This is a genomic window from Marinovum sp. J2-8 (genome assembly GCF_055808435.1).
In genome coordinates, this window is the sequence record NZ_JBVVRZ010000005.1 from 230,687 (window position 1) to 286,207 (window position 55,521).

55 protein-coding genes, 1 tRNA gene and 7 pseudogenes (2 of these 63 only partly in view) are annotated in these 55,521 nt (G+C 59.8%); 31 read left to right on the forward strand and 32 right to left on the reverse strand.

From position 1 onward, the window contains the following. The 9 genes and pseudogenes from AC0L4F_RS16330 to dusB form a co-directional block, all read right to left on the reverse strand. Window positions 1-669: the start of a TrkH family potassium uptake protein gene (locus AC0L4F_RS16330; protein WP_244690131.1), read on the reverse strand. It extends 846 nt beyond the left edge of the window; the window shows 669 of its 1,515 coding nt (coding positions 1-669); its start codon is at window positions 667-669; its stop codon lies beyond the left edge, outside the window. After that, window positions 670-2,046: a Trk system potassium transporter TrkA gene (gene trkA / locus AC0L4F_RS16335; protein WP_244690134.1), complete on the reverse strand. Its 1,377-nt coding sequence runs from the start codon at window positions 2,044-2,046 to the stop codon at window positions 670-672. It lies immediately after the preceding gene. A 145-nt stretch (window positions 2,047-2,191) separates the two neighbouring features. Continuing rightward, window positions 2,192-2,749 carry a hypothetical protein gene (locus AC0L4F_RS16340; protein ID WP_244690136.1) on the reverse strand — a complete coding sequence of 186 codons (558 nt, stop codon included), beginning with the start codon at window positions 2,747-2,749 and terminating at the stop codon, window positions 2,192-2,194. Between the two features lie 118 nt (window positions 2,750-2,867). Next, window positions 2,868-3,539, reverse strand: coding sequence for a hypothetical protein (locus AC0L4F_RS16345; RefSeq protein WP_244690138.1), 672 nt, complete (start codon window positions 3,537-3,539; stop codon window positions 2,868-2,870). A gap of 4 nt (window positions 3,540-3,543) precedes the next feature. Then, window positions 3,544-4,959, reverse strand: coding sequence for a nitrogen assimilation response regulator NtrX (gene ntrX, locus AC0L4F_RS16350; RefSeq protein ID WP_244690140.1), 1,416 nt, complete (start codon window positions 4,957-4,959; stop codon window positions 3,544-3,546). Window positions 4,960-4,980: 21 nt separating this feature from the next. After that, window positions 4,981-7,297 (reverse strand): annotated as a pseudogene (locus AC0L4F_RS16355) (sensor histidine kinase). Between the two features lie 94 nt (window positions 7,298-7,391). Beyond that, window positions 7,392-8,756, reverse strand: coding sequence for a response regulator (locus tag AC0L4F_RS16360; RefSeq protein WP_244690142.1), 1,365 nt, complete (start codon window positions 8,754-8,756; stop codon window positions 7,392-7,394). Continuing rightward, window positions 8,756-9,889 (reverse strand): two-component system sensor histidine kinase NtrB, encoded by a 1,134-nt coding sequence (locus AC0L4F_RS16365; RefSeq protein ID WP_244690144.1) that lies wholly within the window; start codon window positions 9,887-9,889, stop codon window positions 8,756-8,758. Before AC0L4F_RS16365 ends, AC0L4F_RS16360 begins: the two co-directional genes overlap by 1 nt. Next, a complete protein-coding gene (gene dusB, locus AC0L4F_RS16370; RefSeq protein ID WP_244690147.1) occupies window positions 9,873-10,880 on the reverse strand; it encodes a tRNA dihydrouridine synthase DusB in 1,008 nt (335 codons plus the stop codon). Before dusB ends, AC0L4F_RS16365 begins: the two co-directional genes overlap by 17 nt. Before the next feature lie 161 nt (window positions 10,881-11,041). On the opposite strand from dusB, the gene AC0L4F_RS16375 reads away from it, so the two are divergent. From AC0L4F_RS16375 to AC0L4F_RS16390, 4 genes and pseudogenes are all read left to right on the forward strand, one after another. After that, window positions 11,042-12,166, forward strand: a complete 1,125-nt coding sequence (locus tag AC0L4F_RS16375; RefSeq protein ID WP_244690149.1) for a bifunctional 2-C-methyl-D-erythritol 4-phosphate cytidylyltransferase/2-C-methyl-D-erythritol 2,4-cyclodiphosphate synthase — start codon at window positions 11,042-11,044, stop codon at window positions 12,164-12,166. Next, entirely contained in the window at window positions 12,163-12,651 is a 489-nt protein-coding gene (locus AC0L4F_RS16380; RefSeq protein WP_244690151.1) for a phosphatidylglycerophosphatase A family protein, read from the forward strand. Before AC0L4F_RS16375 ends, AC0L4F_RS16380 begins: the two co-directional genes overlap by 4 nt. Further along, window positions 12,651-13,123: pseudogene (locus AC0L4F_RS16385) on the forward strand (CinA family protein). The gene AC0L4F_RS16380 and the pseudogene AC0L4F_RS16385 overlap by 1 nt, the downstream one beginning before the upstream one ends. A gap of 144 nt (window positions 13,124-13,267) precedes the next feature. Then, window positions 13,268-14,449, forward strand: coding sequence for an ammonium transporter (locus AC0L4F_RS16390; RefSeq protein ID WP_244690154.1), 1,182 nt, complete (start codon window positions 13,268-13,270; stop codon window positions 14,447-14,449). A gap of 133 nt (window positions 14,450-14,582) precedes the next feature. Here the strand turns inward: AC0L4F_RS16390 and AC0L4F_RS16395 are convergent, their stop codons facing one another. Next, entirely contained in the window at window positions 14,583-15,047 is a 465-nt protein-coding gene (locus AC0L4F_RS16395) for a type II toxin-antitoxin system RatA family toxin (protein ID WP_244690156.1), read from the reverse strand. 73 nt (window positions 15,048-15,120) lie between these two features. Here AC0L4F_RS16395 and hpt point away from each other — a divergent pair, with 73 nt between their 5' ends. Further along, window positions 15,121-15,663, forward strand: coding sequence for a hypoxanthine phosphoribosyltransferase (gene hpt, locus AC0L4F_RS16400; protein ID WP_244690158.1), 543 nt, complete (start codon window positions 15,121-15,123; stop codon window positions 15,661-15,663). A 171-nt stretch (window positions 15,664-15,834) separates the two neighbouring features. Next, a complete protein-coding gene (locus tag AC0L4F_RS16405; protein ID WP_244690160.1) occupies window positions 15,835-16,014 on the forward strand; it encodes a hypothetical protein in 180 nt (59 codons plus the stop codon). A 50-nt stretch (window positions 16,015-16,064) separates the two neighbouring features. On the opposite strand, the gene AC0L4F_RS16410 is transcribed toward AC0L4F_RS16405, so the two are convergent. Beyond that, window positions 16,065-16,922, reverse strand: a complete 858-nt coding sequence (locus AC0L4F_RS16410) for a LysR family transcriptional regulator (protein ID WP_244690162.1) — start codon at window positions 16,920-16,922, stop codon at window positions 16,065-16,067. A 96-nt stretch (window positions 16,923-17,018) separates the two neighbouring features. Here AC0L4F_RS16410 and AC0L4F_RS16415 point away from each other — a divergent pair, with 96 nt between their 5' ends. The 4 genes and pseudogenes from AC0L4F_RS16415 (at window position 17,019) to AC0L4F_RS16430 (ending at window position 19,497) form a co-directional block, all read left to right on the forward strand. Beyond that, the gene (locus AC0L4F_RS16415) at window positions 17,019-17,474 is read left to right on the forward strand and encodes a c-type cytochrome (RefSeq protein WP_244690164.1); all 456 of its coding nucleotides are present in this window, start codon (window positions 17,019-17,021) and stop codon (window positions 17,472-17,474) included. Between the two features lie 9 nt (window positions 17,475-17,483). After that, window positions 17,484-18,392 carry a cytochrome c gene (locus AC0L4F_RS16420; RefSeq protein WP_244690166.1) on the forward strand — a complete coding sequence of 303 codons (909 nt, stop codon included), beginning with the start codon at window positions 17,484-17,486 and terminating at the stop codon, window positions 18,390-18,392. Between the two features lie 85 nt (window positions 18,393-18,477). Further along, window positions 18,478-18,993: pseudogene (locus AC0L4F_RS16425) on the forward strand (FAD-dependent oxidoreductase); the annotation flags it as partial. Window positions 18,994-19,122: 129 nt separating this feature from the next. Next, a complete protein-coding gene (locus AC0L4F_RS16430) occupies window positions 19,123-19,497 on the forward strand; it encodes an FAD-dependent oxidoreductase (RefSeq protein ID WP_348524118.1) in 375 nt (124 codons plus the stop codon). Between the two features lie 126 nt (window positions 19,498-19,623). Here AC0L4F_RS16430 and lipA read toward each other — a convergent pair whose 3' ends face one another. Continuing rightward, window positions 19,624-20,574, reverse strand: a complete 951-nt coding sequence (gene lipA / locus AC0L4F_RS16435; protein WP_244690170.1) for a lipoyl synthase — start codon at window positions 20,572-20,574, stop codon at window positions 19,624-19,626. A gap of 264 nt (window positions 20,575-20,838) precedes the next feature. On the opposite strand from lipA, the gene AC0L4F_RS16440 reads away from it, so the two are divergent. After that, window positions 20,839-21,390: a peroxiredoxin gene (locus AC0L4F_RS16440; protein WP_244690172.1), complete on the forward strand. Its 552-nt coding sequence runs from the start codon at window positions 20,839-20,841 to the stop codon at window positions 21,388-21,390. A gap of 97 nt (window positions 21,391-21,487) precedes the next feature. Here the strand turns inward: AC0L4F_RS16440 and AC0L4F_RS16445 are convergent, their stop codons facing one another. Further along, window positions 21,488-21,955 carry an Lrp/AsnC family transcriptional regulator gene (locus AC0L4F_RS16445; RefSeq protein WP_244690174.1) on the reverse strand — a complete coding sequence of 156 codons (468 nt, stop codon included), beginning with the start codon at window positions 21,953-21,955 and terminating at the stop codon, window positions 21,488-21,490. A 117-nt stretch (window positions 21,956-22,072) separates the two neighbouring features. On the opposite strand from AC0L4F_RS16445, the gene phhA reads away from it, so the two are divergent. Further along, on the forward strand, window positions 22,073-22,870 hold the full coding sequence (phhA, locus tag AC0L4F_RS16450; RefSeq protein ID WP_244690177.1) for a phenylalanine 4-monooxygenase: 798 nt from the start codon (window positions 22,073-22,075) through the stop codon (window positions 22,868-22,870). 9 nt (window positions 22,871-22,879) lie between these two features. Then, window positions 22,880-23,209, forward strand: coding sequence for a 4a-hydroxytetrahydrobiopterin dehydratase (locus AC0L4F_RS16455; protein WP_244690179.1), 330 nt, complete (start codon window positions 22,880-22,882; stop codon window positions 23,207-23,209). A gap of 44 nt (window positions 23,210-23,253) precedes the next feature. Here AC0L4F_RS16455 and AC0L4F_RS16460 read toward each other — a convergent pair whose 3' ends face one another. Then, on the reverse strand, window positions 23,254-24,165 hold the full coding sequence (locus AC0L4F_RS16460) for a DUF6456 domain-containing protein (protein ID WP_348524112.1): 912 nt from the start codon (window positions 24,163-24,165) through the stop codon (window positions 23,254-23,256). A gap of 17 nt (window positions 24,166-24,182) precedes the next feature. Further along, window positions 24,183-24,452 carry a helix-turn-helix domain-containing protein gene (locus AC0L4F_RS16465; RefSeq protein ID WP_348524113.1) on the reverse strand — a complete coding sequence of 90 codons (270 nt, stop codon included), beginning with the start codon at window positions 24,450-24,452 and terminating at the stop codon, window positions 24,183-24,185. Between the two features lie 206 nt (window positions 24,453-24,658). On the opposite strand from AC0L4F_RS16465, the gene AC0L4F_RS16470 reads away from it, so the two are divergent. Then, on the forward strand, window positions 24,659-24,943 hold the full coding sequence (locus tag AC0L4F_RS16470) for a DUF6477 family protein (RefSeq protein ID WP_244690181.1): 285 nt from the start codon (window positions 24,659-24,661) through the stop codon (window positions 24,941-24,943). An 86-nt stretch (window positions 24,944-25,029) separates the two neighbouring features. Here AC0L4F_RS16470 and AC0L4F_RS16475 read toward each other — a convergent pair. The 3 genes and pseudogenes from AC0L4F_RS16475 to AC0L4F_RS16485 form a co-directional block, all read right to left on the reverse strand. Next, window positions 25,030-26,573 (reverse strand): annotated as a pseudogene (locus AC0L4F_RS16475) (trimethylamine methyltransferase family protein). 122 nt (window positions 26,574-26,695) lie between these two features. Then, window positions 26,696-27,067 carry a Lin0512 family protein gene (locus tag AC0L4F_RS16480; protein WP_244690183.1) on the reverse strand — a complete coding sequence of 124 codons (372 nt, stop codon included), beginning with the start codon at window positions 27,065-27,067 and terminating at the stop codon, window positions 26,696-26,698. Then, window positions 27,064-27,411, reverse strand: a complete 348-nt coding sequence (locus AC0L4F_RS16485) for a Lin0512 family protein (protein WP_244690185.1) — start codon at window positions 27,409-27,411, stop codon at window positions 27,064-27,066. Before AC0L4F_RS16485 ends, AC0L4F_RS16480 begins: the two co-directional genes overlap by 4 nt. Window positions 27,412-27,603: 192 nt before the next feature. Between AC0L4F_RS16485 and AC0L4F_RS16490 the strand changes: the two genes are divergently transcribed. The 12 genes and pseudogenes from AC0L4F_RS16490 to AC0L4F_RS16545 all read left to right on the forward strand — a co-directional run bounded on the left by AC0L4F_RS16490 (window position 27,604) and on the right by AC0L4F_RS16545 (window position 40,253). Next, entirely contained in the window at window positions 27,604-28,314 is a 711-nt protein-coding gene (locus AC0L4F_RS16490) for a DUF2270 domain-containing protein (RefSeq protein ID WP_244690187.1), read from the forward strand. A 38-nt stretch (window positions 28,315-28,352) separates the two neighbouring features. Then, window positions 28,353-29,918 (forward strand): glutamine-hydrolyzing GMP synthase, encoded by a 1,566-nt coding sequence (gene guaA, locus AC0L4F_RS16495; RefSeq protein WP_244690190.1) that lies wholly within the window; start codon window positions 28,353-28,355, stop codon window positions 29,916-29,918. A gap of 87 nt (window positions 29,919-30,005) precedes the next feature. Next, window positions 30,006-30,443, forward strand: coding sequence for a tellurite resistance TerB family protein (locus tag AC0L4F_RS16500; RefSeq protein WP_244690192.1), 438 nt, complete (start codon window positions 30,006-30,008; stop codon window positions 30,441-30,443). Between the two features lie 178 nt (window positions 30,444-30,621). Beyond that, complete coding sequence (locus AC0L4F_RS16505) at window positions 30,622-31,398, forward strand: ABC transporter ATP-binding protein (protein WP_244690194.1); 777 nt, start codon at window positions 30,622-30,624, stop codon at window positions 31,396-31,398. 25 nt (window positions 31,399-31,423) lie between these two features. Beyond that, window positions 31,424-32,151, forward strand: a pseudogene (locus AC0L4F_RS16510) (transporter substrate-binding domain-containing protein). Window positions 32,152-32,247: 96 nt separating this feature from the next. Further along, window positions 32,248-33,132: an ABC transporter permease gene (locus tag AC0L4F_RS16515; protein ID WP_244690417.1), complete on the forward strand. Its 885-nt coding sequence runs from the start codon at window positions 32,248-32,250 to the stop codon at window positions 33,130-33,132. Window positions 33,133-33,226: 94 nt separating this feature from the next. Continuing rightward, window positions 33,227-34,033, forward strand: a complete 807-nt coding sequence (locus AC0L4F_RS16520; protein WP_244690196.1) for an ABC transporter permease — start codon at window positions 33,227-33,229, stop codon at window positions 34,031-34,033. A 98-nt stretch (window positions 34,034-34,131) separates the two neighbouring features. After that, on the forward strand, window positions 34,132-35,466 hold the full coding sequence (locus tag AC0L4F_RS16525) for a glutamine synthetase family protein (protein ID WP_244690419.1): 1,335 nt from the start codon (window positions 34,132-34,134) through the stop codon (window positions 35,464-35,466). A gap of 34 nt (window positions 35,467-35,500) precedes the next feature. After that, window positions 35,501-36,190, forward strand: coding sequence for a type 1 glutamine amidotransferase (locus AC0L4F_RS16530; RefSeq protein WP_244690199.1), 690 nt, complete (start codon window positions 35,501-35,503; stop codon window positions 36,188-36,190). Between the two features lies 1 nt (window position 36,191). After that, complete coding sequence (locus AC0L4F_RS16535; RefSeq protein WP_244690201.1) at window positions 36,192-37,550, forward strand: glutamine synthetase family protein; 1,359 nt, start codon at window positions 36,192-36,194, stop codon at window positions 37,548-37,550. A 102-nt stretch (window positions 37,551-37,652) separates the two neighbouring features. Continuing rightward, entirely contained in the window at window positions 37,653-38,948 is a 1,296-nt protein-coding gene (locus AC0L4F_RS16540; RefSeq protein WP_244690421.1) for an NAD(P)/FAD-dependent oxidoreductase, read from the forward strand. A gap of 102 nt (window positions 38,949-39,050) precedes the next feature. Next, window positions 39,051-40,253 carry a DegT/DnrJ/EryC1/StrS family aminotransferase gene (locus tag AC0L4F_RS16545; RefSeq protein WP_280520633.1) on the forward strand — a complete coding sequence of 401 codons (1,203 nt, stop codon included), beginning with the start codon at window positions 39,051-39,053 and terminating at the stop codon, window positions 40,251-40,253. Window positions 40,254-40,357: 104 nt separating this feature from the next. On the opposite strand, the gene phaR is transcribed toward AC0L4F_RS16545, so the two are convergent. The 3 genes from phaR to AC0L4F_RS16560 form a co-directional block, all read right to left on the reverse strand. Next, the gene (gene phaR / locus AC0L4F_RS16550) at window positions 40,358-40,912 is read right to left on the reverse strand and encodes a polyhydroxyalkanoate synthesis repressor PhaR (protein ID WP_244690203.1); all 555 of its coding nucleotides are present in this window, start codon (window positions 40,910-40,912) and stop codon (window positions 40,358-40,360) included. Window positions 40,913-41,184: 272 nt separating this feature from the next. After that, window positions 41,185-41,640 (reverse strand): phasin family protein, encoded by a 456-nt coding sequence (locus tag AC0L4F_RS16555; protein ID WP_244690205.1) that lies wholly within the window; start codon window positions 41,638-41,640, stop codon window positions 41,185-41,187. Between the two features lie 133 nt (window positions 41,641-41,773). Then, window positions 41,774-43,567 carry a PHA/PHB synthase family protein gene (locus AC0L4F_RS16560; protein ID WP_244690207.1) on the reverse strand — a complete coding sequence of 598 codons (1,794 nt, stop codon included), beginning with the start codon at window positions 43,565-43,567 and terminating at the stop codon, window positions 41,774-41,776. A gap of 111 nt (window positions 43,568-43,678) precedes the next feature. On the opposite strand from AC0L4F_RS16560, the gene phaZ reads away from it, so the two are divergent. After that, window positions 43,679-44,941 carry a polyhydroxyalkanoate depolymerase gene (phaZ, locus tag AC0L4F_RS16565; protein WP_244690209.1) on the forward strand — a complete coding sequence of 421 codons (1,263 nt, stop codon included), beginning with the start codon at window positions 43,679-43,681 and terminating at the stop codon, window positions 44,939-44,941. A gap of 93 nt (window positions 44,942-45,034) precedes the next feature. Here the strand turns inward: phaZ and AC0L4F_RS16570 are convergent, their stop codons facing one another. From AC0L4F_RS16570 to AC0L4F_RS16580, 3 genes and pseudogenes are all read right to left on the reverse strand, one after another. After that, window positions 45,035-46,015, reverse strand: coding sequence for a Gfo/Idh/MocA family protein (locus AC0L4F_RS16570; protein WP_244690425.1), 981 nt, complete (start codon window positions 46,013-46,015; stop codon window positions 45,035-45,037). A 114-nt stretch (window positions 46,016-46,129) separates the two neighbouring features. Then, window positions 46,130-47,025, reverse strand: a pseudogene (gene rpoH / locus AC0L4F_RS16575) (RNA polymerase sigma factor RpoH). 258 nt (window positions 47,026-47,283) lie between these two features. Next, window positions 47,284-48,306: an RluA family pseudouridine synthase gene (locus tag AC0L4F_RS16580; protein WP_244690211.1), complete on the reverse strand. Its 1,023-nt coding sequence runs from the start codon at window positions 48,304-48,306 to the stop codon at window positions 47,284-47,286. Between AC0L4F_RS16580 and AC0L4F_RS16585 the strand changes: the two genes are divergently transcribed. Further along, on the forward strand, window positions 48,305-48,625 hold the full coding sequence (locus AC0L4F_RS16585) for a DUF6476 family protein (RefSeq protein WP_244690213.1): 321 nt from the start codon (window positions 48,305-48,307) through the stop codon (window positions 48,623-48,625). The genes AC0L4F_RS16580 and AC0L4F_RS16585 overlap by 2 nt on opposite strands. Here AC0L4F_RS16585 and AC0L4F_RS16590 read toward each other — a convergent pair. The 5 genes from AC0L4F_RS16590 to AC0L4F_RS16610 form a co-directional block, all read right to left on the reverse strand. Continuing rightward, window positions 48,619-49,107 (reverse strand): hypothetical protein, encoded by a 489-nt coding sequence (locus AC0L4F_RS16590; RefSeq protein WP_244690216.1) that lies wholly within the window; start codon window positions 49,105-49,107, stop codon window positions 48,619-48,621. The two genes, AC0L4F_RS16585 and AC0L4F_RS16590, sit on opposite strands and share 7 nt — an antisense overlap. Next, window positions 49,104-49,934 (reverse strand): c-type heme family protein, encoded by an 831-nt coding sequence (locus tag AC0L4F_RS16595; protein WP_244690218.1) that lies wholly within the window; start codon window positions 49,932-49,934, stop codon window positions 49,104-49,106. Before AC0L4F_RS16595 ends, AC0L4F_RS16590 begins: the two co-directional genes overlap by 4 nt. Continuing rightward, window positions 49,931-50,587, reverse strand: a complete 657-nt coding sequence (locus AC0L4F_RS16600; RefSeq protein WP_244690220.1) for a cytochrome c3 family protein — start codon at window positions 50,585-50,587, stop codon at window positions 49,931-49,933. The genes AC0L4F_RS16595 and AC0L4F_RS16600 overlap by 4 nt, the downstream gene beginning before the upstream one ends. Before the next feature lie 193 nt (window positions 50,588-50,780). Beyond that, a tRNA-His gene (locus AC0L4F_RS16605) sits at window positions 50,781-50,857 on the reverse strand. A 71-nt stretch (window positions 50,858-50,928) separates the two neighbouring features. Further along, entirely contained in the window at window positions 50,929-51,411 is a 483-nt protein-coding gene (locus AC0L4F_RS16610; RefSeq protein WP_244690222.1) for a GNAT family N-acetyltransferase, read from the reverse strand. Between the two features lie 95 nt (window positions 51,412-51,506). Between AC0L4F_RS16610 and AC0L4F_RS16615 the strand changes: the two genes are divergently transcribed. After that, complete coding sequence (locus AC0L4F_RS16615; RefSeq protein ID WP_244690225.1) at window positions 51,507-51,695, forward strand: DUF6324 family protein; 189 nt, start codon at window positions 51,507-51,509, stop codon at window positions 51,693-51,695. Between the two features lie 39 nt (window positions 51,696-51,734). Here the strand turns inward: AC0L4F_RS16615 and AC0L4F_RS16620 are convergent, their stop codons facing one another. Further along, window positions 51,735-52,190 (reverse strand): MmcB family DNA repair protein, encoded by a 456-nt coding sequence (locus AC0L4F_RS16620; protein ID WP_244690227.1) that lies wholly within the window; start codon window positions 52,188-52,190, stop codon window positions 51,735-51,737. A 132-nt stretch (window positions 52,191-52,322) separates the two neighbouring features. Here AC0L4F_RS16620 and AC0L4F_RS16625 point away from each other — a divergent pair, with 132 nt between their 5' ends. Continuing rightward, entirely contained in the window at window positions 52,323-53,660 is a 1,338-nt protein-coding gene (locus AC0L4F_RS16625; protein WP_473446725.1) for a hypothetical protein, read from the forward strand. Then, on the forward strand, window positions 53,657-54,409 hold the full coding sequence (locus AC0L4F_RS16630; RefSeq protein ID WP_244690231.1) for a COG3904 family protein: 753 nt from the start codon (window positions 53,657-53,659) through the stop codon (window positions 54,407-54,409). The genes AC0L4F_RS16625 and AC0L4F_RS16630 overlap by 4 nt, the downstream gene beginning before the upstream one ends. Before the next feature lie 456 nt (window positions 54,410-54,865). On the opposite strand, the gene AC0L4F_RS16635 is transcribed toward AC0L4F_RS16630, so the two are convergent. Then, entirely contained in the window at window positions 54,866-55,183 is a 318-nt protein-coding gene (locus AC0L4F_RS16635; protein ID WP_244690427.1) for a hypothetical protein, read from the reverse strand. 176 nt (window positions 55,184-55,359) lie between these two features. Further along, window positions 55,360-55,521: pseudogene (gene nusB / locus AC0L4F_RS16640) on the reverse strand (transcription antitermination factor NusB); it runs 274 nt beyond the window's last position.

Here is a 55,521-nt window from a genome sequence, read left to right on the forward strand (position 1 = left end):
GGATGCCGCATGTGAAAACGCCACCAACGGCACTTCGCCCGCGATCAGCAAACAGACCCAAAGCGCCAGCGTCAGCCCACCATAAACCGGCATCAGCCGCCAGGACGTGCGCATCAAACGCGTCACCGAATCGGCGCTGGCCATCGAGGCCACCCGCGCCTCTCCGCCGCCGGGTTCGGCGCTTGCCGTCACTTCGAACCCACCCAGGTTCAGCGGCGCAAGGATCGCCGCCGCCGCAATCCACATCAGCAATCCGCCCATCCAACCGACAAGGGCCCGCCACAGATGCAGCGAGTCGCTCAACCGATCCGGCGGAAACAAAGAGGCCCCGGTGGTGGTGAAACTGGACACCATCTCCAGATAGGCGTTGAGAAAGGATGTGGTGCGCAGCGCTTCGTGGAATGGCACCGCCATGATCAACGGCAAAACCGTAAACGCCCCCAAAAGCCCCAGAAGCTGGTGCAATCCCGATGGGCGTTTGGCTTGATTGGCCAGCGCAATGCCGATCAGGCTGACGAATATCAACGTCAGCAACGCCGCATAGAAAAAGGTCCGCGCCTCGTGAAACCGTTCCACCGTCAGCGCCTGTGCGGCGGGTATCAACATGGCAAGCCCGACAAGGCCAACCAGCTGAAGGAAAAACGGCAGTTCTCTTAACGCCCGTCCCATCTAGAAAAAATCTATGGAAACCTGGAGCAGACGCTCCACTTCGGGCACATCCTTGGTCATGGCAAACAGCGCAATCACATTGCCCTCTTCGATGCGCAGCGCCCCTGTCGGGCGCTTGACCTTGCCATCCTGCAGGATCGCGCCAACCAAAACCCCTTCGGGGAAATCAATGTCGCGAATGCGCTGCCCGGCGATTGGCGAGGTCGACAGAACTTCGGCTTCGATCACCTCGGCCTCGGCATCGCCGACGGAATAAACCCCACGCACCCGGCCATGGCGAATGTGACGCAGGATCGAACTGACCGTTGTGGCGCGCGGGTTGATATAGGCATCAATCCCCAGCGGCCCCATCAGGGGCACCAGCGTCGGATCGTTGATCAGCGCAATCGCAAAGGGACAGCCCTCGGCCTTGGCCCGGACCGCCGCGAGCATGTTGACCTTGTCATCATCAGTCACGGTCAGCACCGCATCCGCGCGGTTGATATTGGCCTCATGCAGCAATTGCGCATCCAACCCGTCGCCGTTCAGCACAATGGTGCGTTCCAGAAGATCCGCCGCGCGTTCGGCACATTTGCGGTTCTTCTCGATCACCTTGGCGCGAATGCGTTCGGTGCGGGTTTCCAGCGCATGTGCGACCGCCAGCCCGACATTGCCGCCCCCGACCAGCACAACACGTTCCTGTTTGGTCTGGGTCTTGCCGAAAATCTCCATCGTGCGCGGCACGTCTTCGACATGGGCCATGATGTAACAATCATCCCCGGCAAACAGTTGGTCATCGGCGGTTGGCGCAAACAATGTGCCCTTGCGCCGGATGGCCACCACCACAGAGCGCAGGGTCGAAAACAGATCGGTCAGCTGACGCAAAGGCGTGTTCAGCACCGGGCATTCGGCATGCAGCCGCAGCCCCAGAAACTGTGCCTGACCGTCAAGAAAGCTTTCCGTGTCAAATGCCGCCGGGGCCGCCAGCCGTTGCAGCGCCGCATCGGCCACTTCTTTCTCGGGCGAGATCACGACGTCGATCGGCATGTGATCCCGCCGGTAGAGATCGGAATAAATCGCATCGAGGTAGCTTTGCGCCCGCAGGCGCGCCACCTTGCGCGGGATGGAAAACACCGAATGCGCCACCTGACAGGTGACCATATTCACCTCGTCCGAATGGGTGGCGGCGATGATCATATCGGCATCCCGCGCGCCCGCCCGATCCAGAACATCAGGATAGCTGGCGAACCCCGCCACCCCCTGCACGTCCAGTGTATCGGTGGCACGGCGCACCAGATCGGGGTTGCTGTCGACAACGGTCACATCGTTGCGTTCCCCGGAAAGATGGCGCGCAATTTGCCAGCCAACCTGGCCGGCACCGCAAATGATGACTTTCATGGCTCAGGCTCCCCTGCCCCAAACGCCCCGAACGGGTCTGCAAGGATCATCCTTGTCAGACCACGCCGGAAGGGTCAATGCAGCCACGCCGCCACAGATGGGTCAGGGCCTCACCCTTGGGCCTGTCGATGTCACTTTGGGCAGATCACGACCCGAAACCGGCCATCGCGCGGAAATCTATTTCACCAAGGGCCGCCAGCATGGTGTCGACGTCCGCCCCCGAAATCCGCACAAGGATGCGATTGGCGACCAAGCCCATGATTTCATTGTCCTGCACCGCAAATTTCTGTCGGTTCACCCGCTCCATCCGCAGCCCCATCACCCCGGCGTTGTTGATGATCCCGGCCAGGCTGGCTACCATGGCGTTATCCGCCATCATATTGATGGTATAGCGGGTTGTGCCGTCGGAATAGGTCGCCTCGGCCGCGACGCCGCCGCCCATCATCGCCATGCCGGCGGCGGCCTCTGGATTGTCTTCCCGGGTCCAGCCATCCGGCGCCGGCGGCAAATAGGCCCCCAGCGCATTGGTTTTCAGATCCAGAAGTTTCTGTTTGGCGATTTCCAGTTCATCCAGCGCATATTGCACATCGCCCTCTTCATAAGCGTCCATTGCGCTTTGCAGCACATCGGTAATGTCATCCGCCAAACTTGGCGTTGCGGCCAACAGGGTCAGGGCCGAAAGGGTCAAAAATGTTTTGCGCATGGGTCCAAATCTCATGTGATGAAGTCTGACCCGAACCTGCCAATCCGGGCTGCGCAAAACAAGCCCGCCACAGGTCGGGTATTCCCGCCTTTTGACGGGAAATACCCAATAAAATCGCCTATTGCGCCGCCGCGGCCCGTGCCCGCCACTGGGCATTCCAGGCGCGTACAGAGGCCAGCGATTCCCATTCATACCGGTCGTCCTGCGCCAAGGTGCCAAACCACAGCCGCCCCTGACCAATCCGCCAGGGATCAAGGATCAGACCCTGTTCCATCGGCCGCCCCCGGGCCGTCACGATGACCGTGGCATGTTCCAATCGCACATTGCGCGCATTGGCCATGGCGCGGTGAATCTGAAGGCTGCGCAGCCCTTCGGCCTGCAATGCTGCTTGCATCGCATTGGCCCAATCCTGGCACACACCTTTGTCGCGAAACCCGTTCACAACCTTGAAATTATGCACCAGCGGCGGATCAACCACCTGCCATTGCTGCGCCCAGACCAGCGGTTCCTGTACCGAAATCCGTGCCACATGCGCCGCTTCGCGTGGGTCAACCCCCGGCCCCAATGCCAAAAGCGCCGTGCGCACGGCCTCGATCTGTTCCGCCTGCGCGGACGTGGCCGATGTGGCCGATGCGGCTGCAACCGAAGTGGGTCGGGGGCTGTCGACAAGCGCCATGGTCGGCGCTGCGGCCTCAGGCTTCGGGGCCTCACATCCGGCCACCAAAGCGGCGCAGATCATCACCCCGCAGAGCCGAACCACTCTGCGCTGCGCCGCGCAATCCTGTGCCATATCTTCAGCCCGCCTGTGCCGTCACGTCTTCGTCGACCCGCGCCACCCGAGCACCCGATTTGGCCGAGGTCACAACCCCAAGCGATTTCAGCTTGCGGTGCAGGGCCGAACGTTCCATGCCGACAAAGGCCGCCGTGCGGCTGATATTGCCGCCGAAACGATTGATCTGCGTCAAGAGATATTCGCGTTCAAAGGCTTCGCGCGCCTCGCGCAGCGGCAAGGTCGCCAAAGTGCCCGCCAGAACCACCCGGCCCTCTTCATTGCTGCTTGGTGCATCCTGCGGCAGTTCCTGCGCCTCGATCTCGCCGGTGCCATCGCCCAGGATCAACACCCGCTCCACCAGGTTCTTCAACTGGCGCACGTTGCCCGGCCAGGTCATGGTCTGCATCAGCGCCACGGCCTCGTCCGACAACACCCGCTGCGGCAGGCCCTGGGCCTCGTGGCAGGCCTGGATGAAATAATTCGCCAGCACCGGAATGTCTTCGCGCCGTTCCTCAAGCGAGGGCACGGAAATCGGCACCACGTTCAGCCGGTGAAACAATTCCTGACGGAAGCGGCCCGCTTCGATTTCGGCCTCAAGATCACGGTTGGTCGAGGATATGACCCGCAGATCAACCCGCACCTTGTCCGCGCCACCAACGCGGGTGAATTGTTGATCGACCAGCACGCGCAGGATCTTGGACTGGGTGCCCAGCGGCATATCGGCGACCTCATCAAAATAGATCACACCACCGTCGGCCTGTTCCAGCAATCCCGCCTCGACCCCACGTTCCGGGGTTTCGCGACCGAACAACACATCCTCCATGGTTTCCGGTTCGATCGACGCACAGTTGACGGTGACAAAGGGCGCTTCGGTGCGGTTGGAATGGGCGTGGATATAGCGTGCGGCCACTTCCTTGCCGCTGCCCGCAGGGCCGGACAACATCACCCGGCCATTGGATTTGGTCACCTTGTCAAGCTGGCCAACCAAAGCCCGGAACGACGCGCTTTCACCGACCATTTTCGCAGCCGAGGTTTCCTTGCGCCGCAGTTGTTGATTTTCGCGCCGCAGACGCGAGGTTTCCATCGCGCGGCGGATCACCACCAGCAGCTGATCAATATTGAACGGCTTTTCGATGAAATCATAAGCGCCCTGTTTGATCGCAGCGACGGCAATTTCGATATTGCCGTGGCCGGAGATGATGACCACCGGCACGCCGGGATTGTCACGTTTGACGGTCTTCAGGATGTCGATGCCATCCATCCGGCTGTCTTTCAGCCAGATGTCGAGGATCATCAATGCCGGGGCCTCGTCGTTCAGCGCCGCCATGCATTCATCCGACCCACCGGCAAGCCGCGTGGCATATCCTTCGTCTTCCAGAATATCGCCAATCAGTTCCCGAATATCACGTTCGTCGTCGACAATAAGAATATCGCTCATTTTCTGCTCCACTCTGTCCTCTTAAACCACACCATTTGCTGGGTTTTCCGCACCCGCCAGCGGCAGACGCACAACGGCCATTGCCCCCGCATTGGGCTGACCTTTGAATTGCGGCGCATCCTCCAGCACAAGGGTGCCGCCGTGTTCTTCGATGATTTTCTTGACGATCGGCAGGCCAAGGCCAGTGCCCTTTTCCCGGGTCGTCACATAGGGTTCAAACAACCGCGCGCGGTCCTCCGGCAGGCCGATGCCATTGTCCATTATGCGGATCAAGGCCTGTTTTCCGTCCTGCATCAGGGTCACGCCGATCATTGGCGAATGCCCCTCTGGCGCGCCCCTTTCAACAAGGCTTTCAATTGCTTCTCCGGCGTTCTTAATCAAATTCGTCAACGCCTGAGAGATCATCGTCGCATCCAGATCAGCCATCAGTTTCTGATCCGGCAGCTCCATGGTGAACTGCACATTCGGTTGGCCCATCTCTTGCAGCAACAACGCCCCGCGCAGCAATTGGACCACATCCTCTGGCGCGCGTTTGGGTTCCGGCATCCGGGCGAATTTGGAAAACTCATCGACAATACGGCGCAGATCCTCGGTCTGGCGCACGATGACCCCGGTCAAATCCTCCAGCGTCGCGGCATTTTCTTCGTCCAGCTGACGGCGAAACTTGCGTTTGATCCGTTCGGCGGACAATTGGATCGGGGTCAGCGGGTTCTTGATCTCATGCGCGATCCGCTGGGCGACATCGCCCCAGGCCGCCATCCGCTGGGCCGCCACCAGATCCGACACGTCGTCAAACGCCACCACATAACCCTCGAGGCTGCCATCGTCGCGGGACCGTGTGGCCATGCGCACCAACAGGTTTTCCTGCTGGCCGTCGCGCACCACCTTGACCTCTTGCTGCACGACGTTGCGCTCGCCGCTGACCAATTGCTGATACAGCGCGCCAAATTCCGGCACCGCGACATTCAGCGGCACCGATTGGCGATCTTCGGACCAGCCCAGCAACCGCTCTGCCGAGCGATTGACAAACGACACCCGCCCCTGATCATCCAGGCCCACAACCCCGGATGTGACCGACGACAGCACGGAATTAAACATCCGGCGGCGGCGCTCGATCTGGCGGGTATTGTCCAACAGCGTTTCGCGCTGGCCCTTCAATTGCCGGGTCATCTGGTTGAAATACCGCCCGAGCATGGCGATTTCATCGTCGCCCTCTTCTTCGCGCACCTGCACGTCCAGATCGCCACCGCCGACCCGCTGCGCCGCGCCGGTCAACCGGCCCACCGGGCGTGACAGACGTTCGGCAAACCAAAGCCCCAACCAAATCGACGCCAGAACCAGAAGCAGCGCAAAGCCAAGGTAGATCAGCGCAAAATCAAACAGCCGCCAGGCCCCGCTCGCTCTCTTGTTGTTGATAGAACTGGGCGGTCTCCTGGGTGTTGTCTAACAGTGTGAGCAATTCCCCGTTCACCGCCCGCGAGATATAGAGATAGCGGTCCGGAAAGGCGCGCAGCGGCACAATGGCGCGAAATTCGCTGTTGTCCCAATCCTCAACCAGCGCAAGCCCCTCGGCACCGCGGCTGGCAAGGATCTGGTCGGTTGAGGGGCGTTCAAAATCAAACAGATACGACCGTTCCCCCCGCGCCCGAAGTTCCCCCGTGCCATCAATCAAATAGGCCTCGCGCAGACCGCGCTGGATCAGCAATTGCCCGTCGGTCAGAACCTTGCGCAGATTGGTGGTCGGGTCGCGTTCAATGTTGCGCTGCTGGGCATCGATATAGCCCGCCAGAGCCGCCGCATCTTCGCTCAGATCTTCGCGTTGTTCGGCCTGATAGGCCTTTGCCGCCGCGAGAGAGGCGCCAACCACCTGACGCACCCGATCGGAAAACCAGGTTTCCAACCCGATGTTGATGGTCAAAACCGCAAACACCGCCACAGTGACCGCCGGGATCAGCGCCATCAGGGCAAACACCCCGGTCAACCGCAGGTGCAATCGCGATCCCGCCGACCGTGCCCGCCGCGCCGCCACCATCCGCGCCACCCGCGCCAGAACCAGCGCCGCAATCAGCAGGACATAGACAAAATCCGCCAGCAGCACCAACCGCAGCCCCGGCGCGCTGGCCCCCATGTTCAAGGGGCCCATGACCAGAAACGTCGTGAACGCCAGCACCGGCCCCAAAAGCACCAGCCCCAGCGTCGCAACATTCTGAACCCGGCGCTGGCGTGACCACCGACGCAGCCGGTCCCAATAGGACTGCCGTTTCGGCGGAATCCTGCCGCTGACGCCTAAATCGCCTGATGCCGTATGTGCCCCTGTGGCCACAGACTGCCCTCGCATTGACGTGCCGCTTGCGCGACCAACCACCATATTATGTGGCTCTCTCCCACTACAGCACGTCGACTGCGGCTTCGGGGCCACTCCTGTGGCTGTTTTACATCAACTTGCGGCGCCGTGTCACGGGAATATCGAGGTCGGTGATCTTTTTGCGCAACGTATTGCGATTGATGCCAAGCAGTTCGGCACATTTTGCCTGATTCCCGCCGGTCGCTTCCAGCGCGATTTCGATCAGCGGAAATTCCACTTCCTTCAAAATCCGCTGATACAGACCCGGCGGCGGCAACAGCGCGCCATGCAGGTCGAAATACCGCCGCAAATGGCGCGACACAGAGGCCCCCAGCTTTTCGCTGCTGCCCCCCGACAGCACCGGTTCCATATCGGGCTGATTGCCCAGAACCAATTCGACCTCGGTGCGGGTGATTTCTTCGGCGCGGCTGGTCAATGACAGACGGCGCACCGCGTTTTCCAATTGCCGCACATTGCCCGGCCAGCTGTAGGCGCGGAACAATTCCACCGCATCCGCCGAAAGCCAGCGTTTCGGCGCGCCATCACGTTCGGCACGGGCAAGAAAGTGATCGGTCAAAAGCGCGATGTCTTCGACCCTTTCGCGCAGCGACGGCACCTGAATCGTGGCACCGGACAGCCGGTAATAAAGATCCTGCCGCACCCGCCCCTTGTCCAGCGCCTCGGCCAGATCGCCCTGGCTGGTGGCCATGAACCGCGGCACATGTTCGCCCGGCGTGTCGACCATCCGCACGATACGGGCCTGAATTTCATCGGGAATATCGGTGATTTCATCGAACAACAGCGTGCCGCCCTTGACCCGCGCCAGAATGCGGGCCGGACCCTCGATATCACGCAGGTCGTTGCCGGTGACGGTCACAAACGGCAAAGTGCGCCGATCCGAGAAGTCATGAATAGCGCGCGCAATCAACGATTTGCCTGTTCCGCTTTCGCCGGAAATCAACACCGGCAGATCGGTGTTCATCACCCGCGCCACCAACCGGTAAAGCGCCTGCATCACCGGCGTGCGCCCGACCAAGGGCAATTCGTCCGGTTGATCCGGGGTGTCCATCACCGGACGCGACGGCGCGCTGCGCGATTCCAGCGCCCGTGCCGTGCGTTTCATCAGATCCGGCAGGTCAAACGGCTTTGGCAGGTAATCATAGGCCTCGGCCTCGGCCGCCTGAATGGCCGTCATGATGGTGTTTTGGGCCGAAATCACGATCACCGGCAGGTCCGGCCGGTCCGAGCGGATTTTCGGCAGCATTTCCAACCCGTTGCCATCTGGCATGGCCACGTCGGAAATCACCACGTCGCCCTTGCCCTCGCCCACCCAGCGCATCAGCGTGGTCAGCGACGATGTGGCATGCACCTTGCATCCCGCCCGTGTCAGTGCCTGGGTCAATACCGTGCGGATCGTGCGGTCGTCATCCGCTACTAGAATGGTGCCGTCCATTATTCAGCCTCCTGGGTCGTCGGGTCGGCTTCCATGCCCTTGGGCACCATCGGAAGCGATATGCGAAACACCGTGCGCCCGGGCACGGAGCTGACGGAAATCCATCCGTCGTGGTCCGAAATGATCTTGCTGACCAGCGCCAGCCCAAGGCCGGTGCCGTTTTCTTTGCCGGACACAAAGGGTTCAAAAATGTCGCCCTTCAACGCCTCTGGCAGACCGGGGCCATCATCAATGACCTCGACCTGAAGCGGCAGGGTCTGGCCGGTGCCGTCAGACCGGCGCAGACGAAAGGCCCGCTCGTAATAGGAATGCAGCCGGATGGTGCCGCCCTCGGGCCCCGCCGCTTCGGCGGCGTTGCGGACCAGGTTTGACACCACCTGAAGCAGCTGATCGGGATCGCCCCAGGCATTGGGCAGCGAGGGATCGTAATCCTCGACAATCTTCATATGCGCCGCCGCGCCGACAAGCGCCGACCGGCGTGCGCGGTCCAGAACATCATGGATATTGACCGACCGCAGCTCTGGTGCCGACAGGTTTCCGAATTGCTCGACCTGCTCCAGCAGCTTGACGATACGCCGGGTCTCACCGACGATAAGGTCCGTCATTTCAAGGTCTTCTGCATTGAGGTTCATGCTAAGCAACTGGGCCGCACCCGCAATGCCCGCCAGCGGATTCTTGATTTCATGTGCCAGCATTTCGGCCATGCCAATCGCGGATTTGGCGGCGGATTTCACCGATTGGCTCTGCGTCATGCGACCGGCCAGCTCGCGCGGGGAAATCAGCATGATCATCATGCCGTCATGCCCCTGCATCGGTGCGACCTGAAGGTTGCACTGCAACGGCGCGCGGCTGCCCGAGCCGACATCGACATCGTTGACAAACAACGGCGTGCCATGTTCGCGGGCGCGGGCAAAGCTTTCTTCCAATGGGGCATCAACCGCCAGCCGATCCCACAATGGCTCACCGCGCAGCGATTTGGCCGAAGAATTCAGGAACCCCTCTGCCGCCGGGTTCACATCAAGGATGCGGTCCTCCGCATCAATCAACACGCCCGGCACCGGCAGGGACGACCAAACCGCATTGTCCTCGGACAGATCGGGGGTCGATGCGCCGCGGTTAAACAAGGAAATCATGCTGCCACCTGTCCATTTGAGGCCAGAGCATCCCGCAGATGCGCCAGAACCTGTCTGGGTCTGGCGTGGTCAGAACCACGCGCCGCAACCCGGCTTCTGTGCCGGCCTCATCCATATACCAGCCAAGGTGCTTGCGCGCGACGCGCCGTCCAAGATCGGCGCCATAAAACCTCAACATCTCTTCGTAATGTCCTGAAACCATGTCACAAAATGCATCGCCTTTCGGAATTTCCGGCGCGGGTGCGCCAAACAGATCATGGGCGATTTGCGCCAGTATCCAGGGCCGCCCCTGTGCCCCGCGCCCGACCATCACCCCGGCCGCGCCTGACGCGTCGAGGGCGCGGCGGGCGTCCTGGCTGTTCTTGATGTCGCCATTTGCCAGCACCGGAATATCCACCGCCGCGCTGACATTGGCGATTGCCGCCCAATCGGCCCGGCCCTTGTAGAACTGGCATCGGGTGCGGCCATGAATGGTGATCATCTTCACCCCCGCGTTCTGCGCCCGTTGCGCCAGATCCGGCGCATTCAAAAGCGCATCATCCCAGCCCAGCCGGGTTTTCAGCGTCACCGGAAGGTCAACCGCGCCCACCACGGCCTCGATCAGGGTCAGCGCATGATCGAGATCTTTCATCAGCGCCGATCCCGCCGCGCCTGCGCCGCTGGCGCTGGTCACTTTCTTCGCCGGACAGCCCATATTGATGTCAATCAGCCGGGCGCCATTCGCCTCTATCTGGCGGGCGGCCTCGGCCATCCAATAGGCGTCGCGCCCGGCAATCTGCACCGCCGTCGCCGCAACCCCATATCCCAATTCAGCTTTTTCGCGCACGCCGGGTTTGGCCTGAACCATTTCCTGGCTGGCCACCATTTCCGATACGACCAGCCCCGCGCCGAAACTTTGAACCAGATTCCGGAACGGCAAATCGGTAATCCCGGCCAATGGCGCGAGAAAGACCGGCGGGTCTAGGGAGATTTCTGCCACCTGAATGGTCACATGCTTAATCCTTGTGCAGCACCTTCTGGAATATCCGCTTGAGGGGGCAACTGCAACAATCCGAGGCGTTGCTGCATCTGCGAAAAGATCGTTTGCCAAAAAAATAGGCAATTACCCCGGGGCAATTGCCAGTTGCATCAGCAGGGAATATCAACCGCGGCATGAAGATTGCCGTTTTGATAGTCGCCGCCGGGCGTGGCACCCGCGCAGGCCCCGGTGCGCCCAAACAATGGCGGCCCCTTGGCGGGCGCCGGGTGGTGGATTGGACTTTGGCGGCATTTGACCTGCCGGACATCGCCAAGACCGTGCTGGTGATCCACCCCGATGATCAGGCCGAGGCCCGGGGGCTGAACGTTGATCTGGTGACCGGTGGGCCGACGCGCGCCGACAGCGTACGCCGGGGGTTAGAGGCGCTGGCCGATCAGGGCTTTGATGCGGTCCTGATCCATGATGTGGCCCGCCCCTGCGTTTCGAACGCGGTGATCCATGGCGTGATCGAGGCGCTGCATCATGGCCCCGCCGCCGCCCCGGCGCTGACGGTGACCGATGCGCTCTGGACCGGCGAGGATGGCCGCGTGACCGGCACGCGCGACCGATCCGGGCTGTATCGCGCCCAGACACCGCAGGGGTTTCACTTTGATATGATCCTCGCGGCGCATCGCGCCTTTGACGGCGACGCATTGGATGATGTCGCGGTGGCGCGTGCTTTTGGGCTGGACGTGACCATTACCATGGGCGCAGAAGAGAACCTCAAAATCACCCATGCGGCGGATTTCGCCCGTGCGGAACAGTTTCTGAAAGGAGCGCGCCCCATGCGCATTGGCAATGGATATGATGTGCATGCCTTCTGTGACGGCGACCATGTCACCCTATGCGGGGTGCAGGTGGCACATGATCGCGGGCTGTTGGGGCATTCCGATGCCGATGTCGGCATGCATGCGCTGACCGATGCGATTTATGGCGCCTTGGCACGCGGTGACATCGGCCAGCATTTTCCGCCCTCTGATCCGCAATGGAAAGGCGCCGAGAGCCATATCTTCCTGCGTCACGCGATGGATCTGGCACGCGAGATGGGATTTGGTCTGGGCAATGCCGATGTCACGCTGGTTTGTGAGCGGCCCAAGATTGGCCCACATGCGGATGCGATGCGCGCCGCATTGGCAGATATCATGACGGCGGATGTGGATCAGATCTCGGTCAAGGCAACCACATCGGAAAAACTCGGCTTTACCGGCCGTTCAGAGGGGATCGCGGCGCAGGCCAGCGTTCTTTTGGTGCGGATATGAGCCAACTTGTCGCCACCTGGTTTTATGTCGGCTATATGCGGCCCGCGCCCGGCACCTGGGGATCGCTGGCCGCCCTGCCCTTTGCCTGGATCCTGCATGTGGTTGGCGGGCCGTGGCTTTTGCTCTGTGCGACGCTGGTGATCTTTGCGCTTGGCTGGTGGGCCACGGCACAGGTCACCGCCGGTCAGGACGATCACGACCCGTCCGAAGTTGTCATTGACGAAGTTGCAGGCCAGTGGATCGCACTTTTGCCGGTCTCTTTTGGTGCGGCCTTCATGGGCGCAGAGGTGCTGCGGCTTTGGCCCGGTATTGTGGCGGGGTTTGTGTTGTTCCGTCTGTTCGACATCTGGAAGCCCGGCCCAATCGGCAAGGCCGACCGGCGCGGCGATGCGCTGGGGGTGATGCTGGATGATGTGATTGCCGGGGTTGCGGCGGCTTTGGTTGCCATTGTCCTGGCCGCGATTGCGCATGGGGTGCTGATCTGATGTCGCTGGCGACGGATCTGTTGGCTGCGGCCCGCGCCGCCGGGGCCACCGTGACCTGTGCCGAAAGCTGCACCGGCGGCATGGTTGCCGCCGCCATCACCGATGTGGCGGGATCATCGGCAATATTCGAACGGGGCTTTGTCACCTATTCCAATGCCGCCAAACAGGACATGTTGGGCGTGTCCCCCAAGACCCTGACGGTATTTGGCGCGGTATCGGAACAAGTGGCGATCGAAATGGCCGAAGGCGCGCGCGCCGCCGCAGATGCGAGTGCCGCTGTTTCGATCTCTGGCATTGCCGGACCCGGCGGGTCAGAGTTCAAACCCGAGGGCCGAGTTGTTTCGCGGTGGCAGATGCCCATGGCACCACCGCACAGACGGTCGAATTCGGGGCCCTGGGCCGGGAAAACGTGCGCGCCGCCGCCCGCGATCATGCGCTTGGCCTGCTTCTGCATATTCTGCGCAACAATTAATCTTTATCCGATTTTTTCGCGCAATATTAAGGCATACATGAATCGCGGCCCATTTGTGCGCCGCTTCGGTCAGTTGCTGCTTTTTTTTGCACCTCCGGTACGCTTTCTGCCCCCGAAAGTGGCCAATCAGGAGGATTCTTAGGGATGAATGGTGCCGATACAGCCTGGATCATAGTTGCAACCGCGCTGGTCCTTTTCATGACATTGCCGGGGCTTGCCCTGTTTTATGGCGGGCTTGTGCGTGCGCGCAATGTGCTGAGTGTCTTCATGCATTGCTATGCGATTGCCTGCTTGATGAGCATTCTTTGGTTCGTTGCCGGGTATTCTATCGCTTTTGGCGGCGGTGACAGCGGCTATTGGGGTGGTTTGGACAAACTTCTGCTGCTTGGCATGACGACCGAGGATCTGTCCGGCACCCTGCCCGAGATTTTGTTCTTTGCCTTTCAGATGACCTTCGCGATCATCACCCCGGCGCTGATTGTCGGGGCCTATGTCGAACGGGTTGGTTTTGGCTTTGTCCTGACATTTTCCGGGCTTTGGATGCTGCTTTGTTATGCACCTGTGGTGCATTGGATCTGGGGCGGCGGAATGCTGGCCGATGGGGGCATCTTTGGCGAGGATGGCGTCAAGGACTTTGCCGGCGGCATTGTGGTGCATGAAACGGCGGGTCTTGCGGCCCTGATCCTGGCAGTGTTCCTTGGGCCACGCCGCAACCGGACCACACCACCGCACAATCCCGGTTACGTGATGATCGGCGCGGCGATGCTTTGGGTCGGTTGGTTCGGCTTCAACGGCGGATCGCAATTGGCCGCCGATGGCGGCGCGGCAATGGCGCTGACCGTGACGCATATCTCGGCGGCGACCGCATCGCTGACCTGGGCGCTTTGGGAAAAGATCAAATTTGGCAAATCTTCCCTGGTGGGTCTGGTCACCGGCACCATCGCGGGCCTTGCGTCGATTACACCTGCCAGCGGCTTTGTTGGCCCAGTTGAGGCGCTGATCATTGGCGCAATTGCCGGGGTGCTGTGTCAGGAGGCGGTGAACTTCATCCGCAACGCGCTCAAGATTGACGACACCCTGGACGTCTTTGCGGTGCACGGCGTTGGCGGCATCTTTGGCACGATCATGATTGCGGTCTTTGGTGCGGGCAGCTTTGTTGCCCAGCTCGGCTCTCTGGCTATTGTGGGCGTGTTTACAACAGTGGTCACCGTGGTGCTGATCTATGTGGTCAAGGCCATCACGCCGCTGCGGGTCGATGAAGAGACCGAGACCAACGGGCTCGACATGGCGGTACATGGCGAACGGGCCTATGACCACGCCAGCTAGGGATCACGCCAGTTAAAGACAAGGCGGGGGCCAGCCCCCGTCCCTGCGGGACTCCCCCGGGATATTGGTGAACAGAAGAAGGGCCCTGCGGGGTCCTTTTTACATGGGACGGATTCTTGACCTGGGTCAGATTTCAGGTTGATCCGGTGGTGCCATAAAGCGCGGCGGCGCGGGTTTCAAAGGCGCGCACGATGCGGTGCATGGCTTCGTTGAACACCACACCGATGATCTTTTGCAGGATCGCATTCTTGAATTCGAAATCAACAAAGAAGGACACGTCGCAGCCACCGGTTGGCGTGTCGGCGAAGCCCCAGTTGGATTTCATGTATTTGAACGGGCCGTCGAGATATTCTGTGTCGATCTTGCGGGCCTCGGGCCAGAGCACAACGCGGCTGCCGAATTTTTCGCGAAACACCTTGAAGGAAATCACCAGATCCGCCTCCAACAGAGTGGATGCGTCGGCTTGTGCCACCTCGCGCCGGATGCGGGCCGCGGCGCACCACGGCAGAAATTCGGGGTAACGCCCCACATCAGCCACCAAATCGTACATCTGTTGCGCGGTATACGGCAGGTGGCGGGTTTCGGAATGGGTTGGCATAGGGCCCCGGATTTGTCATGACAATTGCGGGGCCGGTGTCGCCCTTTGATCCAGGAATTTCAAGGGGTGGCCCATGACCGAACGACCATATGTGATAGATCAGATGATCTCGGCCAAGGCCATTGCGGCCCGAATTGAAGAGTTGTGCCGCGACATCCGAACCGAATTCAGCACATCGGAAAAGATTGTTGTGGTTGGGCTTTTGCGCGGATCTTTCGTGTTCATTGCCGATCTGGTGCGCGAGCTGGACATGTCGGTCGAGGTCGATTTCATCGAAGCGTCCTCTTATGGTGATGCAATGGAATCCAGCCGCGAGGTCCGCATTCTGAAAGATCTGCGCGGGGCGATCGAGGGGCGTGATGTGTTGGTGGTCGAAGACATCGTTGATACCGGGCACACGCTACACCATGTGATCAACCTGTTGTTGTCGCGCAATCCAGCAAAGCTGCGATCAATTGCCTTGCTGGACAAGCCGACCCGGCGCGAGGTTGATTTCCGTGCCGATTGGATTGGTTTTGAAATCCCGGATGAATTTGTCGTCGGGTATGGCATCGACTTTGCCCAGCGCAATCGCAATCTGCCCTATATCGGCAAGGTGCGGTTTACCGGCGAATAGCGGCGGTTTGGGCGCGTGGGCTGCGGTTTGGGCCTGGCCATTGTGTTGGGCTAGGCCACTGTGCAGGACCGGGCCGTTAACTTGATCCGGGTCGCGAATTTGAACCAGCCCGCGAAACGCGTTAGGTCTTGGTCAGCCGGAGGTTCGCGGCGTCACACAGGATTTGGTGCAATGCATTGGCTGCTACGCATGTCGCGATGGGCGCGCAATCCGCCTTCGGCCCGCAAGGTGATGTTGGTTTTCGGGGTGATTGCCGCCTGTCTGGTACTCTATGCGATTGAAAAATGGATTGGCTGGCCGGATGCTCTGACCGCAGAGCGTCTGCCGCGCCGGGGGATCATCGGCCAATAACGCCATGGATCTATGGGCCCATGGCGTCGGCGGTCTTTGGCCTGCGAAACTTATGGCCCGCGAAGCCGGTCCGCCGCAGCGATCAGCACGGAACCAACCACCGTCATGACCCGCTGCATCCCGGGCGAGTCAGCCAGATCGCGGTGGCACAGAACCCAGATCGGACTGCGCATGGCCGACAATCCGACCTGCATCGGCTGCAACCCCGGATCCCCCTGCGCCAGAATATGCGGCAGGATCGCAATGCCCTGCCCCGCCAGGGCCATCGCCCGCAGCGCCACAAAGCTGTCGGCGCAGGCGACAATGTCCTCCGGCGCCACATGTTCCGACATCCATTGCGCCGGGGTTGCCCGCACCAATGGCCCGGCAAGTCCCAGCCAATGGCGAACCGCCCCGTCGCGGGCATAAGCGCCAAAGCCCAGTTCGGCCACGCTGTCCCCCGCCATATCCGCTGGGCGCGCCAAAGCCGGGCGCACGGCAACATCCGCCTGCAGCCGCGCCATATCCAAATGGGCATTGCTCGACATCAGGGAAATCCGTTGAGGTGCCAGATCCCGGCTAATCCCCGCCAAACCCGCCGCCAGAACCGTGGTGCAGAAAGTATCAGTCGAGGTCAGCCGCAACGTATCGCCCAACCCGCCGCCGCCATCGCGCATCAAATGGCTGACCCGCCGCAAGGCAAGCGCCGCTTTTCGCGCCGCATCGATCACATGTGCGCGATCCGGGCGCAGCTGATAGCCTTGGTGTGTGCGCTCAAAGACTTGGGCGCCGTGGCTGTCCTCGAACGCGGCGACATGGCGCAAAACCGTTGCATGATTGACCCCAAGCGCCCGCGCGGCGGCGCTGACCGACCCGGTTTCCGCCACGCTCAGCACATAGCGCAGATCATCCCAGCTAGCGTTGTGCATAAAAACGCACCCGATTTGCAGCGATAAAGAATATGTTTGTCATCTGCGCCATGCATACTAACCTCGGATCTAGCCACCAACACCAGGAAGGTAGTGATGAAGAAGCTTGTAACACTTGTTGCCGCGACGGCAATTCTGGCCGGCACGGCCGCCACCGCGCAAGACTACAAAAAAGAGATCAAGGCCCGTCAGGGTTTGATGCAGGTGATCGCGCTGAACCTTGGCACGCTTGGCGCCATGGCCAAGGGCCAAATGGAATACGACGCTGCGGTTGCCACCGCCGCCGGTGAATCGCTGCAGGGCGTTTCGATGGTCCACTTTGCGTCGCTGTTTCCCGAAGGGTCCGATGGCGGCATGATCGATGGCACCACGGCCAAAGACACCATTGCTGGCGACGTGGACGGCTTTAACGCCAAATGGGAGGCCTTTGGCCTTGCGGCGACCAAAGCTGCAACCGAAGCGGGCAATGGACAAGAGGCGGTTGGCCCGATCCTTGGGGCGCTTGGCGCCACATGTTCGGACTGCCACAAGTCTTTCCGCATTCCGCAGTAATTGGATAAAATGTCTAAATTCCTCAAATTGCTGATCCCGGCCGCGATCGTTGCGGCCGGGGTCGGATGGGTCGCCACTGCGCCGCAAACCGTGGCCAGTGACGCATTTGCCGATGCCACGGGTGATGTCGAACGGGGCAAACAGGTGTTTACTGCCGCCGGTTGTGCGTCCTGTCATGCGGCCCCGGGGGCCAGTGGCGCCGACAAACTGGTTCTGTCGGGGGGCCAGGAGTTCCCGTCGCCTTTTGGTACCTTCATTGCGCCAAACATTTCGCCCGATGCGCAACGGGGCATCGGCGATTGGCAGATGCGTGACCTCGCCAATGCCCTGCTGCACGGGGTATCGCCCGAAGGTCAGCATTATTACCCGGCATTTCCCTTTACGTCTTATGCCCGGATGGATGATCGTGATATCGTCGATCTTTGGGCCTATATGCAGACCCTGCCGCCCAGTTCCGACGCATCGCAGGACCACAATGTCGGCTTTCCCTTCAATATCCGCCGCGCGCTTGGCGGTTGGAAAATGCTGTTCCTCAACACGGATTGGGTGATGGACGGCAATGACCTTGGCCCGGATCTGACCCGTGGTCGCTATCTGGTCGAGGCGCTGGGCCATTGTGCAGAATGTCATACGCCACGCAACGTGCTTGGCGGATTGGATCGCGGGCAATGGATGGCCGGTGCCCCGGACCCATCCGGAACCGGCACAATCCCGGCACTTACCCCGGACAAGCTGACCTGGTCCGCCCAGGACATCGCCTATTATCTGGAAACCGGCTTCACCCCGGACTTTGACAGCGCCGGTGGTCATATGGCCAATGTGGTGGCCAATACCGGACAGCTGAGTAGCGAAGACCGTGCCGCAATTGCCGCATATGTCAAAGCATTGCCGATGCCGGACACAGCAGATGCCGGGTGATTACCTAGAATCGGTGTAAGCTTTCCCCACATCCGCATGTTCTGGGGGGAGCTATGCACGTCGTGATTGCCGGGGCGGGCCGACCGGTCTTACTGCTGCGGTGGAACTGGCGCGCCTTGGGGCGCGGGTCACCACACTTGAATCGCGTGACGGCCCGTCGCATCTGTCGCGCGCTGTCGGGCTGCAACCGCGCTCACTTGAAATCCTGCGCCCCTCGGGTGTCGCCGATGCAATCCTGGCCGAGGCAATTGCCTTCTCCGGCGTGTCTGTTCACCTCCGTGCCGAGGAAATCGCCCGCCTGCCGCTGGGCTTCGACACTGCCAGCCGCATTTGGGGGCTGGCGCAGGACCGCACCGAATCCCATCTGGAAACCGCCCTGACCCATTATGGCGAAATCGTCAGATACGGCGTCGCCTTTCAGGGATTGCAGCAAACCCCCGACGGGGTCGAGATCGAGACCAGCGACGGCATGTTGCATGCGGATTACCTGATCGGGGCCGATGGCGTCAGAAGCAGCGTGCGCGCCGCGCTGGGGCTTGATTTCCCCGGCCACGACCTGCCCGGTCTGTGGTCGATTGCCGATGTCGAGGCCGAGAATTGGCGCGATCCAACAAGGTTTCAGATTTTCCTGCTCGACGGTGGTGACGTGTTGGTGGTCGCCCCGCTGGAGGAAAACCGGTTTCGGGTCATTTCCTCACGCGAAGATGCGCTGGGCGCGCTACCGGTCAAGATGGATGTGCGCCGCGTGCACCGCAAAGGCAGCTTTCCCATTTCAATCCGCCAAGTGCAAACATACCAGCGTGACCGGGTGTTTCTGGCCGGGGACGCGGCGCATTGCCATTCCCCGGTTGGCGGCCGCGGCATGAACCTCGGCATGGCCGACGCCGCAGATCTTGCACATAGAATCATGACCAAGGCCACCGATGGCTATCACGCCGCCCGCCATGCAGAAGGGGCGCGGGTGATCCGCCTTTCGGAACGTGGGCGGCGGATGGTGAATACCACCAACCCGCTGCGCCGTGCCTTTGCCATCCGGGCTCTGAAACTCGGCACCGCCATCCCCGCATTGGGGCGCGCGATGATCCGGCAATTGGCCTCGGGCTGATCAACCGGCAACGCGGTCTTTGGTTTCATCTGACCAAAAATATCCCGGGGGTGAGGGGGCTGGCCCCCTCTCTTTTTCTTCTCTTTATTCTTCGCTCAGCCTCTTCGCCCAGCGCGTAAAGCGCGTTCAGCCCTTGGCCAGTTTCGCTTCGCGATTGGCCCGCAACCGCGCGAAATCATCGCCGGCGTGATACGACGACCGGGTCAGCGGCGTGGCCGAAACCATCAGGAAGCCCTTGCCATAAGCCGCTTTTTCATAAGTGGCGAATTCATCCGGGTGCACAAACCGTTCCACAGCATGGTGTTTCGGTGTGGGTTGCAGATACTGACCAATGGTCAGAAAATCGATGTCAGCGGCGCGCATGTCTTCCATCACCTGCATGACCGATTGGCGATCTTCGCCCAGTCCGACCATGATGCCGGATTTGGTGAAGATCGACGGGTCCATTTCCTTGACCCGCTGCAACAGACGCAGGGAATGGAAATAACGTGCGCCGGGGCGCACCTCGGGGTACAGACCCGGCACGGTTTCCAGATTGTGATTGAACACATCCGGTTTGGCCTCGACGACGATTTCCAACACTTCAGGCGCGCATTTCAGGAAATCCGGTGTCAGGATTTCAATCGTGGTTTTCGGCGAACGGTGGCGCACCGCGCGAATTGTCTGGGCAAAATGATCTGCCCCGCCATCCTTCAGGTCATCCCGATCGACAGAGGTGATCACCACATGGTTCAACCCCAGTTTTTCCACCGCATGCGCCACACGACCCGGTTCAAACGCATCCAGCGTATCGGGCTTGCCGGTGGCGATGTTGCAGAAGGTGCAGCCACGGGTGCAAATATCGCCCATGATCATCATGGTGGCATGGCCCTGGGACCAGCATTCACCGGCATTGGGGCAACCGGCCTCTTCACAGACTGTCACAAGGTTATTCTCGCGCATGATCTTGCGCGTTGTGTTATAGCCTTCGCCGCCTGGCGCCTTGACCCGGATCCACGACGGTTTCTTTGGCTGGGCGTTGTCGGGGCGATGCGCCTTTTCTGGGTGGCGTTGTTCCGGGATCTTGAGGTCTCGCACGATTTATTCCCCGCGACATGAATTGGTTTCAACGCCTATAACATAAGCACTTGCAGCGAGCCATGCCAAGTCATCAAGGCTGTCATGCTGTCGCGCATCCCCTGTTTAATCAGTTGTGCTCGCTGCAAGTTTGCCGGGCAAAGGCGGATTTCTCCTTGGTTCGGGAGAATTCTGCAGGTGCAAAGCCTTGACTTCGCAGCCGCAGAATACTCCATTCCGCTCAGATTGGAATCATTCCAGAACCTGATGCAAATGGAGAGCAAGATGAAAACTGGCTACACCCTGCCCGACGTGACCTTTCACACCCGCGTGCGCGACGAGAGCATCGAAGGCCCGAACCCGTTCCGCTGGGAAGACAAGACCACCGCGGATTATTTTGCGGGCAAACGGGTGATCCTGTTTTCGCTGCCCGGCGCCTTCACCCCGACATGTTCGACCTATCAATTGCCCGGTTTCGAGAAGAACGCCGAAACATTTGCCGCCAATGGCATCGACGCCATTTACTGCATGTCGGTCAACGACAGCTTTGTGATGAACAAATGGGCCAAATCGCAGGATCTGAAGGCCGTGTCGGTCATTCCTGATGGCTCGGGCGAATTCACCCGCAAGGTTGGCATGTTGGTGGCCAAGGACAATCTGGGCTTTGGCATGCGGTCCTGGCGCTATGCGGCCATCGTCAAGGATGGGGTGATCGAAGCTTGGTTCGAAGAGCCCGGCCTCGCCGACAACCACGGCGAAGATCCTTATGGTGTGTCCTCGCCCGAAACCCTGCTGGACTATCTGGCAGAAGAGGCCAAGGGCGTTGCCGCGGAATAAGCGGATGCAATCGGGGGCCAGCCCCCGTCCCTGCGGGACTCCCCCGGGATATTTGTGAACAGAAGAAGGACCAGGGTGCGCTCTGGTCCTTTTTTCGTCAGAGCAAGGGCCAGGGCGATGTCGGTTTTGTCCGGCGCAACACGAAATGGGTATGGCTGGCGCGGACCAGACCGGAAGACAGGATACCGCGCATCAGAAAGTGATCGAGGTCTTCGGGGTCACGCGCCGCGATTTTCAGGATGTAATCGCTTTCGCCCGTCACGCTGGCGCATTCGATGATACGTTCCTGGGTGTCAACCAACCGGGAAAATGCGGCAATGGTGTCCTCTCGGTGGTCCATCAGCGAGACAAACACATAGGCCAGCGCGTGCAGGCCAAGCAATTTCGGATTGAGCCGCGCGGTATAGCCGGTGATCAATCCGGCCTCCTCCATCCGTTTGATCCGTCGCCAGCATGGTGAGGTCGACAGCGCGACCTTGGCGGCGATGTCCTGAACGCTGGCTTTGCCGTCGGTTTGCAGCAGTTGCAGAATCCGGCGGTCGGTGTCGTCGACTGTCAGGGTCATTTTACCCTCCTCTTCCAAAACTGAGGCATATTTTGCCAAGATATCGCCATAGAGAGGCAGGAAAGGCAAGAATTACCCCCTGTGCTGGCGCAAGCTCCCCCCAGGAGGAGGCCCAGAATGCCCAAGAACACCACATATGTTGCCAAACAGCCGGACAGCGCCGGTTTCATCGATTATTCCCGCGAGGAAGACGCTGTTTGGCGCGATCTTTATGCCCAGCAACTGCCAAATGTGCAGGCCCATGCGGCCACGGCCTATCTTGATGGTTTGGCGCGGGTGGGTATGTCACAGACGCGGGTGCCGCAATGCCCGGAGGTTTCGGCCACCCTGCGCGATCTGACCGGTTGGCAGGTCGAGGCGGTCCCGGCCCTGATCCCGTTTGGTCGGTTCTTTTCGATGTTGGCGACCAAAACCTTTCCCGCGGCTTCGTTCATCCGCCGCCGCGAGCATTTCGACTATATCGAAGAGCCGGATATTTTTCATGAATTGTTCGGCCATGCGCCGTTGTTGACCGATCCGCGTTTTGCCGGATTTTCCGAGGCGATCGGCAAGGCGGGCCTGTTGGCCACCCGGGAAAACTACAGTTGGTTGATCCGGCTGTATTGGTTCACGATTGAATTTGGTCTGGTGGTGGAAAATGGCGGCTACAAGGCGTTGGGCTCTGGTCTTGCGTCGTCTGTGACCGAGCTGCCCTGGAGCGTCAGCGAGTCCGGGCCGGAACGGCGGCCGTTTGACATTATCGACATCCTGCGCACGCCCTATCGGATCGACATTCATCAGCCGATCTATTTTGTGATCGAGGATCTGGATGATCTGTTTGCCGCGGCCGAACGTGATCTGCTGGCCGATGTGCGCCGCGCCCAGAGTATGGGGCTACATGTGCCGACCTATCCAGCCAAACCCAATGCAGCCTGAGGTGACACAATGACAATTTGCACGATTGGTGGGGCCTGTTCGCCCGAAACGCCCCTGTTGGACCGCGACGGCGCACGGGAAAAGATGGCCGGGCTGCATGGGGATTGGACGCTGTCGGGGGATGGCACCACCATCACCCGCAAGATCACGGTCAAGGGTTTCGCCAAGGCGGTCTATTTGGCCAATCTCGCGGCCTGGGTCGCCGACCGGCATGGGCATCACCCGGATGTGGCTTTTGGCTGGGGCTATTGCAGCCTGAGCTATACCACCCACGAGGCCGGCGGGTTGACCGAGGTCGACATCACCTGTGCGCGGGATTTCGATGATCTGATCGCCTGAGGGCTGTCATCCACGCGCATGGGCCTGACCGCGTCACCTCGCGGTCAGCCAATCATCGCGTCGCCGCCCTGGACGTCCTGATAGAAGCGGCGCAGGCGTTGCAGCGCAATGCGCAGCACGATCTTGCCCGACCGCGCGCTCCAGCCCATGCGCTGTTCGGTGGTTTCCAGCCCCTCGAGATAGCAACAGCACCGCAGGGCGACATCCCCCAGTCCGGGGCCAAGTTCGCCCAGGGCCTCGGCCACGCGGCGGCGCGCTTCGGTTGTGGCCAATGGGCCATCGCCCGAGGCCAGGCCGCTGTCGGTGCCGCCGGTCAGGAAACTGTCCCAGTTCTGGGTGGTTCGCGGCGCCATCTGCGCAATTTCGAAATCTTCGCGCAGCCGCTCGCCCGCCGAAACCAGATCATCGCTGAGAAACGGGGTGCCGTCCTTGGTACGGCGCCGCGCCAGAGAGGTCAGCGGCGTTTCATTGGCGCTGTAGCGTACGCGTGGCCTACGCGGGCGCACCTTTTCCGCTGTCGCCATATCCGGCGCGGCGGAAAAGGCGGCCTGGGCCTCGGCCATGCCGGTCGCGCGGCTGCCCTCGCCCGATCTGCCGGGCTGTCTGCCGGGGGTTTCGCGGCCGGTTGTGGCCTGCACCTGACATTCGTCCTGCGCCAGAAGATGGCTGAGCGCAGCCCGCCCGGCAGCGGTGATATGATACCGCGTTATCCGTCCGGGGGTCTTGCAGGTGATCCATTCCTTAAGCGCCATGGCCTGGGCGATTTCGGTATCCACAACTGCGGTGCGCTGGGTTGATCCGCTGGCGGTTTCGCGCACCACAACGGCCTTTTCCATGTCCGGCACCACAGCAAGCACCGCGCCGCTCTCGCTCATCCGGCGCAGCACGCGGCGCGCCTCGCGGTTCAGGGTTTCGTCATCGGTCGGGTGGTTATCAAGCTTGGGTTGTGCTGCCATGCTCTTGCCTTTCCTGGTCACCGTCGCCTTTTGAGCAATGGAAATTCCCAGAAGCCGCAGAGCGGAATCCACCAGCGGATCGTCACGGCGGCTTTCCAGCCGCGCACTTGCCGCAAAACGGTGGAGGGGTGGCAGCCGGATTGCTGCGCCAATTGGCGCAACGATTGGCCTTGCTCGACATGACGGATGTAATGCGCTGCGGCCTTTGGCACCCAGCCCGGCCAATCGAGAGTCGACTGGCCTGGCCAGTTGATCACCGAAGAAGGTCCATTTTCCATCTTTTGCAAGGTTCAGATCCCGCGTTCTGTAAAATTATCCACAACCTAAAGGCGATTTGGTTACTCATTCGTTAATAGTTTCCGCCTTAGGACATCATTGTTTCTAAAGGATAAACAATACTGAGGCCGCCGAACGCTATTTCGCAGGACCGCGCAACACCCGCTAAAGCTGTGCCATGGTTTTGACACAAACCCACGATTGCGAGACCAAAACCATGCAAGATGCTTTGTCACTTCTCAGCCAACTTCGCCGCCCCCGTCTGTTGATTCGCGCCGCTCGTGCCGGGTTGATCGACTATCGTCGCGACCTGCATTTGCAGCGCGCCATGGGCGGATCCACCCCACGCAGGTCCGGGCCCGCGTTGATCAAACTTTTGGAAATGGAACATGAACTGAACGACGCGCGCGTCGAACGCAGCGCCAGCTATGATGTGGCGCGCCATGTGGAAATCATGATCGCCATGATGGGCGAAGCCGCGTTGATCCGTGCCGCGCGATGAGGCGCGTCAGGCACATTTCCCCTGCGCACGGTCAGGGCAGGCGCGGCGCAGACCATGATGTGCCGACGCCGCCCCTTGCGCCAATATCAGGTAAACGAATCGCGCATCGAGGCTTTCTTGTTCGCGACATAGGCGGTCAAAGCCTCGTTCACGCCGGGGTCCATCGCGGCTGCTGGTAATCCGCCAGCATCTTTGACACCCGTTCGGCGGCCAGCACCATCGTGTCCTTGGCCCCCTCTTCATCCCAGGTTTCAAACGGCTTGTAATCCAGCACGTCGGTTTTCCAGAACGCGTCCTGGAAATTGGCCTGGGTATGGGCGCAGCCCAGATAATGGCCGCCGGGGCCCACTTCGCGGATGGCATCCATCGCCTGGGCGTTTTCATCGGCGCGAACGCCTGCTGCCATTTTGTGCAATACGCCCAATTGGTCGGCGTCCATGACGAACTTCTCAAAGCTCGACACCAACCCACCTTCAAGCCAGCCACAGGCATGCAGCATGAAATTCACGCCGCCAAGCAGAGCGGCGTTATGGGTGTGCGCGGTTTCAAAGGCTGCCTGGGCATCCGGCAGTTTCGACCCGCACAACCCGCCACCGGACCGAAAGGGCAATCCCATGCGACGCGCCAATTGCCCGGCCCCGTACAGGATCTGACTGGCCTCTGGTGTGCCAAATGTCGGCGCGCCGGACCCCATGTCGATCGACGTGACAAATGCGCCGAAAATCACCGGCGCGCCGGGGCGCACCAATTGCGCATAGGCGATGCCGGCCAGTACCTCGGCCAGGACCTGGGTCAGGGTGCCCACCACCGACACCGGGGCCATCGCGCCGCCCACGATAAAGGGCGAAATGATACAGGCCTGATTGTTGCGCGCATAAACCTCCAGCGCGCCCATCATCACGTCATCAAAGGTCAGCGGCGAATTGACGTTGATGAGCGAGGTCATCACCGTGTTTTGCTGGACGAAATCCGCCCCAAACAGAATTTCGCACATGTCGACCGAATCCTGCGCGCGGCTGGGTTCGGTGACAGAGCCCATGAACGGTTTGTCCGACAACGTCATATGCGCCAGCAACATGTCCAGATGACGCTTGTTCACCGGCACATCGGTCGGCTCGCACACTGTGCCGCCGGAATGGTGCAACCATTTCGACATATAGCCGAGCTTCACGAACTTGCGAAAATCCTCCATCGTCGCATAGCGCCGCCCACCGGCCATGTCGCGCACAAAAGGCGGGCCATAGACCGGGGCACAGACCAATGTCTTGCCGCCAATGTCGACATTGCGGGCGGGATTGCGGGCATGTTGGGTGAATGTGGCGGGCGCGGTGGCACAAAGCTTGCGCGCCAACCCACGGGGAATATGCACCCGCTCGCCACGGACATCGGCACCGGCCTCGCGCCAGAGGGCATGGGCGGCGGGATTGTTGACGAAGTTCACCCCGATCTCTTCGAGAACGGTTTCGGCGTTGGCCTCGATGATCGACAGCACCTCATCCGACAGGAGGTCGTACAATGGGATGTTGCGTTCGATGTATTTCGCCGTGTCAAAGCTCACGGCCGAACGTGCCGCGCGCCGGGCGGCGCCGCCGCCCCCTCTTGCCCGTCTGCGGGTCCCTGCCTCTGACATGTTGTCACCCTTTCGATCCGATCCGGGCATGCGCCGGCGTTTCTTCTGGATTTACAGCAGGGGCCCGATGCGCCATGGCGAAAATCCGTCCTTTGAGACCGGAAAACGACATGTTGGCGATCCTAGGGGGCCGTTTTGCGCAGCCTCCATTCGGTTTGCGGCGGCAAAAACACCTCAATCGCGGCGCTGGCAACCACCTGAATGTCATCGCTGTCGGGGAAACAGACATCCATACCGCCCAGCACCGGGGTAATTGTCACCCGGCCAAACGGAAATTTGCCAAGCAACGCGTCGATTTGCACCTTATCCGGTGCCTGCACGCCAATCGTGACCTGAATTCGCGCGTCATCCTGTGACAATTTCAGTGTCTTGACGATGTGCAAACTTGAATGGCGCAGAGCGTCGTCAATCGCGCGGCCCGCAGCCTTGGTATAATCCCCGCCATGCAGGTCAACACCTTGTCCCATCTCGATAATCAAGCGGCGATCCGTCATGCGACACGCTCCATATCGAAACGAACCGTGATGGCGGCATGGGCGATCAGGGTTGGATTTCCGCTGCCCTCGGGACGGGAAATCGCCAATCCGCCGCGCACAACCGTGATCTCGGGCACACCGTAGGGAAACACCGCCGCCACCGCAGTGCGATCCACGGCATCGGGATCCTGCACCGCAATCTGCACCGCGATTCGCATGTCCTGTTTGTCAAAGCCGAACAGCTCGGCGGCATTGATTGAATTGTGCCACAGCGCGTTTTCAATCGCCCGTTTGGCCGCTTGGGTGTAATCGCCCCGTCGCAGGGATGTCCCCATCCCGAATTCGGTCAGAATGCGTTCCATTCCATGCCCCCCGTATTTGCCCCGATGTTTGACCTGAAGTCTGTGCGTGATGTCCGCCAAGACACCTGATCGCCCGATCAACTGCAAGGGCCAAGGCCGTTGTGTCGACCATCACCGCCTTCGCGTTCCTTTACCTTCCCTAGCGGAAGGTGCATACCCATCCTCGGAGAGCGGGCAAAACACGGCGAGCACATGACGATCAAGACCGAAGCCCTAAACACGAAACAAACACCGAAATCCGAGCGTAAAGAGCTGACTTCGCCCGAAATTACGGCAGTTGCGCATCTTTATCGCGGCGAAGTGTATCGCAGCACGATCTGGCGAACGCGGTTGGACACCACCACGAATTGGGCGGTTGTGACCCTTGGGGTGGCGTTGTCGATTTCGTTTTCCACCCCGAATTCTTCGCCTTTGCCCCTGGTTTTGGTGGGGGTTCTGATTCTGTTGTTCCTGATGCTTGAGGCGCGGCGCTATCGCTATTTCAACGTGTGGCGCGCCCGCGCGCGCTGGCTTGAGACGCATTTTTACGCGCCCATGCTGCATGATGGCGATCTGCATCTTGAGGAGCAATGGCAACAAACACTGGCCGAAGATTACCTTCATCCCAAATACCATGTCGGGTTCCTGACATCCGTCGGGCGGCGTATCCGCAGCAATTATTTGTGGATCCTGCTGATTCAGACATTGGCCTTTGGCGGCAAGATAGCGGTGCATCCCACCCCGGTGGAAAGCTGGGCCCAGGCGGTGGATCGCGCCAATGTCGGGCCTATTCCGGGGGAATTCCTGTTTGTGGGTGGATTTCTCTATGTGTCTGTCTGGGCCGGTATCGCCATGTGGTCCTATCGTCAGGACATCCTGAAAAGCCGCAAACAGGGCCGTCCAAAGTCCGATAGCATGGGTTAGCTCTTGCCCTTGAACGCGGCCCCGCCTAAAGCCGTTTCATGACACAGGACATCCATGACCGCCTTCTTATCATCGACTTTGGCAGCCAGGTAACGCAGCTTATTGCCCGTCGCCTGCGCGAGCTGAATGTCTATTGCGAAATCCACCCCTATCAGAACGTGACTGACGCCTTTTTGGCGGATTTCGCGCCAAAGGCGGTCATCTTTTCCGGCGGACCGGATTCGGTGATGCGCGAGGGGTCGCCGAGACCGCCGAAATCGGTCTATGACCTTGGCGTGCCGATCCTTGGCATCTGTTACGGACAACAGGTGATGATGCTGGATCTTGGCGGCAAGGTTGAGGCCGGCGATCACGCCACCGCCGAGTTTGGCCGCGCCTATGTAGAGCCCACCGAAACACGGCCCGATTTCCTGGCCGGTTGGTTCCTTGAAGGCCGCGAACAGGTCTGGATGAGCCACGGCGACCATGTATCTGAAATCGCACCCGGTTTTGCGGTTTACGGCACATCGCCCGGCGCGCCATTCGCCATCACCGCAGATCTGGAGCGCCAGTTCTTTGCGGTGCAATTCCACCCCGAGGTCCACCATACCCCGAACGGCAAAACCGTTTATGAAAACTTTGTTCGTGCCGCCGGGTTTGCCGGTGACTGGACCATGGGCGCCTACCGCGAAGAAGCAATTGCCAAGATCCGCAATCAGGTGGGCGACGCCAAGGTGATCTGTGCCCTGTCCGGCGGTGTCGACAGTTCGGTTGCCGCCGCCCTGCTGCACGAGGCGATCGGCGATCAGCTGACCTGTGTGTTTGTCGACCACGGGTTGCTGCGGATGAACGAGGCCGAAGAAGTTGTCGGCATGTTCCGCGATCACATGAACCTGTCGGTGATTCACGCCGAGGAACAGGAATTGTTCCTGGGCGAGCTGGACGGCGTGTCCGATCCCGAAACCAAACGCAAAATCATTGGCAAGCTGTTCATCGACGTGTTCCAGAAATACGCCGATCAGATCGAGGGCGCGCAGTTCCTGGCCCAGGGAACGCTTTACCCCGATGTGATTAAATCGGTATCCTTTTCCGGTGGCCCGTCGGTGACGATCAAATCGCACCACAATGTTGGTGGCCTGCCCGAGAAGATGGGCCTGAAGCTGGTCGAACCGCTGCGCGAATTGTTCAAGGACGAGGTGCGCGCACTGGGCCACGAATTGGGCCTGCCCGCGTCTTTCATCGGGCGTCACCCCTTCCCCGGTCCCGGTCTGGCGATCCGCTGCCCCGGCGAAATCACCCGCGAAAAGCTGGAGATTCTGCGCAAGGCCGATGCGGTTTATATCGACCAGATCCGCAAGCACGGGCTGTATGACGATATCTGGCAGGCCTTTGTTGCCATCCTTCCGGTGCGCACCGTTGGCGTAATGGGTGATGGGCGGACCTATGATTATGCCTGCGCGCTGCGGGCGGTGAATTCGGTCGACGGCATGACAGCGGATTATTATCCGTTCAGCCATGAATTCCTTGGGGAAACCGCGACCCGGATCATCAATGAGGTCAAGGGCATCAACCGCGTGACCTATGATGTGACGTCGAAACCTCCGGGCACAATTGAATGGGAATAAGGCGCGCTTGGTAAACTTCGCGTTGTCCTGGGCATAAGCGGGCCAAGCCATCTTGGCCCCCGCCCGCCCCTGCCCTATATCTGCAACATGTTTGCTGATTTCCTCTCCCGGCTGATTCAGCCAGAGCCCGCCCCGCTTGCCGATGACGACGCCCGTCTGGCAATGACTGCGCTTTTGGTGCGGGTGGCCCGGTCTGATGGCCAGTTCGATGCTGACGAAAGCGCGCTGATCGACAGGATTGTCGCCGCGCGTTTCGCCCTTTCCCCGTTCGAGGCCACCGCCCTGCGCAAAAATGCCGAGGTTCTGGAATCCGAGGCACCGGATACCGTGCGCTTTACCCGCGCCATCAAGGACGCGGTGCCCTATGAGGCGCGGATCGAAGTGATCGAGTTGCTTTGGCAGGTGGTGCTGGCCGATGGTAGCCGCGATGAGGCCGAAAATGCGCTGATGCGCATGGTGGCGCCGCTTCTGGGGGTCAGCGACGTCGAATCCGCGCTCGCCCGCCAGCGTGTCAGCGGTAAATAGGCCATTCAAATCCCCCCGGATTTGCGCCGAGCGCCCGGAATTTTACCGCCCGCACCGAAATTAGGCATTCCCTTACGGCAAATCGGGCGCGAATGGACCGGTTTTGTCGTGTTTCTCGTTGCACTGGCGCGTTTTTTCGGCCCTTCTGGCAGGCAAATTCCCTGACAGATGGTTTCCCGTGCCAGACCCGACACCCGTCATAGAAATCCGCGACCTACACAAATGTTATGGTCAACTCGAAGTCCTGAAGGGCGTGTCGATCACCGCGCAGCGCGGTCAGGTGATATCGCTCATCGGCTCTTCCGGGTCGGGCAAATCGACGCTTTTGCGCTGTGCCAACCTGTTGGAAGACAGCCAGCAAGGTGACATCCTGTTCAAAGGCGAACCGGTGCAGTGGAAAGGCTCTGGTCTTTCCCGCCGTCCCGGTGACGCCAAACAGGTGCTGCGCATCCGCACCAATCTTTCCATGGTGTTCCAGCAGTTCAATCTCTGGGCGCATATGACGATCCTGCAAAACGTGATGGAGGCGCCGGTCACGGTGCTGGGGCGCGATCCCAAAGAGGTCGAGGAACGCGCGCGACACTATCTGGACAAAGTCGGGATTGGCGATAAATGTGATGTCTGGCTGGCCCAGTTGTCCGGTGGCCAACAGCAACGCGCCGCGATTGCGCGCGGATTGGCGATGGAGCCCGAGGCGCTGTTGTTCGATGAACCCACCAGCGCGCTCGACCCGGAGCTGGAACAGGAAGTTGTCAAGGTGATCAAAGACTTGGCCAGCGAAGGCCGCACAATGTTGATTGTGACCCATGACATGAAAATGGCCCATGATGTGAGCGACCATGTCGTCTTTCTCCATCAGGGGTTGGTGGAAGAAGAAGGTGCGCCCGACGCGGTGTTTGGCGCGCCGAAATCGGAACGGTTGCGGGGGTTCCTTTCCTCGACGATGGCCGTCTGAAAAACAAAAACAAGGGAGCATAAAAATGAAAACCATCCTTTTGAGCACCGCCGCGCTGGCGCTGACGGCCAGCTTTGCTTTCGCAGAAAGCCACGCAATGACCGTGCGCCTCGGCACCGAGGGCGCCTATCCTCCGTTCAACTTCCTGAATGACGCAGGCGAGGTTGACGGTTTTGAGCGCGAAGTTGGCGACGAGCTGTGCGCGCGCGCCGAACTGACCTGTGAATGGGTCACAAACGAGTGGATTCGATCATTCCCAACCTCGTCAGCGGCAACTATGACGCCATCATCGCGGGCATGTCGATCACCGACGAACGCGAAGAAGTGATTGATTTCACGCAAAACTATACCCAGCCTGATCCGTCGTCCTTTGTCGGCAAGGCCGGCATGATGGTTGATCCTGCGGGCGCGGTGATCGCGGCACAGACCGGCACGATCCAGGCCAGCCATGTGGCGGAAATCGGCGCGACGCTGCTGGAATTCTCCAACCCGGAAGAAACCCTCGGCGCGGTGCGTGACGGCGAAGCGGATGCGGTTCTGGCCGATAAATCCTTCCTCGCGCCTTATGTCGAAGAAGATGCAGAGCTGGATTTTGTGGCCGAAGACATCCTTCTGGGTGGCGGCATCGGCATGGGGTTCCGCGAAAGCGATGCAGAGCTGCGCGGCAAGTTTGACGCGGCCATCCAGTCGATGAAAGACGACGGCAGCCTGAACGCCCTGATCGAAAAATGGGAAGTCGGCGCGACATTCTAAGACGATCAATTAAAATGGGTGGCGGGCGGTACGCCCGCCTGCCCGCATGCGGCATTGGGTGGGCAATTCGCCCAGATTGATTTCACGAGGCCCCTCATTTTCAGCTATTGCACAGATCCAGAGACTTTGGCCGGCTTTTCCTGGCTGTCGTGTTACCTGACCACCGGCAAGCATATGGCGTTCTACAGCTCGTTCGGCACTGTGCTGTTGCTTCTGGCGATCACGGCGCCGGTGGCGTTGGGGTTTGGCTTTGCCGGGGCGGCGGCCGCGCGCAGCCATGTGTTCCCGCTGAACTGGATGGGGCGGATCTATATCGCCATTGTCCGTGGCGTGCCCGATATCGCGTTTTTCCTGTTCTTCGTCATCGCGCTTGATCAGGGGTTCGAATGGCTGCGCCATAAGGTGAAATGCCCCGATTGGGACCAGCCAATTCGTCAGGGCAGCGATTTTGTGGTCTGTGACATTGCCAAACTGCCGCTGGGCAATGCGGCACAATGGGTGCATGAAACCTATGGTTTTTTATTGGCGGTGCTGACATTTGCCATCGTTTTCGGGGCCTTTGCCGCCAATGTGATGTATGGCGCGATGCGTGCGGTGCCACATGCGCAATTGGAAACCGCTGCGGCCTATGGCATGAGCCCGCGCCAGACGTTCTGGCGTATTCTGGTGCCGCAGATGTGGGTCTATGCCCTGCCCGGGCTGTCGAACCTTTGGATGGTGCTGATCAAGGCGACGCCGCTTTTGTTCCTGCTGGGGGTTGAAGACATTGTCTATTGGGCGCGGGAATTGGGCGGGACGAAAACCGCCCGTTTCACCGATTATCCCCATGGCGATTGGCGGATGTGGTATTTCCTTGCGCTGCTGGTGTTTTACCTTGGGTTTACCAAATTGTCCGAGGTCGTGTTGGGCCGCCTGATGTCGCGGCTGACACATGGGCAGGCCACCGCAGGCGGCGAAGCACAGCGAAAGGCCGCGGCATGAGGGTCATGATAGGCAAAGTGGGGGCGCTGCCCCCGTCCCTGCAAGCAGGGCCTCCCCCGGGATATTTCCGGTCAGATGAAATGAGGGCGCTGTGATGAGTTGCTGGGACACAATTGCGGATTATGCCCTGCGCTCTGTCGGTGTGGGCGAGCGGTTGCTGCCGCGATCTGATTTCACGATCTGCCAGCAGGTGGTGTTGATCGGCTCTGGCATGATCTGGAATGTCTATTTCGGGGTGCTGGCCCTGGTGTCGGGGTTCTTTTTGGCGACGGCGCTGGCGATGGGCAAATTTTCCGCCAGCCCCTTGCTGCGCAAACCGGCGGAATGGTTCATTTTCCTGTTTCGCGGCTCGCCGCTGTTTATCCAGTTCTTCTTTGCCTATTTCTTGTTCCTGTCGCTGAAACAGGTCGCACCGGTGTTCACGCCGTTCACCTCGGCCTGGTTGGGGGCGTTGGTGGTGTTGTTCCTGAACACCGCCGCCTATTCCGCCGAGATTTTTTATGGGGCGTTGTTGTCGGTGCCCAAAGGCGAAACCGAAGCGGCGGATGCCTATGGGTTGTCGGGGTGGTCGCGATTTCGCCGGGTGATCTGGCCGACCATGCTGCGATTGGCCTGGCCGGCCTATACCAATGAGGCGATTTTCCTGTTTCACGCGACAACGCTGGTGTATTTGTCCGGGTTTCCGGCGTTTCAGCAGCGCGGTGATGCGCTCTATTACGCCAGTTATTTTGCCGACAAGACGTTCAACCCCTTTGTGCCCTATCCGATTTTGGCGGGGTATTTCATCTTGTTGACGCTGGTTTTGATTGCGGTGTTTGGGCTGATCAATCGACGGCTGAACCGGCATTTGCCCGTCGCACGTCGCGCTCGGATGCGCATTCGTCCAAATTTGATCCGTTAGGCGCGAAAACATCTTTCCCGCTTGCCAAGCGGGGGGCTCTGTCGCTATCCATAATTTGATCAAATTATTTTCGGGTGGCTGACATGTCTGTCAATGCGATGAAATCCTGGCTGCGCAAGAACCCGCAGGTGCGCACAATTCGTGTGGCTGCCGCGGATCTGAACGGTCAACCACGCGGCAAACGCGTGCCGACACGTTATGCGGACAAGGTGGTCGAAAATGGCACCCGCTTTCCGGTTTCCGTGCTGAACCTTGATATTTGGGGCGAAGATATCGACGACAGCCCGCTGGTGTTCGAAAGCGGCGATCGCGATGGCGTATTGCTGCCGACCGAACGTGGTTTCCTGCCTATGCCCTGGCTGGAGGCCCCTACCGCCCTGTTGCCGATCTGGATGTTTCGCGAAGATGGCCGGCCCTATGACGGCGATCCCCGCCATGCGCTGCGCGCTGTGCTGGACCGGTTCAAATCCCGTGGGCTGACGCCGGTGGTCGCGGTGGAAATGGAATTCTATCTGATCGACGATTCCGGCCGGTCGTTGCAGGTGCCGGCGGCCGAAAGATCGGGCAAGCGGCGCAAGGCGGCCGAGACCATGTCAATCCGGGCGCTGGACAGTTTTGATCAATTTTTTACCGATCTCTATGACGCCTGTGAAGAGATGGACATTCCCGCCGATACCGCCATTTCCGAGGCTGGTCTGGGGCAGTTCGAAATCAACCTGATGCATTGTGACGACGCGCTGCGCGCCGCCGATGATGCCTGGCTGTTCAAGATGCTGGTCAAAGGATTGGCCCGGCGGCATGGCTTTGCCGCGTCCTTCATGGCCAAGCCCTATGACGATTATGCCGGCTCTGGCATGCATATGCATTTTTCGGTGCTCGATGCCGAGGGCACCAATATTTTCGATGATGGCGGCGACAAAGGCACTGATGTGCTGCGCCATGCGATTGGCGGCTGTCTTGATGCGATGGCGGGGTCGGCGCTGGTGTTTGCGCCACATGCCAATTCCTATGACCGGATGGTGCCCGGGGCGCATGCGCCGACAGGGATTTGCTGGGCCTATGAAAACCGAACGGCGGCGGTACGGGTGCCGTCGGGGGATCACCGCGCGCGGCGGATCGAACATCGGGTTTCGGGTGGCGACGTGAACCCCTATCTGATGCTGGCGGCCGTTCTGGGCGCGGCGATGAACGGCATTGAAGACGGGTTGGAACCGTCAGAGCCGATCACCGGCAACGCCTATGCGATTGATCTGCCCCGGATTCCGATGACATGGACCGGCGCGCTGGATGCATTCGAAGCCAGCGAGCACATCAAACGGATCTTTCCGGCGGAATTGATCCGCAACTTCCTTCTGACCAAACGGCAGGAGGCACATTATATGGAAGAATTGACCGAGGCCGAGCGGGTGGAAATCTATCTCGACACGGTTTGAAATCGAAACACGACGACAAGCAAACAGGTGACTTATGAAAATTGGCATCCTCACCACCGGGCACAAGCCCGAGGCGCTGCCAGAGTTTAAGACGTATTCCGACATGTTCGCCGAGCTTCTGGCGGGGCAGAACTTTGAATTCGTGAATTACGATGTCGTGGATGGGGTGTTTCCCGATCATGTGAATGACGCCGATGGCTGGCTCATCACCGGGTCGAAACATGGTGCATATGAGGATCTGCCGTGGATTGCCCGGCTGGAGGATCTGATCCGCGCGGCCTATGACGCGGCGATCCCGGTGGTTGGCATCTGCTTTGGTCATCAGATCATGGCACAGGCGCTTGGCGGGCGGGTCGAAAAGTTTGACGGCGGCTGGGCGCTGGGGCGTACGGAATATGATTTCCAGGGCGAGACGCTGCGGCTTCATGCCTGGCATCAGGATCAGGTGGTGACGGCGCCCGACACGGCGCGGGTCGTGGGGCGTAATGATTTCTGTGAAAACGCGGCGCTGGTCTATGGCGACCGCATGTTTTCGCTTCAGGCGCACCCGGAATACGGCGCGGATTTCATTGACGGGCTGATGCGGACCCGCGGCAAGGTCGTGGCGCAGGATCGGCTGGAGGCGGCGCGCGAAACCCTTGGCCAGCCGGTGGACAATGCCCGTTTGGCAGAGCAGATCGGGCGGTTCTTCCGCCACAGAGACATTTCGCGGACAGGAGCCTGACATGAGCGATTGGATGGAACAGATCCCCGAAGCGGCCCGCGCCTATCTGGAAGGCCGTCGTCTGGACGAGGTGGAATGCATCATTTCCGACCTGCCCGGCATTGCCCGCGGCAAGGCGGTGCCCGCTTCGAAATTTGCCCGGCAATCGCATTTCTTTTTGCCGGATTCGATCTTTTTCCAAACGATCACCGGCGATTGGGGGGAGGCGGCAGGCGCCGAAGGGTTCATCGAACGTGACATGATCCTGAAACCCGACATGTCGACGGCCAGCGCCGCGCCATGGACCGGGGATTGGACCTTGCAGGTGATCCATGATGCCTTTGACCGCGAGGACCAGCCGGTGCCCTGTGCGCCGCGCAACGTGTTGAAACGCGTGGTCGAGATGTATCACAAGAAGGGCTGGAAACCGGTTGTTGCGCCGGAAATGGAATTTTTCCTCGTCGCCCGCAATATTGATCCCGCCAAGAATATCGAACCGATGATGGGGCGTTCTGGCCGCCCGGCCGCAGCGCGGCAGGCCTATTCGATGACGGCGGTCGATGAATTTGGTCCGGTGATTGACGATATTTATGATTTCGCCGAAGCACAGGGGTTTGAGATCGACGGCATCACCCAGGAAGGCGGTGCCGGCCAGTTGGAGATCAACCTGCGCCATGGCGATCCGGTCAAACTGGCCGACGAGGTGTTTTACTTCAAACGGCTGATCCGCGAAGCGGCGTTGCGCCATGATTGCTTTGCCACGTTCATGGCGAAACCGATCGCCGAGGAACCCGGCAGCGCCATGCATATCCACCATTCCATTCTGGATCTCGAAAGCGGGCAAAATATTTTCGTGGGTCCGCAAGGTGGCGAAACCGAAGCGTTCTATCACTTCATCGGCGGGTTGCAGAAACATATGCCCGCAGCGATTGCGGTGATCGCGCCTTATGTGAATTCCTATCGTCGCTATGTCAAAGATCACGCCGCGCCGATCAATCTGGAATGGGCGCGCGACAACCGCACCACCGGCATTCGCATTCCGATTTCCGAGCCCAAGGCGCGCCGGGTGGAAAACCGCCTGGCTGGTATGGATTGCAATCCCTATCTGGGGATCGCCGCCTCTTTGGCGTGTGGCTATCTTGGGTTGGTCCAGGAAGAACGCCCCGGAAAGCAGTTTCGCGGCGATGCCTATGACGGCGATGGCGATATTCCGCAGGTGCTTGGCAGTGCCCTGGATTTGTTTGAAGAGGCCAGCGAATTGCATGAGGTGCTGGGCCCGGATTTTGCGCGGGTGTATGGCATTGTGAAACGCGCGGAATATGAAGAATTTCTGCAGGTGATTTCGCCCTGGGAACGTGAGCATCTGTTGTTGAACGTGTGATCAGGCGCGATACCGGGGGCGTGATGGGGGCGCTGCCCCCGACCCTGCAAGCAGGGCCTCCCCCGGGATATTTTGACCAAGAAGAAACCGAAAGATGGGCCGATGAACCTGTTGTTTTCCAATGACGCCCAGGGGGAATACCCAAACAGCTGGTATGCGGCGACCACGGAGTTTTTGCCCCGATTTGTGCCCTTGCGCGGCACGGTCGATGCCGATGTTTGTATTGTCGGCGCGGGTTATACCGGCCTGTCGGCGGCGCTGGAACTGGCGCGTGCCGGGCGGCGGGTTGTGGTTCTGGAGGCGCATCGTGTGGGTTTTGGCGCCTCGGGGCGCAATGGCGGGCAATTGGGATCGGGCCAGAGGGTGGACCAGCAGGGTCTGGAAAAGCTGGTGGGTCACGGGCCGGCCGCCGCATATTGGCAATTGGGCGAAGATGCCAAGGCATTGGTCAAACGGCTGGTGTCCGAGCATGGGATTGACTGTTGTATGACGCCGGGGGTGGCCTGGTCCGGGTCAAGTGCGGCAGAGGTGGCGGAGCTGCATTCCTATGTGGATGTCCTGTCGGATCGCTATGGCTATCGTCATGCCGAGGCATTGAATCGCGATGCATTTCGCAGGCTGTGCCCCTCGCCCGATTATCAGGGCGGGATGATTGACCGGGATGCGGCGCATCTGCACCCGTTGCGGTTTGCGGTTGGACTGGCACGGGCGGCGCGGGATGCCGGCGCAGTCATTCATGAGGGCGCGCTGGTGCATCATGTTGCACCGGGATTGGTGCAGACCGGCCAGGGACGGGTCCGTGCGCCACATGTCATTCTGGCTGGCAACGGATACCTTGGGTCACTGGATCGCAAGGTGTCGGCGCGGGTGATGCCGATCAACAATTTCATTGTGGCCACCGAACCCTTGGGCGCGGCGGCTGCGGATGTCCTGAGCGAAGACATCGCCGTGGCCGACAGCCGGTTTGTGGTCAACTACTTTCGTCTGTCCCATGACAAGCGGTTGCTGTTTGGCGGCGGCGAGAGTTATGGCTATCGCTTTCCCAAGGATATCGCCGCCAAGGTGCGCAAGCCGATGACAACGGTCTTTCCACATTTGAAGGACGTCAGGATCGACTATGCCTGGGGTGGGACATTGGCCATCACCATGAAGCGCCTGCCCTTTCTGGCCGAGGTGGCGCCGGGTGTTCTTTCGGCTTCGGGTTATTCCGGCCATGGGGTTGGCACGGCCACCCACGCCGGATGGTTGATGGCCCGCGCGATCATGGGGGAACAGGACGGGTTCGCCACCATGGCCGCCCTGCCCGCCCCGCGGTTTCCCGGTGCGGGGGCGGTGCGCACGCCCTTGCTGGCACTGGCCATGTCGTGGTTTGCGCTGCGCGACCGGCTGGGTATCTGACGCAACATTTCACCGCCGATTTGCCCCCGTCGCAGAAATTTCACTTTTGCGGTCCAGCGGATTGTTTTACTAATTCGAAAACTTGGATTAAGGAAAACGAAAATGACCAGTGTGGTACAGGCGCCCAATGTGCATGACGCAGAGCCGATCCCGGAAGCGGCCCGCGCCGAAATAGATCGTTTGCTGCAATCCGGGGATCTGTTTCGCTACACTGCGCCAGAGAATGCGCCTGTCTCTTTGCTGGAGGCGGAATTCGCCGAGATGATGGGCGTGAAATATGCGCTGGCGGTTTCTTCCTGTTCGGCGGCGCTGTTTTTGTCGCTCAAGGCGCTGGGCCTGCCGCGCGATTCCAAGGTGTTGATCCCGGCGTTTACCTTTGCGGCGGTGCCTTCGGCGGTGGTTCATGCGGAATGCCGCCCGGTTCTTTGCGAAGTTGGTGACAATTACCGGATTGATATGTCCGATTTCGCCGCCAAGCTGGACGATGTGCAGGCGGTGATCATCAGCCACATGCGCGGCCATACATCGGATATGGATGCGATCATGGCGCTGTGTAACGCCCGGTCGATCCCCGTGATCGAAGATGCGGCGCATTCGCTGGGCACCACCTGGAATGGCCAAAAGATCGGGACGCTTGGCAAAATCGGCTGTTTCAGCTTTCAATCCTACAAGATGATCAATGCCGGCGAAGGCGGGATCATGATCACCAATGATGCGGAACTTGTCGCCAGTGCGATCATCATGTCCGGCGCCTATGAGCATAACTGGAACAAACATTCGGTGTTGAAGGATGTGTTCCCGGCCATCCAGAACACGCTGCCGCTTTATAACCTGCGCATGTCGAACCTGTCGGCGGCGGTGATCCGGCCGCAATTGGGCCATTTGGACCGCCGGGTGAATGACGGGCGCGCCAATCACGACCATGTCGCCGCACGGCTGAACACCAGCCCCTGGATGCAGGTGCCGGACTGTCTGAAACCGGAAGACCGCGCACCGGATTCCATTCAATTCAATCTTGATGGCATGGACGAAGACGAACGGCGCGCCTTTGCCGATGCGGCCGCGGCGATGGGGGTCAAGGTTCAGATCTTTGGTCTGTCTGCTGACAATGCCCGCGCCTTCTGGAACTGGAAGTTCATCCCCGACCTGCCCGCCGATCTGCCCAGCACACGGGCGATGTTGATGCGGGCCTGTGATGTGCGCCTGCCTGCCCGATTGACCCGGGCGGAATGCGATTTCGTGGCAGATGCGCTGATCACGGCGGCGGATCAGGTGATGGGGGCGCGGCGCGCCTATGGCACCTGAACCGGGACCACATTGAAACGCAAAAGCCCCGCAAAACTGCGGGGCTTTTGTCATTCTACGGGGCAGATCCGGGAAATTTTCCGGGACCGCGCGTTATCAACCGGTCATTTGTCCAGCTTCGACAGCTTGTCTTGCAACGCTGCCAGTTGTTTCTTGATCGTCTCCAGATCCTCGGCCTCTGCCTTGGGCGCGGCACTTTCGCTGCGCTCGGCTTCGGGCCCGGACCAATTTGTCGATATCCCGCCGGTCATCGCCTTGACGAAAGCCTCTTGCTGGGCCTTCATCGCCTCAAAGCCGGGCATCTTGGCAACCGGGCTCATTTCCAGCATCCGGTTTTGGCCTTCGCGCAACATATCGAAACTGGCGGTCAGGAACTGTGGCACGACGCTTTGGGCCTGGGTGGTATAGCTGCGCACCAGATCGGTCAGGACCCCCAGCGGCAACACGTTTTCACCGCGGCTTTCGTGGTCTGCCACGATCTGAAGCAGATATTGCCGCGTCAGATCATCGCCGGATTTCAAATCAACAATTTGCACATCGCGGCCATCGCGAATGAAACCGGAAATATCCTCCAGCGTGACATAGTCGCTGGTCTCTGTGTTATAGAGCCTGCGGCTAGCGTATCGTTTGATCAACAGAGGCTTGGGTGTGTCCGCCACTTGGGCTTTCCTCTCGAAAGTTTCAGCGCTGCAGAAAAGCCTATGCGAGTGCAGCACAAAAGAAAAGCGCCCTGTCGCCGCAAGTGCGAAAAAGTCGATTTCGGCGAAATCAACGTTCTCTTTGGCGCAATCATCAAACCAAAACCACCAAAAGCGCCCAGTAATTGGCGCATATAAGATGGCAAAAGAAAAAGGCGGGCCCAATGGACCCGCCTTGATCGATGTCTCACACCTCAGGGAGGAGGAGGAGGTGTGATGAACATCACAAAAGCTTACTTAGCAGCTGTTGTCGCTTTTTTGGCAGCGGCTGTCGCGTCGGAAGTCGCTTTTTTGACAGCGGCAGTTGCTTCTTCCGAGAAGTCTTTGCCAGCAGCCATCATCAGCTCAACTGTGTCCATTTGAACCTTTTTCGCGATTTCAGCGAAAGCAGCCAGGTTTTCCGAAGCAACTTCAGCTTGAGCCGAAGCGAAATCGGTCATTGCTTTGGCGTAATCGGCAGGCTCGGATTTGGCGGACGACAGGTCAGCCAATTTCGCCAGGGTGTCTTTGGTCCATTTCGACGAAATTTCGGTCGACTTCGATGCGGCGTCCAGCGCAACACCCGACAGTTTTTCGTTCAAAGTTGCTTGGGTTTTGAACGCATCTTCCAGAGCGGAAGTGTCGACCGGGAACGCGCCCATCATGTCTTTCAGCAGTGCGGTAACGTCTTGTGCTTTTGCAGCGGCCATATTCTCAATCCTTTGTTTCCGCGCAGAGCGGGCCCACCCCGCTTGCTGCGTCTGCAAAACATATAGCCGCTGCGTCGCAGCATTTCAACTGTTTTTTGCTGCACCGCAGCATAACCTCGGATACCGTTAGATATCAGATGGTTGCCTTGACCTTCACATAGTCCCCCGGCGCATCCGCCAGTGCCGGATGGTCAGAATCACCCGGTTCACGTGCAGGCACAAGCTTGCCCGAGCGCGGTTTCAACCAGGCCTCCCACCGCGGCCACCAGGAACCTTCATGAAATTCCGCACCCGCCATCCAGTCATCTGCCGACAGTTTCACGTCGTCATTGGTGTAATGGCCATATTTCTTTTTCGACGGTGGATTGACGATCCCCGCGATATGGCCGGACTGGCCGACGATAAAGGTTTTCGACCGGCTGCTGGTCTTGCCAAATCCCCGGTAACAATCTTTCCAGGGGGCGATGTGATCAGTCTCTGTCGCAATTGAACAGATCGGCACCGACACATCCTTGATCGAAAGGGTTTCGCCCAGAAGCTCGAACGTGCCTTCGATCAATTCGTTGCGCTGACACAGACCGCGCAGATATTGCACGGTCATCCGCCCCGGCAGACCCGACCCATCGCCATTCCAATACAACAGATCAAAGGCCGGTGGGGTTTCACCCATCATGTAATTTCGGATTGCGGGCTGATAGACCAGATCGTTCGACCGCAAGAACGACATCGTCCGCCCCATGATAAAGGAGCGCAGAATGCCATTCTGGTTCACCTCGGCCTCGATCCCGTCGACGAAATCATCCTGTAGAAACGGAGTGAACTCCCCCTGCTCCGAAAAATCAGTCAACGAGGTAAAGAATGTGGCGGATTTGATCGACGTGTCGCCGCGTTTTTTCAGCAAGGCCAGCGTCAGATGCAATGTCGTGCCGGCAATACAATAGCCGATGGCGTTGACCTGTTTGGTGCCACAGATGGATTTGACGGTGTCGATGGCCTGAAGATAACCGTCCTGCACGTAATCTTCCATCCCGACATCGGCATAGGACCGGTCCGGGTTCACCCAGCTGACCACAAACAAGGTATAACCCTGATCCACGACCCATTTGATCAGACTGTTTTTCTCTTTCAGATCGAGAATATAGAATTTGTTGATCCAGGGCGGGAACAGCACCACGGGGATGTCATGCACCTTTTCCGTGCTGGGCGAATATTGGATCAGCTCCATCATGCGATTGCGGAAAACCACCTTGCCGGGCGAGGTTGCGATATTGCCGCCGACCTGAAACGCGGTGTCATCGGCCAGACGCACGACCAATTCGCCGTCATTTGCCTCCAGATCGGCCACCAGGTTTTCCAACCCTTTCACCACCGATTCCCCTTCGGTTTCGATCGCCTTCATCAGCGCATCGGGGTTGGTGGCAAAGAAATTTGTCGGCGCCATCATGTCGACGATCTGTTGCGAGAAATAGCGCAACCGACGTTTTTCGGTTTCGTCGATATCCTCGATGTCCTCGATCGCCTGTTTCAACGCCTCGGAGTTGATCTGATATTGTTGTTTGATGAAGTTGAAATAGGGGTTGGTCTTCCAGACCGGATTGCTGAACCGGCGATCTTCTGGCGTCGGATCTTCTGGCGCGGCCAGCTTGCCCTGCGCCAGCACATGCTGCGCATCGACAATATGCTTCAGCGATTTGCCCCAATAGGCCACCTGATGCTCCAGAATCTTGGCGGGATTTTGCATCCACTCCTGCCAATAGGCCGATGCTGCACGCGCGAATAATTCCTTGTCCGGGCTGGCAATGCCGGGATTTGTCGGCTGACGCTTGGTCAGCGCACGCGCCAGACGTTCGGTTAACCCCTCAATTTTGGCTATATTTTCGTCGAGATGCGCAATATTATTACTCTGCTCGGTCTCTTTGATTGTCATCTTAACGAATCCTCATTATCGTGCATGTGCAGAATTAGTCGTTTTGGAGGAGGGGCCAAAGCGGCGAACAACAGGGCACGACAGTGCCCCCTCAGCTCCGGAGCCACGCACATGCGCTATATGCTCACTTACGACTGGATGGAAACCGTTCGAAACACGAACCAATGGCTTGGTGCGACGGCCGAAGCCATGGCCTCGTACCCGGCGGTCTCCATGTGGCCAAACCCGGCCATGAACTGGCTTGCGGCTTGGGGGTCGGTTACGGAACGCACGTTTGAACGTATGGTCGCCAAGCCCGATTGGGGCATTCATTCGATCACCTGTTCGGACGGCCGCGACCATCTGGTCAACGTCCGCACCGAAGTCAGCCGTGCGTTTGGCGACCTTATTCACTTTGAGATCGCCGGCCGTGCGCCAGCGTCCCGCAAGGTTTTGTTGGTTGCCCCGATGTCTGGACACTATGCCACGCTCCTCCGCTCGACAGTTCTGTCCTTGCTCCCTGATTGCGAAGTCTATGTGACCGACTGGCACAATGCACGCGATATTCCGGTTTCCGAAGGCAAGTTCGATGTCGAGGACTACACCCTCTACCTCGCTGACTTTATGCGACATATGGGCCCAGACACACATGTTATCGCTGTCTGCCAGCCCGCGCCGCTGACTTTGGCGGCCACTGCCTATCTTGCAGGCGAAGACCCAGAGGCCCAGCCGCGGTCGCTGACCCTGATTGGTGGGCCGATTGACCCGGATGCGACGCCAACCGATGTGACCGATTTCGGCCATCGCGTCACCATGGGCCAGCTGGAACAATCCATGATCCAGCGCGTCGGGTTCAAATACCCCGGTGTCGGGCGCAAGGTTTATCCCGGCCTGTTGCAGTTGCAGTCGTTCATGTCGATGAACAGCGAGCGGCACTCCAAGGCATTCAGTGACCAGATTGCCCGCGTCGCGCGCGGCGAAGCATCCGATCATGATGCGCACAACCGATTCTATGATGAATATCTGGCGGTGATGGACATGCCGGCGGAATTCTATCTGTCGACAGTCGAACGCATCTTCAAAAACCGGGATATCGCCAAGAACGTCTTTTCGATCGACGGCAAACATGTCGATATCGGCAAGATCACCACCGTCGCCGTCAAAACCGTCGAAGGTGCAAAAGACGATATTTCGGCCCCCGGCCAATGTATTGCGGCGCTCGACCTGTGCACCGGCCTGCCGGATTCGAAAAAGGCCAGCCACCTGGAACCGGACGCCGGCCACTACGGCATCTTTGCCGGCAAATCCTGGCGCAACAATATCCGGCCACTGGTGTTGGACTTCATTGATGCCAACAGCGGCGATACACCGGCGACAAAAATCCGCGCGGTTTAAACGCCATATGCATCTGAGGTCGCGGGACAGCGACCTCAGACAAGCCCTCAAATTACGATGAAATGCCAAGCCCCCCCGCAAGGGCGGATGCGCCTATGTTGCGGGGCCGGCCTTGGCAAAAACCATGTCAATCATGGCTTGGGTGCCGCGCGAAAATTCCAGCGGACAGGGATAATCCGCCCCATCCAGCACCGATGCGTTGAAATTTTCGACCTGATGCACATAGTGATTCACGCCGGGCCAACGCCAGGTCACCCGCTCCATTCCGGGGCGGTCCAATGTGACCTCGGCCTGATCAAACACCCCGGCGTTGAACGGCGCTTGCACCGAGATCATCCCCTTGTCGCCCTGAATGGTCACGTTTTGCCGGGGCACCATACGCATGGAATTGACACCGGAAAAATGGAACGACGGGAATTGCGCGGTGATATGTGACCAGACATCAACGCCGTTTTCCCAGGTGATCGCGGTGCTGAGGATCTCTTGCGGTTCTTCGCCGGTGACAAACCGCGCGGTGCCATAGGTATAGACGCCGATATCGGGAATTGCGCCGCCGCCGGTATCCGCCCGGTTGCGGATATTGCCGGTGTCGGCGCGATTGTCATAGGAAAACACCGTATCCCACAGCATGATTTCGCCAATCTCGCCACCCTGCACCAGCTCGCGCACCTTCTGCCAGCGCGGGTGATGCACCACCATATAGGCCTCGGCTGCGACCAGACCGGTCTTATCGCGCAGCGCAATCACACTGTCGAATTCTTCGGCCTTCATCGCCAGCGGTTTTTCCACCAACACATGTTTGCCCGCGCGCAGCGCCTTTTCCGCCCATTCGACATGCAGGTGATTGGGCAGCGGCACATAGACCGCATCAATGGTGTCACTGGCCAAAAGCGCGTCGTAGTCGTCAAACAGGTGAAGGTCGGGGTTCAATCGCTGAAATCCGGCGGCCTTGTCCGCGCTGGAGGTCGCAAGCGCCGCAAGCGTGCCCCGCCCCGCCAGATGAATGGCCGGTGCCATATGCCGGCGGGCAAAATTTGCCGCCCCCAGAACTCCCCAACGCACATGGTCCGCCATCATATTCCTCCCCTAAAATGTTTGGGGTAACATGGCGCGAAGACATCGGGCCGACAACACGAAAAAGGCCGGGATTTTCACCCCGGCCTCTGGTCACGATCTTGTCGCGTTGATTTACGCGGATTCCAACATGCCCTGTTGCTTGGCCAGGTCACGCATCCGTTTTTGCAGCTTCTCGAACGCCCGCACTTCGATCTGGCGAATGCGTTCGCGGCTGACGTCATATTGGCCGGACAAATCTTCGAGTGTCACGGTTTCGTCCGACAGGCGGCGCTGGGTCAGAATGTCCTTTTCCCGGTCATTCAGCACATCCATCGCTTCGGCCAGCATGGCACGGCGGGTTTCAAGCTCGTCGCGGGCCTCGTAATCGCCAGCCTGATCGGCGTCTTCATCTTCCAGCCAATCCTGCCATTGCATCGTCCCCTCACCTTCGGAGCCGACAGTCGCATTCAGCGAGGCATCCCCCCCGACATGCGGCGGTTCATGCTGATCACTTCGTCCTCGGTCACGCCGAGATCGGTGGCAATCCGTTTGACGTTTTCGGGGCGAAGATCGCCTTCTTCCAGCGCGCCAATACGGGCTTTTGCCTTGCGCAGGTTAAAGAACAACTTCTTTTGCGCCGAGGTTGTGCCAAGTTTGACCATCGACCACGACCGCAGGACATATTCCTGGATCGAGGCGCGAATCCACCACATCGCATAAGTTGCGAGGCGGAAACCTTTTTCCGGGTCAAATTTCTTGACCGCCTGCATCAGGCCAACATTGGCTTCGGAAATCACCTCGGCCTGGGGCAGACCATAGCCGCGATAGCCCATCGCGATTTTGGCCGCGAGACGCAGGTGGCTTGTGACCATCTTGTGCGCCGCTTCGGTATCTTGTTTCTCAACCCAGCGTTTCGCCAGCATGTATTCTTCTTCAGGCTCCAGCAGCGGAAATTTACGAATTTCTTGCAGGTAGCGTGACATTCCGCCTTCCGGCGTCGGGGCCGGGAGATTTGCGTAATTAGCCATGGTCGTCCCTCCGATGTTTAGACCGTTAACATTCAATATGGTGTGGGAAATCTGTGCTTCAAGGGCACATAAACCCGATTGCGTTAATTATTGTACTGATCTGTTCAGTTTTCCAGCGCCATGTCGCTGCCTCACGCCCATGTGCGAGATGCGACAAACCCTGTTACTTTTGCTACAGATATCGTCTGAAAATAGCATAGACGCACATCAGACCCGGCGCCACACCGGAATACTACGCAAAAACGCACATTAAATGTTTCAAATCGCCCGAAGCGTCGAAAGAAGGTCAGCCATGTCATCGGGCAGCGGCGCTTCAAATGCGTGCCACGCGCCGCTGACCGGATGCGCGAACCCCAGTTTCTGCGCATGCAGCGCCTGACGTGGAAATGCCGCCAGCGCGGCCTGTGCCACGTCGCTCAGCGCGGTTTTCGGCAATTTGCGTTTTCCGCCATAGGTTGCATCGCCGATCAAACCATGGCCGGCATGGGCCATATGCACCCGGATTTGGTGGGTGCGGCCGGTTTCCAGACGACATTCCATCAACGTCACCACCGGCGGCGTGCCAAAAGTGTCGACCACCCGCGCGCGGGTCACCGCATGGCGACCGCCCTCAAAAAACACCGCCTGTTTCTGACGGTCCGTGCGATGGCGGGCAAGCTGCGTTGTGATCTTCATCACATTTCCCGGCTCAAAGCTGATGCCGCGCAGGCCACGCAAGCGCGGATCCGCCGCATCCGGATGACCATAGACAATCGCCTGATAGGCGCGTTCGGCGGTGTGTTTTTCAAATTGCGCGGCAAGCCCATGGTGCGCGGCGTCGGATTTCGCCACCACCAGCACGCCGGATGTGTCCTTATCAATCCGGTGCACGATGCCGGGGCGTTTCATCCCCCCCACCCCAGACAGCGTATCGCCGCAATGATGCAGCAACGCATTGACCAATGTGCCCGACGGCGTGCCGGGCGCGGGATGCACCACCATGCCGACGGGTTTGTTGACCACAATCAAATGCTCGTCTTCGAACAACACGTCGAGCGGGATATCTTCCGGCAGGATGTGGCTTTCTTCGGCCGCCTCCACGGTGATGACCACCTCGGCGCCCTCGCCCACTTTGGCCTTTGGATTGACCTCGACCGCGCCAGAAACCATCACCGCGCCGCTTTCCAACAGACGCCCCAGACGGGTGCGCGACAATGCGGCCTCCTCTGGCACATCACGCGCCAAAGCTTTATCAAGACGGGCGGGCGGATTGGCGCCAATGGTGAAACGGAGTTCCGGCATGGATGACCCTTCTGATACGCAGGCGGATATGCCCGAACCGCCCTCGCTGCGCTTCTTGCGCGTGTTGGTGACGGTGTTGACGGGCGTGATGATCGCTGGGGTCATACTGATCATCACACTGCTTGTCATCCGCTTCCGCGACACCGGCCCGCAACTGCCCGAAGATTTGACCCTGCCCGCCGGTGTCACGGCCCAGGCCGTCACCTTTGGCACCGGTTGGGTCGCGGTGGTCACACAGGACAACCGCATCCTGATTTTCGATCGGATCACCGGGCGCATGACCCAGGACGTCGCGATCACCGCGCCCAGCGATCACTGATACGTAAGCGCAATCCAGATGTGCAAGGCAGTCAGCGGGATCAATGCCGAAGACAGCGCGATATGCAGCCACAGCCAGACATTATACAGCAGCTTGCTGCGATAGGGGATCACTTCGCGGTTCAACAGGCCGGTGGCCGCGACCGCAATGAAACACATTGCTAGAACCGAGGTCCAGGCATGGCCAAACCGCACCGCATGGACCGCAAACAGCAAGGTCATGCCAACCCCAACCCAGCGATGGGCCGCATAATGTCGCCGCACCTCTGCCGCCTTGCCGGTCTGGCGCGCCACCAACAGCATCCATTGATAGGCCATGCCGGTGACCAAAAGCGCCCCGGTCACGATCTGCCAGGACAGGGTCAGATCAAACGCCGGGCGCAGCGCCACCCCGGCGGTGAAAACCGTGGTGATCAGCGCCAATCCGAACAGCCCCAACATGGCATAGGGGCGCTGACGCAGCCGGGTCAAAACGACAATCATTGTCCCACCTCCGCATCCGTCACGATCAGCGCGCGCAGCACCGTGCCGCCGGCCTTGGCCCGCACTTCGGCCATGAAGGTCGCCAAATCCGGAAGAACCCGCGCGCCTTCATCCGGCCATTCCGCCCCGATCGGAACCGGAACAGAAAACCCCGCCGCCTTGTCGAGATAGCCCTGATAAGCCTCTGCAACCGAGAAATAAAATGCCTCTGTCGCATCCAGATATTCATCAGCGGCCAGGGTGTCGCGCGGATAGGTCCAGGTGGTGGCCCCCATGATTTCATTCAAAACCCAATCATGGCGCGGGCTATCGGGGTGATCATTGTGACAGGTCACACAGGGTTCAGCCGAGGCAAAATCGGGATACATGCCAACCAGATCGCCACGTTCGGTGCTGGAAAACACCGGACCCTTGGTGGCGCGCACCTGTTGAAAGGCCTCGGCCTGGGAACCATTGAACAGGTTTGACGCATTGATCGGCGCATCAGACCCCAGATAGAGCCCCAACTGCGGTGGCTTGGCCTCCATCCGGGCGGCGGCAAGCCGCAGGAACAAGGCCTGCAATGGCCCCTTTTCCACCCCCGGCTCGGCCCAGTCTTCGCCGAACTTCAACCCGGCCTTCACCCCGCCGCCCACAACGCGCGCGGTATAGATCGACCGCGCCGCATCATTGATTGCATTGGCCGCGTCAAACAAATGCCGCGCCGGCAGAGGCCGCGAATCGAGCCCCTGCGCCGCTTGGCTTGGCAAAGGCGGCGGCGCGGTGACAAACAAATAGATCGCCAAACAGCCAAACAGGCCCACGGCAATAATGGATTTCAGGCTCATTGGGTTTTCCCCTCGAACATCTTGAACGGGCCATAAGGGCTGGGGCCCTGGCCAAAAAACGCCCGGATTTCAGGCTCCGGGATCAAATCGCGGACATGGGTCGGCGGATCATAGGAATGGTTGCCATGAAAATCATGACACCCCAGGCAAGTGCCCCATTTTTCATTTTTTATCAGGGTGATGTGCGGGACGTTCACCGGATCGTTCGCCAATTTCAAATCGCTGTGACAGGCGCTGCAAATTCTGGTGTCACTCGACACGCGCGCAGCCGCATGTTCGGTGTGGCACCCAAGGCAGCTGTCGGCCTCGACTTGCTGTAGCGCCTCGATGAATCGCGGTTCGCGAAAACGGTAAATCGGGTGACGTTCATTCGGGCGCTGGTGGCAGTCCAGGCATTGATCGCTTGTCACCTCGGATCTGCCGAAATCGGCGGGTTCCTCACGACGCCCCATCACATAGGCCAGTTTGGCCTGAATTTGCTGGCGTGTGGTGCCGGGGCTTTCCACATGACATCCGCGGCAGGACACCTCTGCATGGCCAGATTGAATCGGCCCATGCGCCATCCAGTGGTTGGCCGGTTCCGACCAAATACCGACCGCCCCCAGCAAAGCCACAGGCACAGCGACAATGAACGCCGAAAGGCGCAAATTCATGAAATATCCCCCGGTTGCAATGCAGAAAATGTATCGCGCTCAGGTTGTTAACTATTAGTTAACAAATGGTTAACCGGGGACAATAAGACAAATTATCCAAAATTGTGTCCAAATAGGCAACACTCGACGAACAAAAACACACCGGCCGCGACACGCGTACCGGCGATACATCATCATTTACACTAAAGGGAAATGGTACCACCTCCTGGTCTCGAACCAGGGACCTCTTGATCCACAATCAAGCGCTCTAACCAACTGAGCTAAGGCGGCACTGACGGGCGGAATACCCCCGGTGCGCGCCGATTGCAAGACGTTTGCCACGGAAAAATTACCCAAAAAGGCTACAAATTCACAACCCAGCGCATCTCTTCCAATGCCACCCCGAAATTGACCACTGGTCGGCGCTCCATCAGGGTCCATCCGGTCGCAGCATAAAGCGCACAGGCCGCCCGGTGGCTCTTGTGTGTCCACAGCTCCATCCGGCGATATCCGCAGCTGCGGGCATAGGCCAAACATTCCGCCAACATCCTTTTGCCAACCCCCTGCCCCCGCACCTCTGGCAGCAAAAGAAACATCCGCAGTTTGGCGGTGTCGTCATCCTGACGCACACAGAAAATACTGCCCAGCCGCTCTGCCCCCCGATGGGCAATAAAGGCCCGTTCACAGCTGGGGTCATGGTGGCGGATAAAATCAGCGAGGATTTCAGCGACCAAAGCCTCAAACGTCGAATCAAATCCTTCGTCGCGGGCGTATAACAGCCCATGTTGCATCACCAGCCATCCGGCGTCGCCCACCTCCAGCCCGCGGAACCCAATGTCTGTCATCACTTGCCTTTCCATGCGCGCTGCTGTAGCCCATTGCGGCCCCAGGGGCCTGATACGAGGGTGCCCGATACGGGCCCGGCCAGAGGAAAAAAACCATGAGCATCAATACCGAACGCGACATCGAGGCCAATCTTCAGATCGGTCCCACCGATAGCGGCATGGTGCGTCTGTTTATCAGCGCAGGCAATACCGAGGTTCCGATGGATTTCGATCCCGACGAAGCGCGTGAAATCGCCGAAGAAATGCTCGCCGCCGCAATGGCCGCAGAGCAGATGGGCAAATAAGCCGGGCACAAGCTTCGGTGTGCCCCCAAAACCGCGCCGTCAGATGCGCGGATCGCGCAGCGCCTGAAGCCGCCGCGCGGCCTGTGTTGCAAACATATGCACCATTTTCTTGCGCCGCGCCGGGGCCAGCCGGGTTTCTTCGCCCATGCGCAGCACCTCGGCGTCATAGGCATCGGCAATGATCAATCCCGTGCCTTCAGGCAAAAGATCGGTTGGAAACGCCTCATCCACCGCCCAAAAATACCGGTCGCCCCATTCCAGATAGCCCTGCCATTTCTGATCCGACGTAAAATCGTTGCGTGACGATTTACATTCCACCACCCAGATTTCGCCTTTGGGCCCAAGCGCAAGCACATCCACCCGCAGCCCGCGCGTGACGGTAAATTCCTCAATCGTGACAAAGCCCAGCGCCGCCATATGGCGACAGACCCCGCGCGCCAGCAACTGGCCGGGTTGCATCGCATCAATCGCAGATATGTTGGTCAGGTCGGACATGGGGCAAACATGGAACATATCGCGAACACATGCAATCCCCCGCCCAGCCCCCGATCAGACATTGCCAATCGCCGCTTTGGCCATATCTTGAACCCATGAACCGTTGAGGGCCCGATGGACACAGATACCAGAATGTCAGACGCGCAGGCGCGCGGCGTGCGCTATGCGCGTGAATTGCAGGGCCATATTACCTGGCTAGACACATTTTCCGGCACCGCGCTTGGCGTGTTGGCGGTGGCATCGGGGATCTACACCTATCTAGGGGTGTCCTCGCTGTTGGATGAAAACGGCGCCATGTCGGTCTTTGCCGCCATCGCCTATTCGGTGGCGGTGTCGGTCGGGATTTTCGTGTTCTGGTCCTATATGATGCGGCTGTTTCCGGCGGTGCGCACGGCACAGGCACGCATCGGCCTGTTGGCGGCGATGGGGCTTGGGTCGCTGGCGATCGTGGCCATGTCCAGCTGGCTGAACGCGGCGGCCCTGGCCGGGTCGGCGGCGGTGGAACAACATCTGGCCGAAACTGTGCAACGCTATCAAACCTCGCTCGAACGGGCGCATGAAGTGGCGCTCAGCGGTCAGGCCCTGGAACGCGATGTCGCCCGCACCAGACAGGGATTCGAGGATCTGTCAGAGCAAGAGGCCACCGGCAATCTGTCCGGCTTGGCCGGGCGCGGCGCGGTGTTCCGGGTCCTGCGACAGAAATCATCGGAACTGGTCGCACTGGAAACCCAGATCGCCGCCCAAACCCCCAGGGTCGATGCCGCCTTCACCCAAGGCAACGCCCTTCTCAGCCGCATGCGCGCGCTCACGGTCGAATCCGGCGCGGTAGAGCCCCGCTCGGTCGAGTTTTCAGAACTGGCCGTGCAATTGCAGGGACTTATCACGCAACTCCGCCAGCTGTCCGTCGCCTCGCTGGTGGAACGCGCTGCGCAGGATCTGGCGGCCTCGGTTGTGCTGCCGGAACTCGATGGGGCAACAGCGGAAAACCGCGGCGATCAGGCCGCGACCATCACATCCGTTCTGGATGTCCTGGCCCAACGCGCCGCAACGCTGGAAGGCGCGGCACGTCAGGTGCTGGCCCTCGCCCCGCCGCCTGAGGTCAGCTATGCACCGATTTCCGCCGCTGACGCCGTGATCCTGTATGCCGGGAATTTTGTGCCCTCCTGGGCGGGGGCGATTGCCATCGACCTTCTGCCGGCTGTGCTGGTGTTCATTCTGGCGATCACACATTCCGCCATTCGTTCCGGCCGCGAAGGCGCCGCTGTCGAAGACACCCTGACCCTGGCAGAGCTGCGCGCCGCGCTGGCGGCGGTGCGCGATGTGGAAAACGCAATGCAGACCACGCCGCAACATTCCGGCCCCGCGCCTGACACTTCCGCCCCCCAATCCAACCCACCGGCTGAAACGGACCCATCACCACCACCCACCGACGCCGCCAAGATCCATTCCCTGCCCGGCAAAACCCCATGACCGGCGGCGGCAAAATCCGCCCAATCCTGACCGCTGTGCTGGTCTTTCAGCTCGCCCTGGGCGCGCTGCTGGTGCTTGGCGATGTCCAGCGTGGCGGTCTGCGGCTGCCAAAAATATGGACCAACACGCCGCAACTCAGCGAACCGATCCGCCCCGGCGATCAACGCCGCGTCTTTGATCCGCGCCGCGACCGCCCGGCGGTTTCCCCGATCCGCGATCCCGGCGATCTGCCCAAACGGCTGGTGCTCAGCCCGGTCACCGACACCACCCAGCGGCTGGAAGGCGCCATCGCCGAAGGGGATGCTGACCGCATTATCACCCAGCTCGCCGCAGCGGACCCGCGCCCGGAACGGCTGATCCTGCAATCGCCGGGCGGTGCCGTGCAAGAGGCGCTGGCGCTGGGCCGACATTTGCATGACAGCGGCATCGCCACCGAAATGCTGGCTGGCGAATTCTGTTATTCCGCCTGTCCATACCTTCTGGCCGGCGGCGCAACCCGCGACATCCACCCGGATGCATCCGTCGGCGTCCACCAACATTACTTCGGCGAAAGCAGCCTGCTGCCGGCCTTTGTCGCGGTCGAAGACATCCAACGCGGCCAGGCCGACGTCATGCAATATCTGTCCGACATGGGCATCGACCCGCTGGTCATGCGCCACGCCCTCGCCACCCCGCCTGATGAAATCTACGTGTTGCTGCCGGAAGAGCTGGACACCTATGGGTTCACCACAAACGCCCCGGCAAATTAGACCCAAGACCTTCTTCTGTTCAAAAATATCCCGGGGGTCGGGCAAAGCCCGAGGGGGCTGGCCCCCTTCCCGTCCCGACACCAAGGCCCGCCCGCGGTTAATTTCACGCCGGCCCTTGCCCCCCGCCGGGCAAGTCCCTATTTTCGTTCAAGGCGGGTTCTGCCCTTCCCGTGAATGGTTGCATTCCGGTGGCCTTAAGCAATTCCGAGGGAGCTGGCTCTGTCCTGGTCCTGGCCTGGTTACCTGGCGCCCACCTGTACAAACAGGTCCTCGGGAATGAGATAACCCCACGGTCGCGTTTGCGGGCCCGCCACTTTTACCTATTGAAAACAAACTGCCTGGTTTTCGACACGACGCCGACGGGAATCCCCTTTCGACATAACGCCGAAGTGCCACTTTTGTCAGCCTATTGCCGACGGGCAGGCGATCAAAGGGGGCTGAAAAAAGCGAGTTGGATCAAAGTTTCCGGCGCGGGGGCGCTACGGGAATGCGCACCGGCACATAGTCCGTCTGCGGGGCACGCAGACCGCCACCGGGGGTGGTGTCATCATCATCATCGCCCATCGACATGATAGAAATGCCAAATTGCACCCCGGCAAAGACGATCCCGTTGAAAACCCAAAGCATGAATACCGCCAGCGGCCCGACCTGCGAGGTCGAGACCAAATGCCAGAGATTGGCGATATTGAAGCCAAGCAGCATCACAACAAACACCGCAGAAGCGGCAAAGCCGATCAGCACATGTTTGATGTAGTGACGCACCAGTTTCGGCAGTTCCCGTCTGGTCACGTCCCGCCGCTGCGGCCTCGGTTGTTGCATGCCATCCCCCATATGCCGCCCCAGATTCGGCGCGGTCGGTTGACTCTACAACATTCCTGCGGGCTATGCACGTCATCCGGGTGCGGCGCGGTGCCGCCCTGCGACTTTTTGCTTAACCTGCGACTTTTTGCTTAAAAAGCCTCCGGGCGGGCCTCGCGTGCCATATGATCCAGCACCGCATTGACAAATTGCGGCTCGCGGCCTTCGGGGAAAAACGCCCCAGCCACATCAACAAACTCTTTGATCACCACCCGGGGCGGCGTTTCGCCGGCCCCAATCGGCGCCTGCGGCCC

Coding starts and splice junctions, on each gene's coding strand:
- trkA (WP_244690134.1), bottom strand. CDS start 2,046: ATGAAAGTCATCATTTGCGGTGCCGGCCAGGTTGGCTGGCAAATTGCG.
- AC0L4F_RS16340 (WP_244690136.1), bottom strand. CDS start 2,749: ATGCGCAAAACATTTTTGACCCTTTCGGCCCTGACCCTGTTGGCCGCA.
- AC0L4F_RS16345 (WP_244690138.1), bottom strand. CDS start 3,539: ATGGCACAGGATTGCGCGGCGCAGCGCAGAGTGGTTCGGCTCTGCGGG.
- ntrX (WP_244690140.1), bottom strand. CDS start 4,959: ATGAGCGATATTCTTATTGTCGACGACGAACGTGATATTCGGGAACTG.
- AC0L4F_RS16360 (WP_244690142.1), bottom strand. CDS start 8,756: ATGGACGGCACCATTCTAGTAGCGGATGACGACCGCACGATCCGCACG.
- AC0L4F_RS16365 (WP_244690144.1), bottom strand. CDS start 9,889: ATGATTTCCTTGTTTAACCGCGGCGCATCGACCCCCGATCTGTCCGAG.
- AC0L4F_RS16375 (WP_244690149.1), top strand. CDS start 11,042: ATGAAGATTGCCGTTTTGATAGTCGCCGCCGGGCGTGGCACCCGCGCA.
- AC0L4F_RS16380 (WP_244690151.1), top strand. CDS start 12,163: ATGAGCCAACTTGTCGCCACCTGGTTTTATGTCGGCTATATGCGGCCC.
- AC0L4F_RS16390 (WP_244690154.1), top strand. CDS start 13,268: ATGAATGGTGCCGATACAGCCTGGATCATAGTTGCAACCGCGCTGGTC.
- AC0L4F_RS16395 (WP_244690156.1), bottom strand. CDS start 15,047: ATGCCAACCCATTCCGAAACCCGCCACCTGCCGTATACCGCGCAACAG.
- hpt (WP_244690158.1), top strand. CDS start 15,121: ATGACCGAACGACCATATGTGATAGATCAGATGATCTCGGCCAAGGCC.
- AC0L4F_RS16405 (WP_244690160.1), top strand. CDS start 15,835: ATGCATTGGCTGCTACGCATGTCGCGATGGGCGCGCAATCCGCCTTCG.
- AC0L4F_RS16410 (WP_244690162.1), bottom strand. CDS start 16,922: ATGCACAACGCTAGCTGGGATGATCTGCGCTATGTGCTGAGCGTGGCG.
- AC0L4F_RS16415 (WP_244690164.1), top strand. CDS start 17,019: ATGAAGAAGCTTGTAACACTTGTTGCCGCGACGGCAATTCTGGCCGGC.
- AC0L4F_RS16420 (WP_244690166.1), top strand. CDS start 17,484: ATGTCTAAATTCCTCAAATTGCTGATCCCGGCCGCGATCGTTGCGGCC.
- AC0L4F_RS16430 (WP_348524118.1), top strand. CDS start 19,123: ATGGATGTGCGCCGCGTGCACCGCAAAGGCAGCTTTCCCATTTCAATC.
- AC0L4F_RS16440 (WP_244690172.1), top strand. CDS start 20,839: ATGAAAACTGGCTACACCCTGCCCGACGTGACCTTTCACACCCGCGTG.
- AC0L4F_RS16445 (WP_244690174.1), bottom strand. CDS start 21,955: ATGACCCTGACAGTCGACGACACCGACCGCCGGATTCTGCAACTGCTG.
- phhA (WP_244690177.1), top strand. CDS start 22,073: ATGCCCAAGAACACCACATATGTTGCCAAACAGCCGGACAGCGCCGGT.
- AC0L4F_RS16455 (WP_244690179.1), top strand. CDS start 22,880: ATGACAATTTGCACGATTGGTGGGGCCTGTTCGCCCGAAACGCCCCTG.
- AC0L4F_RS16460 (WP_348524112.1), bottom strand. CDS start 24,165: ATGGCAGCACAACCCAAGCTTGATAACCACCCGACCGATGACGAAACC.
- AC0L4F_RS16470 (WP_244690181.1), top strand. CDS start 24,659: ATGCAAGATGCTTTGTCACTTCTCAGCCAACTTCGCCGCCCCCGTCTG.
- AC0L4F_RS16480 (WP_244690183.1), bottom strand. CDS start 27,067: ATGACGGATCGCCGCTTGATTATCGAGATGGGACAAGGTGTTGACCTG.
- AC0L4F_RS16485 (WP_244690185.1), bottom strand. CDS start 27,411: ATGGAACGCATTCTGACCGAATTCGGGATGGGGACATCCCTGCGACGG.
- AC0L4F_RS16490 (WP_244690187.1), top strand. CDS start 27,604: ATGACGATCAAGACCGAAGCCCTAAACACGAAACAAACACCGAAATCC.
- guaA (WP_244690190.1), top strand. CDS start 28,353: ATGACACAGGACATCCATGACCGCCTTCTTATCATCGACTTTGGCAGC.
- AC0L4F_RS16500 (WP_244690192.1), top strand. CDS start 30,006: ATGTTTGCTGATTTCCTCTCCCGGCTGATTCAGCCAGAGCCCGCCCCG.
- AC0L4F_RS16520 (WP_244690196.1), top strand. CDS start 33,227: ATGAGTTGCTGGGACACAATTGCGGATTATGCCCTGCGCTCTGTCGGT.
- AC0L4F_RS16525 (WP_244690419.1), top strand. CDS start 34,132: ATGAAATCCTGGCTGCGCAAGAACCCGCAGGTGCGCACAATTCGTGTG.
- AC0L4F_RS16530 (WP_244690199.1), top strand. CDS start 35,501: ATGAAAATTGGCATCCTCACCACCGGGCACAAGCCCGAGGCGCTGCCA.
- AC0L4F_RS16535 (WP_244690201.1), top strand. CDS start 36,192: ATGAGCGATTGGATGGAACAGATCCCCGAAGCGGCCCGCGCCTATCTG.
- AC0L4F_RS16540 (WP_244690421.1), top strand. CDS start 37,653: ATGAACCTGTTGTTTTCCAATGACGCCCAGGGGGAATACCCAAACAGC.
- AC0L4F_RS16545 (WP_280520633.1), top strand. CDS start 39,051: ATGACCAGTGTGGTACAGGCGCCCAATGTGCATGACGCAGAGCCGATC.
- AC0L4F_RS16555 (WP_244690205.1), bottom strand. CDS start 41,640: ATGGCCGCTGCAAAAGCACAAGACGTTACCGCACTGCTGAAAGACATG.
- AC0L4F_RS16560 (WP_244690207.1), bottom strand. CDS start 43,567: ATGACAATCAAAGAGACCGAGCAGAGTAATAATATTGCGCATCTCGAC.
- phaZ (WP_244690209.1), top strand. CDS start 43,679: ATGCGCTATATGCTCACTTACGACTGGATGGAAACCGTTCGAAACACG.
- AC0L4F_RS16570 (WP_244690425.1), bottom strand. CDS start 46,015: ATGGCGGACCATGTGCGTTGGGGAGTTCTGGGGGCGGCAAATTTTGCC.
- AC0L4F_RS16585 (WP_244690213.1), top strand. CDS start 48,305: ATGGATGACCCTTCTGATACGCAGGCGGATATGCCCGAACCGCCCTCG.
- AC0L4F_RS16580 (WP_244690211.1), bottom strand. CDS start 48,306: ATGCCGGAACTCCGTTTCACCATTGGCGCCAATCCGCCCGCCCGTCTT.
- AC0L4F_RS16590 (WP_244690216.1), bottom strand. CDS start 49,107: ATGATTGTCGTTTTGACCCGGCTGCGTCAGCGCCCCTATGCCATGTTG.
- AC0L4F_RS16595 (WP_244690218.1), bottom strand. CDS start 49,934: ATGAGCCTGAAATCCATTATTGCCGTGGGCCTGTTTGGCTGTTTGGCG.
- AC0L4F_RS16600 (WP_244690220.1), bottom strand. CDS start 50,587: ATGAATTTGCGCCTTTCGGCGTTCATTGTCGCTGTGCCTGTGGCTTTG.
- AC0L4F_RS16610 (WP_244690222.1), bottom strand. CDS start 51,411: ATGACAGACATTGGGTTCCGCGGGCTGGAGGTGGGCGACGCCGGATGG.
- AC0L4F_RS16615 (WP_244690225.1), top strand. CDS start 51,507: ATGAGCATCAATACCGAACGCGACATCGAGGCCAATCTTCAGATCGGT.
- AC0L4F_RS16620 (WP_244690227.1), bottom strand. CDS start 52,190: ATGTCCGACCTGACCAACATATCTGCGATTGATGCGATGCAACCCGGC.
- AC0L4F_RS16625 (WP_473446725.1), top strand. CDS start 52,323: ATGTCAGACGCGCAGGCGCGCGGCGTGCGCTATGCGCGTGAATTGCAG.
- AC0L4F_RS16630 (WP_244690231.1), top strand. CDS start 53,657: ATGACCGGCGGCGGCAAAATCCGCCCAATCCTGACCGCTGTGCTGGTC.